We start from the raw sequence: 57,671 nt of genomic DNA on the forward strand, positions 1-57,671 counted from the left end.
CCTGGCGGGCGCCGCTGGTCGTCTCTGCCGAGGGGCTGTCGGGGCGGCTCGGCAAGGCCCTCGGGCTCGTCCGCCGGGAGGACCGGCCGCTCGGCGTCGCCGTCCGCCGGTACGTCCGCTCGCCGCGCACCGGCGACGAGTACCTCGACATCTCCTTCGACCTGTCGCCGACAGGCCCCAGCGCGGACTCGATGCCCGGCTACGGCTGGGTGTTCGGCATGGGTGACGGCACCAGCAACGTGGGCTTCGGGCTGCTCGACCGCCGCCGCGGCACGGGCGCCGAGCCGCGCACGGTGCTGCGGGAGTGGCTGGCCACGCTCCCGCCCGAGTGGGAGCTCGGGGAGGAGTCCGCGGTCACCCCGCTGCGCGGTGCGGGCCTGCCCATGGCGCTGCACCGCCGTCCGGCCTACACCCGGGGGCTGCTGCTGGCCGGCGACGCCGCCGGCGCCGTCAACCCGTTCAACGGCGAGGGCATCAGCTACGCGCTGGAGACCGGCGCCATGGCGGCGGAGGCGGCGATCGAGGGCCTGGGCCGCCCGGCGGGCCCCGCTCGCGAGGAGGCGCTGCGCCGGTACCCGGCCCGGCTCCGCGAGGAGTACGGCCGCCACCACCGGCTCGGCATGGCCTTCCTCGCGCTCCTCGACCGCCCTGACCTGGTTCGCTTCGCCACCGCGCACGGGCTCAAGCGGCCGGCGTTGGTCGGTGCGGCCCTGCGGCTGATGGGCAACCTCTCCGACGGCCGGGACGGCGACCGCTTCGACCGCGTCGTCGCCGTCCTCACCCGACTGGCTCCGGCGGTCTGACCATGCATCCCGTCACGCCCCGCTGCCGTGTCGACACGTCGTGTCCACGATCACCTGTTACCGACAGCGTGATCTCCATCACCGTAGGGTGCCGCTGATGCTCTCGACCTACGTCCCGATCGTCGGGCTGTTCGCCTTGGCCGCGGCGTTCGCGCTGTTCTCGGTCACGGTCGCGCCGTTCGTCGGGCCCCGCCGCTACAACCGCGCCAAGCTCGCCGCCTACGAGTGCGGCATCGAGCCGGTCGACCAGCCGCTCACCGGCGGCCGGTTCCCGGTCAAGTACTACCTGGTGGCGATGTTGTTCATCGTCTTCGACATCGAGATCGTCTTCCTCTACCCGTGGGCCGTGGCCAACGACGCGCTCGGCGTCTTCGGGCTGGTCGAGATGGTCGTGTTCATCGGCACCGTCTTCATCGCGTACGCCTACGTCTGGCGCCGCGGTGGGCTCGACTGGGACTGACAGGAGCGCACCCATGGGACTCGAGGAGAAGCTGCCGAGCGGCGTCCTGCTGACCACGGTCGAGAAGCTGGTCAACTGGACCCGCAAGTCCTCGCTGTGGCCGGCCACCTTCGGGCTGGCCTGCTGCGCGATCGAGATGATGGCCACCGGCGCCGGGCGCTACGACCTGGCCCGCTTCGGCATGGAGGTCTTCCGGGCCTCGCCGCGGCAGGCCGACCTCATGATCGTGGCCGGGCGGGTGAGCCAGAAGATGGGTCCGGTCCTGCGCCAGATCTACGACCAGATGCCCGAGCCGCGGTGGGTGCTGGCGATGGGCGTGTGCGCCAGCTCCGGCGGGATGTTCAACAACTACGCGATCGTCCAGGGCGTCGACCACATCGTGCCGGTGGACATGTACCTGCCGGGCTGCCCGCCGCGGCCGGAGATGCTCACCGACGCCATCCTCAAGCTCCATCACAAGATCATGAACGAGCCGCTGGGCCCGAAGCGGGCGCGCGAGCTGGAGCGCGCGCGGGAGGAGGGCCGGGCGAAGGACCTCCTGGTCGAGATGCCGTCGACGGTGCGGGTGGACAAGGCGGCGCGGGAGGCCTACGAGCGGGCCGCCGCCGAGCGGCGCACCGGCCAGTTCGCGATCGAGCAGCGGGGCGGGAACGCCGTCCTGCTGCCGGAGCCCTACGTGCGGGGTGCCCGATGACCGGGCCGGGCGACCGCAGCGGCACCGACGCCGGCCAGGGCGCGGTGGCTCCCTCGGGTGGCTTCCGCAAGGGCGCGTTCGGGGTCTCCGGCAGCGGCGACACCTCCGGCTTCGGCGGGCTGGTGCGGGTCGAACCCGGCGGCGCGGTCGCACTGCACTCGACCGACCGGCCCTACGGCGGGTACTTCGACGAGGTCACCGACGCGCTGATCGAGGCGGTCGGCCCGGCGACCTACGACGCCGCGGTGCAGCGGGTGCTGGTCGACCGCGGCGAGATCACCTACTTCGTCGCCCGGGAGCACCTGCTGACGCTGGTGCAGGCCCTGCGCGACGACGAGGCGCTGCGCTTCGAGCTGTGCAGCAGCGTCTCCGGCGTCGACTACCTCGACAGCGGCGGTCCCTCGGCGACGCCGGGCCGGCCCCGGCTGCACGTCGTCCTGCACCTGACGTCGATGACCTACCGGCGGCGCATCCGGCTGGAGGTCGCCGTCCCCGCCGAGGACCCGCACGTCCCGTCGGTCACCGGGATCTACCCGACGGCGGACTGGCACGAGCGCGAGACCTGGGACATGTTCGGCGTCGTCTTCGACGGGCACCCGGCGCTGACCCGGATCCTCATGCCCGACGACTGGGACGGCCACCCCCAGCGCAAGGACTACCCGCTCGGCGGGGTCCCGGTCGAGTACCACGACGCCACCATCCCGCCGCCGGACACCCGCCGGAGCTACCGATGACGAGCACGTACAACGCCAGCGACCCGTACGCCGGCTCCCGGGAGACCACCGAGGGCCGCGTCTACACCGTCACCGGCGGCGACTGGGACCAGACCCTCGGCACCGAGGCGTACGGCGAGGAGCGGCTCGTCGTCAACATGGGCCCGCAGCACCCGTCCACCCACGGCGTGCTCCGGCTCGTGCTCGACCTCGAGGGCGAGACGGTCACCAAGGCGCGGGTGGTCATCGGCTACCTGCACACCGGCATCGAGAAGAACACCGAGTACCGCACCTGGACGCAGGGCACGACCTTCGTGACGCGGATGGACTACCTGTCCCCGCTGTTCAACGAGGCCGGCTACTGCATGGCGGTCGAGAAGCTGCTGGGGATCGAGGTGCCGCAGCGGGCGCAGACCGTCCGCGTGCTGGTGATGGAGCTCAACCGGATCGCCTCGCACCTGGTCGCGCTGGCCACCTTCGGCATGGAGATGGGCGCGCTCACCGGCATGACCAACGGCTTCCGCGAGCGGGAGCTGGTGCTCGACCTGCTCGAGGAGATCACCGGGCTGCGGATGAACCACGCCTACATCCGTCCCGGCGGGCTGGCCCAGGACCTCCCCGAGGGCGTGGTCGAGCACATCCGCGAGTTCCTCGACGTGATGCCGGCGCGGGTGGCCGACTTCCACAAGCTGCTCACCGGCCAGCCGATCTGGCAGGCCCGGCTCAAGGACGCCGGCTACCTCGACGTCACCGGCTGCGTCGCGCTCGGCGTCACCGGGCCGGTGCTGCGCGCCGCCGGGCTGCCGTGGGACCTGCGCAAGGTCGAGCCGTACCTGGGCTACGAGACCTACGACTTCGAGGTGCCCACCGCCGACACCTGCGACGCGTGGGGCCGCTACCTGGTCCGCATGGCCGAGGTGAACGAGTCGCTGAAGATCATCGAGCAGGCGCTGGATCGGCTGGAGCCCGGGCCGGTGATGGTGCAGGACAAGAAGATCGCCTGGCCCGCGCAGCTGTCCCTCGGCCCCGACGGCATGGGGAACTCCCTCGAGCACGTGAAGCACATCATGGGCCAGTCGATGGAGGCCCTGATCCACCACTTCAAGCTGGTCACCGAGGGATTCCGCGTGCCGGCCGGACAGGTCTACGTGCCGATCGAGTCACCGCGCGGCGAGCTCGGCTACCACGTGGTCAGCGACGGCGGCACCCGGCCGTGGCGCGTCCACGTGCGCGACCCCAGTTTCGTGAACCTGCAGGCGACGGCCGCGATGAGCGAGGGCGGCATGATCGCCGACGTCATCGCCGCGATCGCCTCCCTGGACCCGGTGATGGGTGGTGTCGACCGATGAGCGCGCTCCCGGGGAGTGCCGAGGGCACGGCGGTCACGGGGCTGGACTCCAGCGCCGTCGAGCCCGCGGCCGCCGATCTGCCGCCGCTGACCGAGCAGACCCGGCTGGAGGCGCGGGAGATCATCGCCCGCTACCCGCAGCCGCGGTCGGCGCTGCTGCCGATGCTGCACCTGGTGCAGAGCTACCAGGGCTACGTCTCGCCCGAGGGCGTGGCGCTGTGCGCCGAGGAGCTCGGCCTCACCAAGGCCGAGGTCGGCGCGGTCGCGACCTTCTACACGATGTACAAGCGCCGTCCCACCGGCCGGCACCTGGTCAGCGTCTGCACCAACACGCTGTGCGCCGTCCTCGGCGGGCAGCGGATCTTCGACGCGCTCGCCGCCGACCTCGGCGTGCACCACGACGAGACCGCGCCCGACGGCTCGGTCACCCTCGAGCACGCCGAGTGCCTGGCCGCCTGTGACTACGCGCCGGTGGTCACCGTCGACTACGAGTTCTACGACCAGCAGGACGTCGACAGCGCCCGCGCGCTGGTCGCGGCCCTGCGGAGCGGGGAGAAGCCGCACCCCACCCGGGGCGCCCCGCTCACCGACTTCCGTGGCGTCTCCCGCCAGCTGGCCGGGTTCGACCAGTACGGCGACCAGGCGTCCCGGCGTGCCGCCATCGACGCCGAGGGCGCGATCGAGCCGACGCTGGCCGGGCTGCGGCTGGCCGCCGAGCGCGGCGAGTGGGCCCCGCCGATGCCCGGGCCCGAGCAGCCCGCGGCCGACACCGGTGCGCCGCGGGAGACCGTCGCGCCGTCGGGCCGCACGGAGAAAGGACCCCGTCCTCCCCACCCTTCGCAGGCTCAGGGCGGGACCCGGGACGGAGCCGGTCAGACACCGGAGGAGGAGGCGGCCGACGCCCGCGTCGCGGCCGCTGACACCCCGGCCGAGCGGGCCGGTGCCGCCCAGGCCCACCCCGACAAGGGGGCCGAGTACGGGCAGCCGCGGGGACGGCAGCGGGCCGGCACCGAGAACCCGCCCGCCGCCGAACCGGCCACCGGCACGAACCCCACCGACGGGAAGGCGTGACATGCCCCTCGCACCCGTGCTGACCACCCGCTGGGCGCAGCCGCAGTCCTGGCGGCTGGCGACCTACGAGCGGCTCGACGGCTACACCGCGCTGCGCACGGCGCTCGGCATGACCCCCGACGAGCTCGTCGCGCTGGTCAAGGACTCCGGCCTGCGCGGGCGCGGGGGCGCCGGCTTCCCGACCGGCATGAAGTGGAGCTTCATCCCGCAGCCCAAGCCGGGGGAGACGCCGACCGGCCCGGCCGCGATGCCCAAGTACCTCGTGGTCAACGCCGACGAGGGGGAGCCCGGCACCTGCAAGGACCTCCCGCTGATGATGGCCGACCCCCACTCGCTCATCGAGGGCGTGGTCATCGCGGCCTACGCCATCCGGTCGAAGCTCGCGGTCATCTACGTCCGCGGCGAGGCCGTGCACGCGCACCGCCGGCTGGTCAACGCCGTCCAGGAGGCGTACGCGGCCGGCTACCTCGGCACCGACGTCCTCGGCTCCGGCTACGACCTCGAGCTGATCGTGCACGCCGGGGCCGGCGCCTACATCTGCGGCGAGGAGACCGCGCTGCTGGACTCCCTCGAGGGCTACCGCGGCCAGCCGCGGCTCAAGCCGCCGTTCCCCGCCGTCGCCGGTCTCTACGGCGCCCCGACGGTGATCAACAACGTCGAGACGCTGGCCAGCGTGCCGTTCGTCGTCCGCGGCGGGTCGGACTGGTTCAAGGAGTTCGGCCCCGAGAAGTCGCCCGGCCCGAAGATCTACTCGCTGTCGGGGCGAGTCGTCCGTCCCGGCCAGTACGAGGCCCCCATGGGGACGACGATGCGCGAGCTGCTGGAGATGGCCGGCGGCGTCCGCCCCGGGCACCGGCTGAAGTTCTGGACGCCGGGCGGCTCGTCGACGCCGTACTTCACCCCCGAGCACCTCGACGTGCCGCTCGACTTCGACTCCGTCGCCGCGGCGGGTTCGATGCTGGGCACCACCGCGCTGATGGTCTTCGACGAGACCGACTCCATCGTCGAGGCCACCCTGCGCTTCACCGAGTTCTACGCGCACGAGAGCTGCGGCAAGTGCACCCCGTGCCGCGAGGGGACGTACTGGCTGGTCCAGATCCTGCAGCGGCTGGTCGACGGGAAGGGGACGGCGGCCGACCTCGACCTGCTGACCGACACCTGCGACAACATCCTGGGCCGCTCCTTCTGTGCCCTCGGCGACGGCGCGACCAGCTGCATCAGCAGCTCGCTGAAGTACTTCCGCGACGACTACGTCGCCCTGCTGCCGCCGGAGGAACAGGCCCGCCTCGGCCGCAGCCTCCGGCTCGAGCCCGTCGGAGTGGCCTCGTGACGACGCCCCAGCCCGCACCCGCCGCCGTCCCGGCCGTGCCGGGCCCGCACACCCCGCCGGACGCGGTGCACTGCGTCATCGACGGGTTCGACGTCGCCGTGCCCAAGGGGACGCTGATCATCCGGGCCGCCGAGATGATCGGCGTCCAGATCCCGCGGTTCTGCGACCACCCGCTGCTCGAGCCGGTCGGCGCCTGCCGGCAGTGCCTGGTCGAGGTGGAGGGCCAGCGCAAGCCGGTGGCCTCGTGCACCATGCCGGTCACCGACGGGATGGTGGTGAAGACGCAGCTCACCAGCCCGGTCGCCGACAAGGCGCAGCAGGGCACGATGGAGCTGCTGCTGATCAACCACCCGCTGGACTGCCCGGTCTGCGACAAGGGCGGCGAGTGCCCGCTGCAGAACCAGGCGATGAGCAACGGCCGCGCCGAGAGCCGCTTCGTCGACGTCAAGCGGACCTACCCCAAGCCGCTGCCGATCAGCAGCGAGGTCCTGCTCGACCGGGAGCGCTGCGTGCTGTGTGCCCGCTGCACGCGGTTCTCCCAGCAGGTCGCCGGCGATCCCTTCATCGAGCTGTTCGAGCGCGGCGCGCTGGAGCAGGTGGCGATCTACGAGGACGAGCCGTTCTCCTCCTACTTCTCCGGCAACACCACCCAGATCTGCCCGGTCGGTGCGCTGACCAGCGCCCAGTACCGGTTCCGTTCCCGCCCGTTCGACCTGCGCAGCGAGCCCAGCGTCTGCGAGCACTGCGCGTCGGGCTGCGCGCAGCGCACCGACTACCGGCGCGGCAAGGTCCTCCGCCGGCTGGCCGGCGAGGAGCCCGAGGTCAACGAGGAGTGGAACTGCGACAAGGGTCGCTGGGCCTTCCGGTACGCCACCGCCAACGACCGGCTCACCACGCCCCTGGTCAGGCGGGACGGCGTGCTGCAGCCGGCGTCCTGGCCGGAGGCGTGGGCCGCGGCGGCCGAGGGGCTGCGCGCGGCACGCGAGGCCGGCGGCGTCGGCGTCCTGCCCGGCGGCCGGCTGACGGTCGAGGACGCCTACGCCTACGCCAAGTTCGCGCGGGTCGCGCTCGGCACCAACGACGTCGACGCCCGCGCCCGGGCGCACTCGGCCGAGGAGCTGGCCTTCCTCACCGCGCACGTGGCCGGCACGGGGCCCTTCAACGGCGCCGTCACCTACGCCGACCTCGCCGACGCCTCCGCGGTGCTGCTCGCCGGGTTCGAGCCGGAGGAGGAGTCGCCGATCGTCTTCCTGCGGCTGCGGCGGGCAGTGCGCACGCGCAAGCTGCCGGTGTTCGACCTCGCGCCGTTCGTCACCCGGGCGGCCGAGAAGCTGCAGGCCACCGTGCTCACCACGCTGCCCGGCACCGAGGCCCGCTCGCTGGCCGCGCTCGCCGAGGGCACGTGGGGCGGGCCGGCGGTCGAGGCGCTGCGGCAGCCGGGCGCGGTGGTGCTCGCCGGGGAGCGCCTGGCCGAGGTGCCCGGCGCGTTCTCCGCGCTGGCCGCCCTCGCCCGCACGACCGGCGCCCGCGTGGCCTGGGTGCCGCGCCGGGCCGGGGAGCGCGGCGCGGTGGAGGCCGGCGCACTGCCGACCCTGCTGCCCGGTGGCCGCCCCGTCTCCGACGCCGGGGCCCGCGCCCAGGTCGCCGCCGCCTGGGGCGTCGCCGAGCTGCCGGCCACCCCCGGCCGCGACACCGACGGCATCCTCGCCGCGGTCACCCACGGGCAGCTCAAGGGCCTGCTGGTCGGCGCCGTCGACCCGGCCGACCTGCCCGACCCGCGGCTGGCCGAGGCGGCGCTGGCCGACGCCGACTTCGTGGTCAGTCTGGAGCTGTTCCCGAGCGCGGTCACGGCGCACGCCGACGTCGTCCTCCCGGTCGCCGCCGCCCCGGAGAAGGCCGGGAGCTACCTGGACTGGGAGGGCCGGCTGCGGCCCTTCGACGCCACGCTGCACGGCACCGGCCAGCTGCCCGACGGCCGGGTGCTGCAGGGCCTGGCCGACGAGCTGGACGTCGACCTGCGGCTGCCCGGCCCCGAGGCGGCCCGCGCGGAGCTCGCCGCCCTGGGCGTCGTCGCGGTGCGGCCCGACGTGACCGGCCTCGACGTCCCCCCGCCGGACGACCCGCCACTGGCCGAGGACGAGGCGGTGCTCGCCTCCTGGCGGCAGCTGCTGGACGTCGGCACCCTGCAGCGCGACGAGCCCGAGCTGGCCGGCACCGCCCGCCCGCCGGTCGCCCGCCTCGGCAAGGACGCCGCCCGCCGGCTGGGCCTCGCCGACGGCGACCGGGTCACCGTGTGCGGCGCGATGGGGGAGATCAGCCTGCCGGTGCAGGTCACCGAGATGCCCGACCAGGTGGTGTGGCTGCCGATGCGCTCGCCCGGCAGCGAGGTCCGCAGCCGGCTGGGCACCGCGCCCGGCGGCGTCGTCCGTCTCGTCGCTGCGTCCTCACCCACCCCGACCACCCCGGCAGGTGCCGAGTGAGCGTGCTCGCCGCGACCGACCAGCCGACGCTCGCCGACTTCGGCACCGACGTCTGGTGGATCGTCCTCATCAAGATCGTCGGCGTCTTCGCCGTCCTGGTGCTGCTGACGCTGTTCGCCATCGTCTTCGAGCGCAAGGTCGTCGCCCGCATGCAGCAGCGGATCGGCCCCAACCGGGTCGGCCCCCGCGGCTACCTGCAGAGCCTCGCCGACGGGCTGAAGCTGGCGTTCAAGGAAGACATCATGCCGGCGCTCGCGGACAAGCCGGTCTACTTCCTGGCACCGGTGATCGCCACCATCCCGGCGTTCCTGGCCTTCTCGGTCATCCCGCTCGGCCCGACGGTGAGCATCTTCGGCCAGCGCACGCCGCTGCAGCTGACCGACGCCCCCATCGGCGTCCTCGTGGTGCTGGCCTGCTCGGCGATGGGCGTCTACGGCATCGTGCTGGCCGGCTGGGCGTCGGGCTCGACCTACCCGCTGCTGGGCAGCCTGCGCAGCGCCGCGCAGATGGTCAGCTACGAGATCGCGATGGGGCTGTCGATCGTCGCGGTGTTCCTCTACGCGGGCTCGATGTCGACCTCGGAGATCGTCGCGGCGCAGGCCGACGGCAACCCGGTCTCCTTCTTCGGCCTCGAGTTCACCGGGCCCAGCTGGTACGCGATCCTGCTGCCGGTCTCGTTCGTCATCTACGTCGTCGCCGTCGTGGGTGAGACCAACCGCGCCCCGTTCGACCTGCCCGAGGCCGAGAGCGAGCTGGTCGGCGGCTTCCACACCGAGTACTCGTCGCTGAAGTTCGCGCTGTTCTTCCTCGCCGAGTACATCAACATGGTCACCGTCTCGGCCCTGGCCGCGACGCTGTTCCTCGGTGGCTGGCGGGCCCCGTGGCCGCTGTCCATCTGGGACGGCGCCAACTCCGGCTGGTGGCCGCTGCTGTGGTTCTTCCTCAAGGTCGTCGTCGCGCTGTTCGTCTTCATCTGGCTGCGCGGCACCCTCCCCCGGCTGCGCTACGACCAGTTCATGCGGTTCGGGTGGAAGGTGCTGGTACCGACGGCGCTGGTCTGGATCCTCGCCGTGGCCACCATGCGCACCGTGGCCCGGGAGGCCGACCTCTCCACCGGGCAGGTCGCGCTGTTCGTCGGCGTCCCGATGGCCCTGCTCGTGCTCGCCGTGCTGCTCGTGGCCAGCCGGGCCAGCAACCGGGCCACCCGGATCGCCGCCACGAAGGCCGCGGCCGGCTCGATCCACCCGACCGACGCCGAGCCGGAGGTGCTGCCCCCGGTCGGCCCCCGCCGCCGGCCCGCGCAGCCCACCGGCCCGAGCCGCGCCGAGGGCGGCTTCCCGATCCCGCCCATGGACCTCAAGGTGCCCCCGTCGCCGCGGCTGCGCGGCCGGGAGACCGTCCCCGCCGGCGGCGTGGTCGGCACCGGACGGCGCGCCGCGGCCCCCAGCCAGGAGGACGACGATGTCTGACCGGAACCCGCCCGCCGAGGGCGACGAGAAGGGGCTGGCGCAGGCCTCGCGCGGTGAGCTGGCCCGCCGCGACAGCAACGGCGGCCCGGTCAAGCGGGCCAGCTGGCTGCCCGGTCCCGGCCAGGGCTTCGGTGTCACCTTCGCGCAGATCTTCCGCAAGGTGACCACCGAGGAGTACCCCGAGGTCCCGAAGGTGACCAAGCCGCGCTACCACGGCCGGCACGTGCTCAACCGGCACCCCGACGGGCTGGAGAAGTGCGTCGGCTGCGAGCTGTGCGCCTGGGCCTGCCCGGCCGACGCCATCTACGTGGAGGGCGGCGACAACACCGAGGACGCGCGGTACTCGCCCGGTGAGCGCTACGGGCGGATCTACCAGATCAACTACCTGCGCTGCATCTTCTGCGGCCTGTGCATCGAGGCCTGCCCGACCCGCTCGCTGACCATGAGCAACGACTTCGAGCTGGCCGACGACAACCGCCGCGACCTCATCTACACCAAGGAGCAGCTGATGGCCCCGCTGCTGCCCGGCATGGAGGCCCCGCCGCACCCGATGCGGCTGGGCGAGGACGAGAAGGACTACTACGTGCGGACGCCGGACCGTGGCGTCCCGCCGGTCGACCCGTCCGCCGGTGCGCGCGCGGACCAGCCGGTCGCCGGGGGACGGGCATGAGCGTGCTCGCCGCGGCCGCCGACGAGACCGTGCAGCTCGGCACGGGTGAGGCGGTCGTCTTCTGGGTCCTGGGGCCGATCGCCCTGGCCGGTGCCCTGGGGATGGTGCTCTCCCGCAACGCGGTCCACTCGGCCCTGTGGCTGGTCAACACGATGCTGGCGCTGGGCGTCTTCTACGTCGTCCAGGAGGCGCCGTTCCTGGGCGCGGTGCAGATCATCGTCTACACCGGCGCGATCATGATCCTCTTCCTGTTCGTGCTGATGCTGGTCGGCCGGGACTCCTCCGACTCGGTGGTCGAGACCCTCCGCGGGCAGCGGGTGGCCGCGATCGTGCTGGGCATCGGCTTCGCCGGGCTGGTGGGTGCGGGCATCGCCCGGGCCACCCAGGAGCTCCCGGCCACCGGCCTGGACGCGGTGCAGGGCGGGGACACCAGCAACATCGAGTCGATCGCCGAGGTGCTGTTCACCCGGTACCTGCTGGCCTTCGAGGTGACCAGCGCCCTGCTCATCACCGCCGCCGTCGGCGCCATGGTGCTGGCCCACATCGAGCGCGAGCCCGGCACGCGGCGCACCCAGAAGGAGCTCTCCCGCGCCCGGTTCCTCACCGACCGGCCGCAGACCCTGCCCGGCCCCGGCGTCTACGCCCGGGCCAACTCGGTCGCCGCGCCGGCGCTGCTGCCCGACGGGCGGGTCGCCGAGGACAGCTTCGCCACCGGCATCGAGCCCCAGGAGGTCGAGCAGATGCCGCGTCCCACCGGCCGTGCCGAGCTCGGCAGCCCCGACGCGGCGCTGGGCACCCTCGACCCCGCGCCCCTCGACGGGAACGGTGAGCGATGAGTCTCACGCACTACCTGGTACTCGCCGCGATGCTGTTCACCATCGGCGCGGTCGGCGTGCTCGTGCGGCGCAACGCGATCGTCGTCTTCATGTGCATCGAGCTGATGCTCAACTCGGTGAACCTGACGCTGGTCACCTTCGCCCGGTCCAGCGGCACCGTCGACGGCCAGATCATGGCGTTCTTCGTCATGGTCGTCGCCGCGGCCGAGGTCGTCGTCGGCCTGGCGATCATCATGTCGATCTACCGGACCCGCCGGTCGGCGTCGGTCGACGACGCCAACCTGCTCAAGTACTGAGAACGGGGATCCGGGGATGGACACCGTGCCCGCCGACGGGCTGCTCGCCGCCTCCTGGCTGCTGATCGCGCTGCCGCTGGCCGGCGCCGCCGTGCTGCTGCTGGGTGGCCGGCGCACCGACCGCTGGGGTCACCTGCTGGGCGTGGCCACGGTGGTCATCGCCTTCGTCATCGGCCTGGCCTGCACGTTCCAGCTGGACGGGCGCTCGGTGAGCGTCGACCTGTTCACCTTCGTGGCCAGCGGGTCGCTGGACGTGCAGGCCGGGCTCCTCTACGACCCGCTGTCGGCGGCGTTCGTCCTGCTCATCACCGGCGTGGGCGCGCTGATCCACGTCTACTCCGTCGGCTACATGGCCCACGACCCCGGGCGCCGGCGGTTCTTCGCCTACCTCAACCTGTTCGTCGCGGCGATGCTGCTGCTGGTCCTCGGCAACAACTTCGTGATGCTCTACGTGGGCTGGGAGGGCGTCGGCCTGGCGTCCTACCTGCTCATCGCCTTCTGGTACGTCCGCCCGACGGCGGCCACCGCCGCGAAGAAGGCGTTCATCATGAACCGGGTCGGCGACGTCGGTCTGGCGCTCGCGATCTTCCTGATGTTCGCCCAGCTGGGCACCGTCACCTACGAGGGCGTCTTCGGCGCGGTCGGCACGCTGGCCGGCGGCACGGTCACCGCCCTGGGGCTGCTGCTGCTCCTCGGGGCCTGCGGCAAGTCCGGCCAGTTCCCGCTGCAGGCGTGGCTGCCCGACGCCATGGAGGGCCCGACCCCGGTCAGCGCGCTGATCCACGCCGCCACCATGGTCACGGCCGGGGTCTACCTCATCGCGCGCTGCGCGCCCGTCTACGACGAGACGCCGACCGCGCGGGCCGCGGTCATGGCCGTCGGCGCGATCACCCTGATGATCGGCGCCATCGCCGGCTGCGCGCAGGACGACATCAAGAAGGTGCTGGCCTACTCGACGGTCAGCCAGATCGGCTACATGTTCCTGGCCGTCGGCCTCGGCCCGATCGGCTACGTCGCGGGCCTGGCGCACCTGCTCACCCACGGCTTCTTCAAGGCCGGGCTGTTTCTCGGCGCCGGCTCGGTCATGCACGCGATGGACGACTCGGTCGACATGCGCCGCTTCGGTGGTCTCGCCTCGAAGATGAAGATCACCTTCGTGACCTTCGGGCTGGGTTACCTGGCGTTGATCGGCTTCCCGTTCCTGTCCGGCTTCTACACCAAGGACGCGATCATCGAGGCCGCGTTCGACCGCGGCGACGGCTGGGGCTACGTGCTGGGCACGATCGCGATCCTGGCCGCCGGGCTCACCGCCTTCTACATGACCCGGCTGATGCTGATGACCTTCTTCGGCCGGCCCAGATGGGAGGACGGCGTCGACCCGCACGAGTCGCCGTCGGTCATGACCGTGCCGATGATCGTGCTCTCCGTGGGCTCGGTGCTCGCCGGCTTCCTGCTGGTCGTGGCCTTCCCGCTGGAGGAGTGGCTGGCCCCGGTGTTCGGCGAGCCGGAGGCGGCCGAGCACGTGGTCGCACCGCTGCTGGTCAGCGTGCTGGTGACGCTCGCGATGCTGCTGGGTGTCGGCGCCGCCTGGTTGTTCGTCGGCCGCCGCGAGGTGCCGCTGACCGCGCCGGTGCGGGTCGCGCTGCCGGTCCGTGCCGCCCGCCGCGCGCTCTACGCCGACACCGTCAACGAGTCGCTGTTCATGCGGCCCGGGCAGTGGCTGACCCGCGCCCTGGTGTTCGTCGACAACCGCGGGGTGGACGGCGCGGTGAACGGGCTCGCGGCCACGCTGGGCGGCTCGTCGTCCCGGCTGGGCCGCACCCAGACCGGCTTCGTCCGCTCCTACGCGCTGTCCATGCTCGGCGGCGCCGTCGTCGTGGCCGGGGCGCTGCTGGCGGTGACGACCGGATGAGCCGGACCCGGACCTCTCGAGAGGCGACTGCACAGTGAGTGACTTCCCGTGGCTGCTGACGATGATCGTGGTCCCGGCGGTCGGTGCGGCCCTCGTCGCCGCCCTGCCCAGGGGCCGGGACGAGCTCGCCAAGCAGGTGGCGCTCGGTGTGAGCGGCCTGGTGCTCCTGCTGGCGGTCCTCGCCACGGTGGCCTTCGACGCCGGAGGCGAGCGGTTCCAGCTCACCACCTCGGTGCCCTGGATCCCCGACTTCGGCGTCGACTTCGCCCTCGGCGTCGACGGCATCGCGCTGGTGATGCTGCTGCTCATCGGGGTCCTGGTGCCGGTGGTCGTGGTCGCCTCCTGGCGGGACACCGCGACGACCAACCGGTCGATGAGCACCTTCTTCGCCTGGCTGCTGCTGCTCGAGGCGATGATGGTCGGCGTCTTCGCCGCGACCGACGTCTTCCTCTTCTACGTCTTCTTCGAGGCGATGCTGGTGCCGATGTACTTCCTGATCGGCAGCTTCGGCGGGCCGCGACGGCAGTACGCGGCGGTCAAGTTCTTCCTCTACAGCCTGGTCGGCGGCCTGGTCATGCTGGCCGCCGTCATCGGGCTGTACGTGGTGAGCAGCAGCGAACTGGGGGAGGGCACCTTCGCCTTCGACGCGCTGCGGCAGATCGACATCGACCCCGGGGTGCAGAAGCTGCTGTTCCTCGGGTTCTTCGTCGCCTTCGCGATCAAGGCCCCGCTGGTGCCGTTCCACACCTGGCTGCCCGACTCCGGTGCCGAGGCCCCCATCGGCGGGGCGGTTCTGCTGGTCGGCGTCCTGGACAAGGTCGGCACGTTCGGCTTCATCCGCTACTGCCTGCCGCTGTTCCCCGACGCCTCCCGCGACCTCGCGCCGTTCGTGCTGGTGCTCGCCGTGGCCGGCATCCTCTACGCCGCGCTGCTGGCGATGGGACAGACCGACATGAAGCGGCTGGTCTCCTACACCTCGATCGCGCACTTCGGCTTCATCGCCCTGGGCATCTTCGCGTTCACCACCGAGGCCGGCACCGGCGCGGTGCTCTACATGGTCAACCACGGCATCGCGACCGGGCTGCTGTTCCTCGTCGTCGGCATGCTCATCGCCCGCGGGGGCTCCCGGCAGATCGGCGACTACGGCGGCCTCGCCACGAAGGCCCCCCTGCTGGCCGGGGTCTTCCTCGTCGCGGGCCTGGCCTCGCTGGCCCTGCCCGGCACGAACAGCTTCGTCAGCGAGTTCCTCGTGCTGATCGGCTCGTTCCCGACCCGGCCGGTGTTCACGATCCTGGCCACCGTCGGCATCATCCTGGCCGCGCTCTACATCCTGCTGATGTACCAGCGCACCATGCACGGCCCGCCGCGCGGCGTCCTCCTCGAACCCGACGAGGGGACGACGACGCCCGCGGCATCCGGGAGCAGCACGGCCACGCTGACGGCGCCGGCGCCGGCGCCGGCGCCGGCCCGGCTGCGGGCCCGGGACCTCTCCCGCCGTGAGCTCGCCGTCGCCGCGCCGATGGTCGCGCTGATCATCGCGCTGGGCGTCTACCCGCAGCCGCTGGTCCGCCTCATCGAGCCCGCCGTCGCCGCCACCATGAGCGACGTCGGCTCCGACCCCGCCGGTGTGCAGCCGGCCGCCGACGTCGAGGGGACCGACTGATGCTCAGCGCGGCAGACGCGATCACCGCTCCGAGCCTGTCCGCGGGCGCCCTGGCGCCGCTGCTGTTCGTCTTCGGCGCCGCCTGCGTCGGCGTCCTCGTCGAGGCCTTCGCCCCGCGGGAGAGCCGGCACCCGGTGCAGGTCGGCGTGGCGCTGGTCGGCACGGTCGGCGGCCTGGTCACCAGCCTCCTGCTGGCCGGCGAGCGGGAGGTCACCGCGGGCGGGGCGCTCGCCGTCGACGGCCCCGCGGTCTTCCTGATGGCCACGATCGCCGGTTTCGGGACGCTGTCAATCCTGCTGTTCGCCGAGCGCTCGCTGGACCCGGCGCGATCGGCGTTCGTCGCCGCCGCGGCGGTGCCGGCCGGCAGCCCGCGCGACCGCGAGCTGCTGACCGCGCCGCGGGTGCAGACCGAGGTCTACCCGCTGGCGACCTTCGCCATCGGCGGCATGATGCTGTTCGTCGCGGCCAACGACCTGCTCATCATGTTCGTCGCGCTGGAGGTGCTCAGCCTCCCGCTGTACCTGATCAGCGGGCTGGCCCGCCGCCGGCGGCTGCTGTCGCAGGAGGCGGCGGTCAAGTACTTCCTGCTCGGCGCCTTCGCCTCGGCGTTCTTCCTCTACGGCCTGGCGCTGATCTACGGCGCCACCGGCAGCGTACGGCTGACCGACATCCGGGCGGCGTCCGCGGCCACCGGCACCGACGTGCTGCTGGTGCTGGGGCTGGGCCTGCTGGTCGTCGGCCTCATGTTCAAGGCCAGCGTCGCGCCCTTCCACGCCTGGACGCCGGACGTCTACCAGGGCGCCCCGACGCCGGTCACCGCCTTCATGGCCGCCTGCACGAAGGTCGCCGCGTTCGGCGCCATCCTGCGGCTGCTCTACGTCGCCTTCGGCACCAGCGAGTGGACGTGGCGGCCGCTCGTCTACGGCATCGCGATCGTGTCGATGGTGGTGGGGTCGGTCCTCGGCCTCACCCAGACCGACCTCAAGCGGATGCTCGCCTACTCCTCCATCGCGCACGCCGGCTTCCTGCTCACCGGTGTCATCGGCTACGGCGGCGGCTCCGACGGTCAGAGCACCGGTGTCCCGGCCACGATGTTCTACCTGCTCGCCTACGGCTTCACCACGCTCGGTGCCTTCGCCGTCCTCACGCTCGTCCGCGACGGCGACGGCGAGGCCACGCACCTGTCGAAGTGGGCGGGGCTGGCCCGGCGGTCCCCGCTGACCGCGGCGGTCATGGGCCTGTTCCTGCTGGCGCTGGCCGGTATCCCGCTCACCAGCGGCTTCACCGCCAAGTTCGCCGTCTTCCGGGCCGCCATCGACGACGGCGCGTGGCCGCTGGTCGTCGTCGCGCTGCTGACGAGCGCGGTGGCGGCGTTCTTCTACGTGCGGGTGCTCGTGCTCATGTACTTCAGCGAGCCCGCCGCCGACGGGCCCACCGTCGGCGTCCCGGGTCTGCCCACCACGATCGTGCTCGCGGTGACCGTCACCGCGACCGTCGTCCTGGGGATCGTCCCCGGGGCGGTGCTGGACCTGGCCGAGCAGGCGGCTATCTTCGTCGGTTGATGACCGGAGCCAGCGCCGCCGTCCACGGGGACACCCCGGCCGAGACCTGGCAGCGGACCTCGACCCCTGCCTCGACCATCGGGCCCTGGCTGCCCGAGGGCGAGCTCGGCGCCCGCCTCGCCGAGGGCCTGGCACGGGTGGAGGCGGCGCTGCTCGAGGCCGTGGACAGCGATCACGACTTCGTCTCGCAGGCGGCCGGCCACCTGGTGGCCGCCGGCGGCAAGCGGTTCCGCCCCCTGCTGGCGCTGCTCGCGGCCGAGCTGGGGGACCCGCTCGCTCCCGGGGTCACCGACGCCGCGGTGGTCTGCGAGCTCACCCACCTGGCGACGCTGTACCACGACGACGTCATGGACGAGGCCGCCGTCCGGCGCGGGGCGCCCAGCGCCAACAGCCGGTGGTCCAACAGCATCGCCATCCTCACCGGCGACTTCCTCTTCGCCCGCGCCTCGGACCTGCTCGCCGACCTCGGCCCGGAGGCGGTGCGCATCCAGGCCCGCACCTTCGAGCGGCTGGTCACCGGGCAGATCCTCGAGACCGTCGGCCCGCGGCCGGGTGCCGATCCGGTCGCCCACCACCTGCAGGTCCTGGCGGACAAGACCGGCTCGCTGGTGGCGACGTCGGCCCGCTTCGGCGCCTCCTTCGCCGGGGCCGGTGAGGAGCTCGTCGCGGCGCTGACCGCCTTCGCGGAGGAGGTCGGGGTGGCCTTCCAGCTCTCCGACGACCTCCTCGACATCGTCAGCCAGGGCGGCGCCTCCGGGAAGTCGCCGGGGACGGACCTGCGCGAGGGCGTCGTGACGCTGCCCGCGCTGTTCGCCCTGGCCGGCGACGACCCCGCCGAGCAGCGGCTGCGCGAGCTGGTCTCCCGCCCCCTCCCGGACGACGCCGAGCACGCCGAGGCGCTGGCCCTGCTGCGCTCGTCGGCGTCGCTGGACCGGGCCACCGAGGTGCTGCGGGAGTACGCCGACCGGGCCCGCGCGCGGCTCTCCGCGGTGCCGGCCGGGCCGGTCCGCGAGGCGCTGTCGGCGCTGTGCGAGTACGTCGTCACGCGCACCAGCTGAGCGGGCAGGGCATGCTGGGCAGGTGCGCGCGCGCCTGACCTGCCTGGTCGTGGTCCTGGCGGTGCTCGGCGGCTGCAGCGGCGGGCAGCCCAACCCTCCGGGAGCGGTCCGGACCCCGGCGTCGGGCACCAGCGGTCCATCCGCGACGGCGACGACCGAACCCCCGGCCGCGGCCCCCGCGCTCGACGTCACGGTGGTCGCCGACGGCCTCGACCACCCCTGGGACGTCGCCCAGGCTCCGGACGGCACCCTGCTGGTCGACGAGCGCGGCGGCGGCCTCACCGCCGTTCTCCCCGACGGCACCGTGCAGGAGGTCGAGGCCGACTTCGACGACCTGTTCGCGACGGGGGAGACCGGGCTCATGGGCCTGCTGCTCGACCCCGCCTTCGAGCAGAACCGGCGCTTCTACACCTGCCAGGGCCGGCAGGACGGCGAGGGCCGCTCGATCGCCGTGGTCGCCTGGACCGTCGACCCGGCCTGGCGCACCGCCACCCGCGTCGCCGATCCACTGCTGGGCGGCATACCGGTCAACGAGGCCTCGGGCCGGCACGGGGGTTGCCGGCTGCGCCTCGACCCGACCGGCGCGATGCTGGTCGGCACCGGTGACAACGCCGTCAGCGCGAACCCGCAGGACCCCGGCACCCTCGCGGGCAAGGTGCTCCGCATCGACCCCGCCACGGGGGCGCCGGCCGCCGGCAACCCGTTCGCGGACCGCCCGGGCGCCGCCGCCTACCTGTGGACCTACGGGCACCGCAACGTCCAGGGGCTGGCCGTGCGCCCCGGCTCCGGCCAGGTCTACGCCGCCGAGCAGGGCACCGACCGGGACGACGAGGTCACCCTCTTGGAGTCCGGCGGCAACAGTGGCTACCGGCCGGGGCCGGGCTACGACGAGAGCGTGCCGATGACCGACCCCTCCCTGCCCGACGTCCTGCCGACGACGTGGGCCTCGGGCGACCCGACCATCGCCACGTGCGGGATCACCTTCCTGGAGGGCGACCAGTGGCAGGCCTACGAGGGGCTGCTCCTGGTCGGCGTCCTCAAGGACCAGGGCGTCCTGGCGCTGCGCGTGGCCGACGACGGCGCGCTGCTCGAGCAGTTCCGGCTGCCCGAGCTCGAGGGCCGGTACGGGCGCATCCGCACCGTCCAGCAGGGCCTCGACGGCTCGCTGTACGTCACCACCGACAACGGGGACGACGCCGACTCCCTACTCCGGGTCACGCCCCGCCCCTGACCCGTCCCCCGACCTCGGGCGAGTCTCCCGTTACGGTCTTGTGGCGGAACTGTGAGTCTCGGAAGGGTGCGCGACGTCCAGGAAGACGGTCGCAGGGACGCGGCCGATGTGGAGGGGGATCTCCCATGCAACGTCGTTCACGCCTGCTGCTCGCCGTACCCGCCGCCACCGCGCTGGTCTTCACCGGCATGTCACCCGCCCTCGCAGGCGGAGACCACCACGACGACGACGACGTCCGGATCGTCGACATCCTCCGGGTCGAGATCGAGAACGACGACGAGGCGCGGGTCTACTTCACCTACGAGTGCGACGAGGACACCGACGACCTCTCGGCGAAGGCCTACGTCCGCCAGGACGACACGAAGTACTCGTCGAGGCACCGCGAGGACATCGAGGACTGCGACGAGGGTGACACGGAGGAGGACTCGGTCCTCGTGAAGCGGAAGTACGGCGACGAGCTCGACGCCGACGACGACGCCAAGGTGACGGTGACCCTGTACGAGGACGGCGACGAGGTCGACAGCGAGACCGAGCGCGACGTCGACGTCGAGGACGACGACAACGGCAACGGCGACGACAACGGCAACGGCAAGGGCCACCACTGATCCCAGCGGTGTGACCCGGCGCTGACCGCCGGGACGCAGGAGGGGCGTCCGGGAACGAAGTCGTTCCCGGACGCCCCTCCTGTTGCGTGGGCTCTCAGCTCAGGCGCTGACCGTCCAGGTGTCGCTGCCGGACAGGATCGCGTCCAGGTCGGCCGGCTGCTGGGCCGCGGCGACCTCGAGCTGGTCGGCCATCATCCGGTCGTAGGTCGGCTTCTGCACTGCCCGGAACACGCCCATCGGGGTGTACCGGAGGTCCTGGCTGGACAGCCGCGACAGGGCGAAGGCGTAGGACGGGTCCTGGCGGGTCACGTCGTGCACCACGATGTCGGCGGCGTCGACCTGGTTGGTCTCGGCGATGCGCAGCCCGCCGAAGTCGTCGCGGACCACGCACGAGGCGCCGTCCGGGCCGAACACCAGCGGCTTGCCGTGCTCGAGCGGGATCGACCACTGCGTGCCGGTGGTCGGGTCCTTGAGCAGGTCGAAGGCGCCGTCGTTGAAGATGTTGCAGTTCTGGTAGATCTCGACCAGCGCGGTGCCCTGGTGCTCCGCGGCCTGCCGCAGCACGTCGGTGAGCCCCTTGCGGTCGGAGTCCATCGCCCGGCCCACGAAGGTGGCGTCGGCGCCGATGGCCAGGGACACCGGGTTGAACGGGTGGTCCAGCGAGCCCATCGGGGTGGACTTCGTGACCTTGCCGACCTCGCTGGTGGGCGAGTACTGACCCTTGGTCAGCCCGTAGATCCGGTTGTTGAACAGCAGGATCTTCAGGTTCACGTTGCGGCGCAGCGTGTGGATCAGGTGGTTGCCGCCGATGGACAGCGCGTCGCCGTCCCCGGTCACCACCCACACGGACAGGTCGGGACGCGAGGCCGCCAGGCCGGTCGCGATCGCCGGCGCGCGGCCGTGGATCGAGTGCATCCCGTAGGTGTTCATGTAGTACGGGAAGCGCGAGGAGCAGCCGATGCCCGAGACGATGACCATGTCCTCGCGGGCGATGCCGAGGCTGGGCAGGAAGCTCTGGACCGCGTTGAGGATGACGTAGTCACCGCACCCGGGGCACCAGCGCACCTCCTGGTCGGTCTTCATGTCCTTGGCCTTGAGGACGGTCTGCTTCTCGCCGTGGGCCGCGACCGAGGCCGCGATCGCGTCGGCGATGGGGCCCTCGGCCGGCATGCCGAGGTCGATGGTGGTCATTCCGCTCCTCCGGTGGGGTCTGCGGCGAGCAGGGCGCCGCTGGTGGAGTCGATGACGTCCTGGATCACCGCGGCGAGCTCGGCGGCCCGGAAGGGCAGCCCGCGCACCTGCGTGTGGCTCTGGACGTCGACGAGGTACTTGGCGCGCAGGAGCAGGGCCAGCTGCCCGAGGTTCATCTCCGGGCAGACGACGCGGTCGTAGCGGCGCAGGACGTCGCCGAGGTCGGCCGGCATCGGGTTGACGTGGCGCAGGTGGATCTGGGCCACCGACCGCCCCGAGCGCCGGATGCGGCGGCAGGCGGCACCGATCGGGCCGTAGGTGGAGCCCCAGCCGATGACGGCCACGCGGGCGTCGCCGTCCGGGTCCTCGACCTCGGTGGGCGGCAGGGTCGCGGCGATGCCGTCGACCTTGGCCTGCCGCAGGCGGGTCATCAGGTCGTGGTTGGCCGGGTCGTAGGAGATGTTGCCGGTCTTGTCGGCCTTCTCCAGCCCGCCGATCCGGTGCTGCATCCCGGCCGTCCCCGGGATCGCCCACGGGCGGGCCAGGGTCTCCGGGTCGCGCAGGTACGGCAGGAACTCGCCGTCCTCACCGTTGGGCTCGGTCGCGAAGTCCACCCGCAGGTCCGGCAGCGACTCGACGTCCGGGATGGGCCACGGCTCGGCGCCGTTGGCGAGGTAGCCGTCGGACAGCAGCATCACGGGGGTGCGGTAGGTCAGCGCGATCCGCGCAGCCTCCAGGGCCGCGTCGAAGCAGTCACCGGGGGAGCGGGGCGCGATGACCGGCAGGGGGGCCTCGCCGTTGCGGCCGAACATGGCCTGCAGGAGGTCGGACTGCTCGGTCTTGGTCGGCAGCCCCGTGGACGGGCCACCGCGCTGCACGTCGATGACCAGCAGCGGGAGCTCGGTCATGACCGCGAGGCCGATGGCCTCGGACTTCAGCGAGATGCCCGGGCCCGACGTCGTCGTGACGCCGAGCGCGCCACCGAAGGACGCACCGATCGCCGAGGCGACGCCGGCGATCTCGTCCTCGGCCTGGAACGTGCGGACGCCGAACGCCTTGTGCCGGGACAGCTCGTGGAGGATGTCCGACGCCGGGGTGATCGGGTAGGCGCCGAGGAAGACCGGCAGCCCCGACCGCTGACCGGCGGCCACGATGCCCAGGGCGAGCGCCTGGTTGCCGGAGATGTTGCGGTAGCGGCCCGGCGCCATCGGGGCGGGCTTGATCTCGTAGGAGACCGCGAACGCCTCGGTCGTCTCGCCGTAGTTGTAGCCGGCCCGGAAGGCGGCGATGTTGGCCGCGGCGATCTCGGGCTTGCGGCGGAACTGGCGCTCCAGGAAGCGGACGGTGCCCTCGGTGGGCCGGTGGTACATCCAGCTCAGCAGGCCGAGGGTGAACATGTTCTTCGAGCGCTCGGCCTCCTTCTTGCCGAGGCCGGAGTCGGCGAGCGCGTCGAGGGTCATGCTGGTCAGCGGCACGCTGACCAGCTGCCAGCCGTCGAGCGAGCCGTCCTCGATCGGGTTGGTGGCGTAACCGACCTTGGCCAGGTTGCGCGGGGTGAACTCGTCGGAGTCGACGATCAGCAGCCCGCCGCCGGGCAGGTCGGACAGGTTCGCCTTCAGCGCGGCCGGGTTCATCGCGACCAGCACGTCCGGGGCGTCGCCCGGGGTCATGATGTCGTGGTCGGCGAAGTGCAGCTGGAAGGAGCTGACACCCGGCAGGGTCCCCGTTGGCGCGCGGATCTCGGCGGGGAAGTTGGGCAGCGTCGACAGGTCGTTGCCGAACGACGCCGTCTCGCTGGTGAAGCGGTTGCCGGTCAGCTGCATGCCGTCGCCGGAGTCGCCGGCCAGGCGGATGACGACCCGGTCGAGCTCGACGACGCTCTTGACGAGGCCGCCGGGAGCCGAGCTGCCCGCCGCGGCGGTGAGGGGCGGGTTGGTCGCAGTCATCAGTGGTGTACCTCCACCGGCCGAGATTACGTGGCTGTCGTGTCGCGGGCCCGTGACGAGAGCCACAGTGCACCTGCCGGGCACGGCCGGCACCAGAACTGGCAACCCCCGCGCGCGTGGAGGCATTCCGTGAGCGCGGTCGCAGTGGCCCACCTGGCCGGGTGGCGGCCCGCACCGAGGGGAACGACGCCCCCCGGTGCGCCGTTGGTCGGGTCGTGCAGCGCTGGAGCAACGGACTGAAGACCGCGGTGCTCCTGGGCCTCATGGGCGGGCTGATCCTGGCCGCCGGTGCGCTCATCGGCGGCCGGAGCGGGCTGTTCATCGCCCTGCTCGTGGCCCTCGGGGTGAACGGCTACGCGTACTTCAACAGCGACAAGCTGGCCCTGCGGGCCATGCGGGCCTTCCCGGTCACCGAGACCCAGGCCCCCGCGCTCTACGCGATCGTGCGGGAACTGGCCACCGAGGCCCGCCAGCCGATGCCCCGGCTGTACGTGAGCCCGACCGACCAGCCCAACGCCTTCGCCACCGGGCGCAACCCGCGCAACGCCGCGGTGTGCGTCACCCAGGGGATCCTCGAGCTGCTCGACCGCCGGCAGCTGCGCGCGGTGCTCGCCCACGAGCTGTCCCACGTCTACAACCGCGACATCCTGATCAGCTCGGTCGCCGGCGCGATGGCGACGGTGGTCACCTATCTGGCGCACATGGCGATGTTCGCGTCGCTGTTCGGGGGGCGGTCCGACGACCGCGGCGGCGGGAACGCCCTCGGCAGCCTGCTGCTCGTCGTCCTCGGCCCGGTGGCGGCCGGCCTCGTCCAGATGGCGGTCAGCCGCAGCCGGGAGTACCAGGCCGACGCCTCCGGGGCGGCGCTGTCGCACGACCCGCTGGCCCTGGCCGACGCGCTGCGCCGGATCGAGCGCGGGGCAGCGGCCCGCCCCCTGCCGCAGGAGGACCGGCTGGTCACCCAGAGCCACCTGATGATCGCCAACCCCTTCCGGGGTCAGGGGCTGGCGACGCTGTTCGCCACCCACCCGCCGATGGCGCAGCGGATCGCCCGGCTGGAGGCCATGGCGCGCGAGTCCGGGCCCTCCTGACGGCGGCGGCACCACCGGTCGGCCGATGTGTGAGGACGGCGGCGACGCGCCGACCAACACCGTGCGTCACGCCCTGCGGCTGACCGGTGCCTCGCCCGGTGTGCACGCACTCGTGTTCCGGGTGGCGGGCGCAGCGCGCGCCGCCCGGCGCCCACGTGCCGAGCAGCGCCGGCACCCGCTACGCGTCCACCGCCGCCCGATCGCGTGGCCCTGGCTCAGCGGTAGTTGTCGAACTGGAGCGCGACGTCGAGGTCCTTGCCGCGCAGCAGCTGCTGGACCGCCTGCAGGTCGTCCCGCTTCTTGCCGCTGACCCGCAGCTGGTCGCCCTGGATCTGCGCCTGCACGCCCTTCGGGCCCTCGTCGCGGATGATCTTCGCGATCTGCTTGGCCTTGTCCGACTCGATGCCCTGCTTGATCCGCGCCGAGATCTTGTACGACTTCCCGGAGGACTGCGGCTCGTCGGCGTCGAGGGACTTCAGCGAGATGCCGCGCTTGACCAGCTTCTCCTTGAAGACGTCGAGCGCCGCGGCGACCCGCTCCTCGGTGTCGGCGCTGAGGCTCACGCCCTCCTCCCCGGCCCAGGCGATCGTGGCGTTGGTGCCGCGGAAGTCGAACCGCTGGGCGAGCTCCTTGGCGGCCTGGTTGAGCGCGTTGTCGACCTCCTGGCGGTCGACCTTGCTCACCACGTCGAAGGACGAGTCGGCCATCTGGGGTGCTCCTCTCGGTGTGCCACCGCGTCGTCGGGCCCCTGGGGGACACCGGACGGACCGGGTGACGGCGTCTTGTACGCTCTCTCCCCGTACCACCACGGCGGGTTGCCCGAGTGGCCAATGGGAGCGGACTGTAAATCCGTCGGCTTAGCCTACGAAGGTTCGAATCCTTCACCCGCCACAGGTACGAGAAGGGCCCCCGACCTCCGCAGAGGTCGGGGGCCCTTCGCCGTTCCGGGGGGCGTCCGCCGTCGCCGCTCAGGGCACGGTCGGGGTGCGGGCGCTGGCGACGGCGGTGCGGTCGAGGGGCTGCCCGCCGAGGAACAGCCAGCCGAAGGCGATCTCCACGCTGCGGGTGCAGGTCACGGTGACCTCCACGCCGTCGGTCTCGGCCGCCCAGGCGTCGAGCCGGGTGCCGCCGTCCGCGAGCTGGTCGGCGATGGCCGCCGCGGCCCCCGCGCGGGTCAGCGGGAGGGTCCGGCCCACGCCGGCGGCGTAGAGCGCCGCCTCGTCGGTCGCGTTGGCCGCGGCGAGCGCCGCGCCGTCGCAGACCGCCTGCACCTCCTGCTGCTCCAGGAACGCGTCGGAGGCCGCGATCGCCCCGAACGCCATGAGCGCCGCCACCAGCCAGCACACCAGGACCAGAGGCAGCGTGGAACCGCGCTCGGCACCCCGGTCGTCCTGTCGCACGCGGGGCAGCGTAGAGGGGCCCGTGCCAGGTCCACGGCCTGTGGACGGCGCTGTGGACGGGTGTGGACCCGTGGGGCCGGTCCCCGGTCCAGGGCGAGTCGGCCTGTGGATCCAGCCCTGCCACGCGGCAGGCAGACTCGTCCGCACCACCCGCACCACCCGTCCCGGTGATCCCACCGATGGGTGACACAGAGGTACATGGAGTGACGGTGAGTGACGGCATGACGGTTTGTCACACCGTCGTGATCTTCCGTGCTTGTCCCGATCGGGTGACGGGCAGCAATGTCTCGGGCGCGGTCCGTACCGAACGACGCTCTGCCCCCGCGCCTGGGTGACTGCCGCAACAACGAGCAGTTCTTCATGCCTGAGGAGGCGTCATGAACACGCAGCGCGGTGCACGGTGGGGTCGGGGAGCTCGGTGGGGTCGCGGGGCCCGTTGGGGTCGTGGGGCCCGCTGGGGCTGCTGACCGGCCTGGTCTGAACGATCCAGAGCTCGCGAGGTGGGTGGCCGGTCGCCGGGCACCCACCTCGCTCGGGTGAGGTCGCTCCCGTCCGGGCCCCTGCGCTGTTAGCGTCTGGCCCGCTCATTCCCCCCACGAGGAACCGGGTCACCGTGGCCGAATCGCCCCTGCCTGCACCGCCGTCCTCGCGGCCGCGTGTGCGGAACCCCTGGGGTCTGGCGGCCCCGGCTCTGGGGCTGGCCGTCGTGTGCCTCGTCGCCGTCCTGGCGCCGCACGCCTCCGGTGGTCCCGGCTGGTTGTTCCTCGTCGTGACGGCGGCCTTCCTCGTCACCGAGTCCGTCCCCCTGCAGATCGAGTTCCGGCGCCAGACCTTCGGCTGGTCGGTCAACGAACTCGCGCTGGTCATCGCGCTGGTCGCCGTCGACGGCTTCTGGGCCGCGGTGGCCCGCACCCTCGCCCTGAGCCTGGTGCTCGCCAAGCAGCGCTACAGCCTGGCGAAGTCGGTCTTCAACGTCGCCAACGCCGTCACCGAGACGGCGGTCGCGCTCATCGTGCTCGACCTGATGCCGATGGGCGCCACCACCGACCCGCTGTCGTGGCTGAGCCTCCTCGTGGCCGTGCTGGCCGCCGACGTCGCCGGCGCGCTGCTGGTCGCGGCCGCCATCGCCGCCACCGCCGGCCTGGCCGGCCACTCGCTGTGGGCGGACCTGTTCGTGCCGATCGTCGTGGTGGGGCCCCTGGCCGTCGCCACCGGCCTGGTCGCCCTGCTGCTGGTCGAGGTGAGCGCCTGGACGTGGGTGCTGATCGTCCCGGTGGTCCTCGCCGTGGTCCTGCTGTTCCGGCGGTTCGCCGACGTCGCGCGAGAACGCAAGAGCCTGGAACGGGTCTACGAGTTCGCCCGCCGCGTGGAGCAGGTCAGCTCGGACGAGGACGGCACCCGCCGCATCGTCGAGGCGGTCAAGGAACTGCTCAACGCCGACCGGGTGGCGCTGTGGCTGCCGCCCTACCTCGACGAGGAACCCCGCCTGGTGGTCGCCGCCGAGGACGGCCGCAGCTGGTACGACGGCCCAGGCGACCCCGACGACCTCATCCGCAGCCGCGCCACCGACGGCTCGGTCGACGGCCCGGTCCTGGTCTCCGCGGTGCGCGCCACCGAGGCCGAGGCCGCCGCACTGGCCCGCCGGGGAGCGCAGGACCTGCTCGCCGCGCCGGTCGCCACCGCCGCGGGCGAGCCCGGGTACCTGGAGATCTGCGACCGGCAGAGCGACGTCGTCTCCTTCGCCGACGGCGACCGCGCCGCGCTCGACTCCATGCTCACCCACGTCAACGCCGCCATCCGGCAGCAGCAGCTGCTCACCCAGATCCGGTACGACGCCGACCACGACCGCCTCACCGGCCTGCCCAACCGGCAGCGGCTGGCGGTCGAGATCGACGCGACCCTCGCCGCCGACCCGGTCGCCGGCCGGGTCGGGCTGATCCTCGCCGCGCTGGACAACTACACCGAGGTCACCGACACCCTCGGGCACGCGGCCAGCGACGAGCTGCTGCTCGTGACCGCCGGCCTGCTGCGCGAGCACGCCCCGCCGCAGGCGCTGGTGGCCCGGATGGAGGGGGAGCAGTTCGCCGTCCTGCTGCCGGGGCTGTCCCTGGCGGCCACCGAGCGGGCCGCGCGGCGGCTCCGGGAGGCCACCTCCACCCGCGCCCGGGTCGCCGGCCTCGACCTCGAGGTCACCCTGTCGATCGGCGTGGCCGCCGCCCCCGTCCACGGCACGGACGCCGGCACGCTCATGCAGCGGGCCGACGTCGCGCTGCTGGCCGGCGCCGGCTCCAGCGGCGTGGCCAGCTACCACCCGGTGCTCGACCAGCAGAGCCTGCGCCGGCTGCAGCTGGGCACCGAGCTGGAGTCGGCCATGGCCGAGGGCCAGATCAGCGTGGTGTTCCAGCCGATCATCGACGCCCGGACCTCCGACATCGTCTCGGTCGAGACGTTGGTCCGCTGGGCGCACCCGCGCTACGGCGCCATCGCGCCCGACGACTTCATCCACCTCGCCGAGCAGATCGGCCGGATCGGCCTGCTCACCGACCACGTGCTCGACCTGGCGCTGGCCCGCTGCCGCAAGTGGCTGGACCAGGACATCGCGCTGTCGGTCGCGGTGAACCTCTCCGCCCGCTGCCTCACCGAGCCCGACCTCGTCGACCGCGTCCGGCGGGCGCTGCGGCGGCACGGGGTCCCGGGGGAGCTGCTCACCCTCGAGCTCACCGAGGGCAGCGTCGTGGACGACTCGGTGCGCAGCAGCACCGTCCTGGCCGACCTGCACGCCCTGGGGCTGCGGCTGTCGATGGACGACTTCGGCACCGGGTACTCGTCGCTGTCCCAGCTGCGCCAGCTGCCGATCGACGAGGTGAAGATCGACAAGTCCTTCGTGCTGACGATGTCGACCAGTCAGGGCGAGTCGTTCATCGCCCGCTCGATCATCGAGCTGGCGCACAACCTCGGCCTGCGGGTCGTCGCCGAGGGCGTCGAGGACGAGCTGACCCGCAACCTCCTGGCCGAGATGGGCTGCGACAAGCTGCAGGGCTTCCTGGTCAGCCGACCGCTGCCCGACGACCGCCTGGAGAGCTGGATCCTCGCCCGCACCGGCGTCCGGTCCGCCGTCCCGGGCACGCCGCACCGGCGGCTGTTCGTCCGCACCTGACACCCCGGGGGGGACCCCCTGCGACAGACCCCCGGAGCCGTCAGGTACAGTTCTCCACGGCTTCGGCCACCGCCCCTTTAGCTCAGTCGGCAGAGCGTCTCCATGGTAAGGAGAAGGTCTACGGTTCGATTCCGTAAAGGGGCTCCGACCAGCCGGTCCTGTCGCGAGACCGGGCCGCACGGTCTTCCCGGCGGTGTAGCTCAGCCAGGCAGAGCAAGCGGCTCATAATCGCTGTGTCACCGGTTCAAATCCGGTCACCGCTACTCTCGACGGACCCCGCATCCCGGGGTCCGTCGTCGTGTGGGCGCCGCCCACGCGCCGGGCCTGGCAGGCCCATCCCACAAGGCTAGGAGAACTCCATGGCAGCCACCGACATCCGTCCGAAGATCACCCTGGCCTGCCAGGAGTGCAAGAACCGCAACTACATCACCCGCAAGAACCGGCGCAACGACCCCGACCGGCTCGAGCTGAAGAAGTACTGCCCGAAGGACCGCAAGCACACCATCCACCGCGAGACGCGCTGACGCGGTCTCGAGGCACCGCGTAGACGCGCTGACCCAGCGGTCGCACGCAGCAGGAGGGCGGGAGCATGGCGCTTGATCCGACACTGGTCGGGCGCAGCTACCCGCCCTCCGCCGTCTACGAGGTCGGCCGCGAGAAGATCGCCGAGTTCGCCACCGCGATCGGCGAGGACAGCCCGGTGCACCGTGACGCCGACGCCGCCCGCGCCGCCGGCCACCCCGACGTCATCGCGCCGCCCACCTTCGCCATCGTGCTGACCCTCTCGGCGGCCGGCGTGGTGGTCGAGGACCCGGACGTCGACCTCGACTACAGCCGCGTCGTCCACGGCGAGCAGCGGTTCACCCACCACCGCGCCATCCGCGCCGGCGACCGCCTGGTCGCCATCCCCACGATCGAGGCCGTGCGCAGCGTCGCCGGCAACGACCTGCTCACCACCCGGGTCGACGTCGCCACCGAGGACGGCGAGCCGGTCTGCTCGGCCACGTCCATGCTCGTCGCCCGGGGGACCGCGTGACCGTGCGCGCCGCCGATGTCGCCGTCGGCTCCGAACTGCCCGAGCAGAGCTACCGGGTCACGCGGGCGGACCTGGTCCGCTACGCCGGGGCGTCGGGCGACTTCAACCCGATCCACTGGAACGAGCGCGTGGCCACCGAGGTCGGCCTGCCCGGGGTCATCGCCCACGGGATGCTCACGATGGCCCTCGCCGCGCGTGCGGTCACCGCGTGGACCGGCGACCCGGCCGCGCTCGTGGAGTACCAGGTCCGGTTCGGCCGGCCGGTCCTCGTGCCCGACGACGAGACGGGGGCCGAGGTCGTCGTCCGCGGCAAGGTGGGGGCGCTCGGTGAGGACGGCCGGGCCCGCGTCGACCTCTCCGTGACCAGCGGTGGCGAGAAGGTCCTGTCCCTGGCCCGCGCGACCGTCCGCCTGGCGTGATCCCCCGGCGTCGCGCCGCCCTGGCCGCCGCGGCGCTGCTGTTCCTGCCCGCCTGCGGGTCCTCGTTCGTCGACACCGTCGCCGCCGAGGCCCGCGCGTCGGCGGACGCCGGACGGGACGGGGAGACCCAGGGCGGCTGCGCGCAGCGCGCCGCCCCGGATCCCGACCGTCCGCGGGTCGACCTCGACCTCCGCCTGGAGGACGACCGGCGCACCGTCCGCGGCACCGAGACGGTCGTGTTCACCCCGGACCTGCCCACCCGTGAGCTGGTGTTCCGGCTCGTGCCCAACGACCCCGGCGCGGCCGACGCCGGCAACGCCCTGACCGTGGACGCCGTGCGGGGAGAGGACGTGGCCGGGAGCGGCTACGAGGACGCCGGCGCCGAGGAGCCCGGGGGCCTCTACGTCGTCGACCTGACCCGCGAGCTCGCGGCGGGAGAGCGCACCGAGGTGGCGCTGGACTTCACGCTGCGGCTCGGCGGGGGCGGCTTCGAGCGCATCGGCACCGCTCAGGGCGTGTCCTGGTGGGCCAGCGGCGCGCCGCTGCTGGCGTGGGAGCCCGGCGTCGGCTGGGCGCGGGACCCCTTCGTCGGCATCCTCGGAGAGACGGCCACCAGCCCGGTGGCCGACACCCGTGTCCGTGTCTCCGCGCCCGCCGACCTCACCGTCCTGATGACCGGAGACCAGGAGCCCCCCACGGCCGTCCAGGACGGACGCCGCACGTGGATCTCGAGCGAGCCGGTCGCCCGGGACGTGAGCGTCGCGGCGGGGGAGTTCACCACCGCCTCCACCACCACCCCCGGGGGCGTCGAGGTGACGACCGGTGTCCTGCCCGGCGCACCCCTGACCGCGGACGTCCTCGCCGACCGGACCGTGACGGCCATCGGCGACCTCGAGGAGCGCTTCGGCGCGTTCCCGTACCGCACGCTCACCGTGCCGCTGCTGCCCGACTACGGCGGTGGCATCGAGTACCCGAGCTCGATCCTGCTGGCGTCGCCGGACCAGCTGGTGCTCCTGCACGAGGTGGCGCACATGTGGTTCTACGGGATGGTCGGGGACTCCCAGTTCCGCGACCCGTGGCTCGACGAGGCCTTCGCCAGCTACGCCGAGTCGGTCGCCTTCCCGCCGGGCGACGTGGAGCAGCGGCTGTCGGTACCGGGCGACGTGGGGTCGGCGATGGACGAGTTCGCCGACCCCGTCGAGTACTTCCAGCGCGTGTACGACAAGGGCGAGGCCGCCCTGCTCGCCGCCCGGGACGCCGCCGGGCCGGCGGCCTTCGACGCGGCGCTGCGCTGCTACGTCGACGCCAACGCCTGGACGATCGCCACCCCCGCCGACCTCGCCCGGGCGCTGGCCGACCTGCCCGCCGCGCTCGACGTCCTCACCGAGGCGGGCGCCCTCGACGAGGACGACCTGCCCCGTTAGGCGCCCTGCGGGCTCCCTTCAGCCCGCCGACCCCAGCAGGCGCTGCATCCGGCCGACGCCCTCGACGAGGTCCTCGTCGCCGAGCGCGTAGGACATCCGCAGGTAGCCGGGCGTGCCGAACGCCTCGCCAGGGACGACGGCCACCTCGGCCTCCTCGAGGACGATCTCGGCCAGCTCCACGCTGTTGCTCGCCGTCCGCCCGGCGATCTCCCGCCCGAGCAGCGCCTTCACCGACGGGTAGACGTAGAAGGCCCCCCGCGGCTCCGGGCACGCGACGCCCGGGATCTCGCGGAGCATCGAGACGATGGTCCGGCGGCGGCGGTCGAAGGCCTCCTTCATCGTCGCCACCGCGGAGAGGTCGCCGGTCAGCGCCGCGATCGCCGCGGCCTGAGACACGTTGGCCACGTTCGAGGTGGCGTGCGACTGCAGGTTGGTGGCGGCCTTGACGACGTCGGCCGGGCCGACGATCCAGCCGACCCGCCAGCCGGTCATCGCGTAGGTCTTGGCGACCCCGTTGACCACGACGCACCGGTCGGCCAGCTCGGGCACCAGCACCGGCATCGAGGGTGCGGTCGCCCCGTCGTAGGTGAGGTGCTCGTAGATCTCGTCGGTGAGCACCCAGATGCCGTTGTCCAGCGCCCAGCGGCCGATCTCCTCGACGACCTCCGGCGGGTACACCGCCCCGGTCGGGTTGGACGGCGAGCAGAACAGCAGCACCTTCGTCCGCGGCGTCCGGGCGGCTTCCAGCTGGGCCACCGACACGAGGTAGCCGCTCTCCTCGTCGGCGACCACGGGCACCGGGACGCCACCGGCCAGCGCGATGGCCTCGGGGTAGGTCGTCCAGTACGGGGCCGGCAGCAGCACCTCGTCGCCGGGGTCGAGCATCGTGGCGAACGCCTCGTACACGGCCTGCTTGCCGCCGTTGGTCACCAGCACGTTGGCCGCCGAGACCTGCAGGCCGGAGTCGCGGGCGGTCTTGGCGACGATCGCCTCCTTGAGGGCCGGCAGCCCGCCCGCGGGCGTGTACCGGTGCATCGCCGGCTGTGAGCAGGCGGCGACGGCGGCCTCGACGATGTAGTCCGGCGTCGGGAAGTCCGGCTCGCCCGCGCCGAAGCCGATCACCGGCTTGCCCGCGGCCTTGAGCGCCTTGGCCTTGGCGTCGACCGCGAGCGTCGCGGACTCGGCGATCGCCGCGATGCGGCGGGAGATGCGCCGCTCGGCGGGCGGCAGCTCGGTGGACGGGGCGGCGGGCTCCGAGGAGGAGACGGCGGTCATGCGTCCATCGTGTCAAAGGGCGGCGCCGGGGGTCGCCCCCGTTCCGGACCGGTCCGGCCGCAGCCGCACGTGCGCGACCACGGGTGAGGGGGCGTACTCCACGCACGTCCAGCCGTCGAGCGCCGGGCCGAGGTCGCCGAACAGTCGCTCCCCGGCACCGAGCAGCACCGGGACCACGACGACGTGCAGCTCGTCGAGGAGGCCGGCGCGCAGGTACTGGCGGACGGTCGACGCGCCGCCGCCCAGCCGGACGTGCCCGCCGCCCGCCGCGTCCCGCGCCCGCTCGAGGACGGCCTCGATGCCCTCGGTGACGAAGTGGAACGTCGTGCCGCCGGCCATCTCCAGCGGCGGCCGCGGGTGGTGGGTCAGCACGAACACGTCGTGGTGGAACGGTGGGTCCTCGCCCCACCAGCCCGACCAGCCGGAGTCGGACCACGGCCCCCGGATCGGGCCGAACATGTTGCGGCCCATGATCGTGGCCCCCGCGTCGTGCACCCCGGCGGTCCAGAAGCGCTCGTCGACGGGGGAGCGCTCGCCCTCGAACGCCCAGTCGTGCAGGCGCTCGCCGCCCACGCCCAGCGGGGCGTCGACGCTCTGCGACGGGCCGGCGGCGAAGCCGTCCAGGGACACGGACAGGTTGTGCACGCGCAGTTCGGTCACGCCGGTTGAGACCGCTGGACGGCCGGGGGGTCATCGGTGGTCTGCGCCACGGTTCGGGAGGACGTTCGCTGCCCCGCCCGCCGGTCCCGTACACTGGCTGTCCTGGGGCAGTTGACCCCGCCACCGGCGTGCCCCGGATGCCCTCGCGGGGCTGGGTGCCGAGCGTGGTGGGTCCGGCGGTCCCAGAGCCCGGCTCAGGGCACTAGGGGTGTAGCTCAATTGGCAGAGCAGCGGTCTCCAAAACCGCAGGCTGCAGGTTCAAGTCCTGTCACCCCTGCCCGTGCCGCCGGCTCCGCGCCGGCGACGTGCACGACCCGTACGACACCCGACCGACGGCCCCCCAGCAGCGGCCACCACCACGAGGCGAGCGAGGCGCAGTGAGCGACGAGAAGTCGGGACGCGAGGACGATCCTCGCGCCGCCTCCGACGCCGAGCTGACCGACGAGCAGATCGACCGCGAGGCCCCGGGCGTCGAGGACGCCGCCGAGCTCGAGGCCGCGGAGGCCGACGTCGCCGCCGAGGCCGAGGCCGAGGAGGACAAGGTCGTGGCCACGCCCGCGCGTCGCCGTGGGGGGCGGATCACCGCCGGTGACGAGGACGAGGACGACGAGCCTGCCGCGCGCACCCGGCGTCCGGTCCGCGAGCGCACCGCCGAGGGGGCCGGCACCCGGTCCCGGGCCGCCGCCGAGCGGGCGCGCGCCGAGGAGATCCGGCAGAAGCGCAGCGTGGGCCGGTTCCTGCGCGAGGTCGTCGCCGAGCTGCGCAAGGTCATCTGGCCCGGCAGGCGCGAGCTGATCACCTACACGACCGTCGTCATCGTCTTCGTGGCCTTCATCGTTGCGCTGGTGGCCGGCCTGGACCTCCTCTTCTCCCAGGCCGTGCTCGCCGTCTTCGGCTGAGCCCATCCGCGCCTGCACGCCACCGACAAGGAAGAGATCCCCGTGACCGACCCCCGCGAGCCCTTCGACACCGACAGCGCCGTCGAGGGGATCGACCTCGACGACGCCCGCTTCGACGTCCGTGGCAGTGCGGACCTCGAGACCGGCGCGGGCGAGCCCGGCTCCGCCGAGGGTTCCACCGACACCGCCGACCTCGACGCCCTGACCGGCGTGGCCGACGCGACCCCCGAGATCGAGGACGGCGACGTCGACAGCCTGGCCGGCGACCCGCTGACCGCCCCGGCGGCCGACTCCGACCTGGTCGAGCCGGAGGAGGACGAGGACCCCGTCGAGGCGCTGCGCAAGGCCCTGCGGATCGCCCCCGGCGACTGGTACGTCGTGCACTCCTACGCCGGGTACGAGAACAAGGTGAAGACCAACCTCGAGTCCCGCATCCAGTCGCTGGACATGGAGGACTTCATCTACCAGATCGAGGTGCCCACCGAGGAGGTCACCGAGATCAAGAACGGCAAGCGGACCCAGGTCAACCGCAAGGTGTTCCCCGGGTACCTGCTGGTGCGCATGGAGCTCAACGACGAGTCCTGGGGCGCGGTGCGCAACACCCCCGGGGTGACCGGGTTCGTCGGCGCCACCTCTCGCCCCTCGCCGCTCACCCTCGACGAGGTCGTCAAGATCCTCGCCCCGACCACCACCGCGCCGGCCGCCAAGGCGACCGAGACGACGACCACGACCGCCGCCGCGCCGGCCGCCGTGGTCGACTTCGAGGTCGGCGAGTCGGTGACCGTCATGGACGGGCCGTTCGCCACGCTCCCCGCCACGATCAACGAGATCAACGCCGAGCAGCAGAAGCTGCAGGTGCTCGTCTCGATCTTCGGCCGGGAGACGCCGGTCGAGCTCTCGTTCAACCAGGTCCAGAAGATCTGAGCCGGCCCCCCGGGCCGGATCAGCGACAGAGAAGGAAGTCATGCCCCCCAGGAAGCGGTTGACCGCGGTCATCAAGCTCCAGATCAACGCCGGTGCGGCCACCCCCGCGCCGCCCGTGGGTCCGGCGCTCGGCCAGCACGGCGTCAACATCATGGAGTTCTGCAAGGCGTACAACGCCGCCACGGAGTCGCAGCGCGGCAACGTGATCCCGGTCGAGATCTCGGTCTACGAGGACCGCTCGTTCACCTTCGTCACCAAGACCCCGCCCGCGGCGCGCATGCTGCTGAAGGCGGCCGGTGTGGAGAAGGGCTCCGGCGAGCCGCACAAGACCAAGGTCGCCACCGTGACCCGTGACCAGGTCCGCGAGATCGCCCAGACCAAGATGGCCGACCTCAACGCCAACTCCCTGGACGAGGCCGAGAAGATCATCGCCGGCACCGCCCGGTCGATGGGCATCACCGTCCAGTAAGCAGCAGGACCCGGCGCCCCGGTGCCGGACCGCTCCAGCACGTCACACGTGGGAGGGCCGCGCCAGGCCCGTTCACCACACGACTCCCGGCCGCGCGCCGGGGGAGAGGACACACCATGGCGAAGCACGGCAAGAAGTTCCGCGAGGCGGCCGCCAAGGTCGACCGCGACAACCTGTACTCCCCGCTGCAGGCGGCCACCCTGGCCAAGCAGACGTCGCCGACGACCTACGACGCCACCGTCGAGGTCGCCATGCGCCTGGGCGTCGACCCGCGCAAGGCCGACCAGATGGTCCGTGGCACGGTCAACCTGCCGCACGGCACCGGCAAGACCGCCCGCGTCATCGTCTTCGCGACCGGCGACAAGGCCGCCGAGGCCGAGGCCGCCGGCGCCGACGTCGTCGGCTCGGACGACCTGATCGAGCGCATCCAGGGCGGCTTCCTGGACTTCGACGCGGCGATCGCCACCCCCGACCAGATGGCCAAGGTCGGCCGGATCGCCCGCATCCTCGGCCCCCGTGGCCTGATGCCGAACCCGAAGACCGGCACCGTGACCCCCGACGTCACCAAGGCCGTCAACGACATCAAGGGCGGGAAGATCAACTTCCGCGTCGACAAGCAGGCCAACCTGCACCTGGTCATCGGCAAGACCTCGTTCGACGAGACCAAGCTGGTGGAGAACTACGCCGCGGCGCTCGACGAGGTCCTGCGGGCCAAGCCGTCGGCCGCCAAGGGCCGGTACCTGAAGAAGGTCACCGTCTCCACGACCATGGGCCCGGGCATCCCGGTCGACCCGAACCGGACCCGCAACCTGACGGTGGACGAGCCCACCGCCTGAGATCGGCCCGTCCGCCGGGACGGGACCACACGCAGGTCGCCGAGGCCCCGCAGCGCACACGCGCTGCGGGGCCTCCGCGCGTTCCGGGCCGGCGGGTGACGACGGCGACAGCGGTGCCCTGTCGACATGGCGTATGCTCGACGCCGTTCCCCCCAAGACCGCTGGTCGTCGCACGTCCGCGTGCGATCGAAGGTCCCGGACCCCGGGCGACCCGCGCAGGAGGACGGTTCGATCGCCGGGCGCTGCGCCCGGCCCTCGCCCCGTGCGCCCTGCGCCGGGGCGTTCCTCGTCTCCGGGCCCTTGATCGCCCGCCGTCGTGCACCGGCCGGTGGTCGCCCGACAGACGAGAGGAGGCCCATGCCCACGCAGGCGAAGGCCGCGGTGATCGACGAGATCACCCAGCGGTTCCAGTCGTCCAGCGCAGCGGTGCTCACCGAGTACCGCGGGCTGACCGTGGCCCAGCTGACCCAGCTGCGCCGTTCCCTCGGTGAGGGCAGCAGCTACGCCGTCGTCAAGAACACCCTGACGAAGCGGGCCGCGGAGGAGGTCGGTTTCGCCGATCTCGCGCCGCTGCTCAACGGCCCGACCGCGATCGCCTTCATCGAGGGCGACCCGGTGAACGCCGCCAAGGCCATCCGTGACTTCGCGCGCGCCAACCCGCTGCTCGTCGTCAAGGGTGGCGTGGTCGAGGGCCGCACGGTCGGCGCCGCCGAGGTCACCGCCCTCGCCGACGTCGAGCCGCGTGAGGTGCTCCTCGCCAAGCTGGCCGGCGCGATGAAGGGCAACCTCACCAAGGCCGCGGGTCTGTTCCAGGCCCCGCTGTCGCAGGTCGCCCGCCTGGCCGCCGCGCTGCAGGAGAAGAAGCCCGCCGAGGGCGCTCCCGCCGCCGACACCGCTGCTGACACCACCGCCGACACCGACGCTGCCGCCGCGGACGCCGCGGCCAGCACCGACTGACCCCCGAAGGAGAGATCATGGCCAAGCTGTCCACCCAGGACCTGCTCGACGCGTTCAAGGAGATGACGCTGCTCGAGCTGTCCGACTTCGTGAAGCAGTTCGAGGAGACCTTCGAGGTCACCGCTGCTGCCCCTGTCGCCGTCGCGGCCGCCCCGGCTGCCGGTGGTGGCGACGGCGGTGCCCCCGCCGCCGAGGAGCAGGACGAGTTCGACGTCATCCTCGAGAGCGCCGGCGACAAGAAGATCCAGGTCATCAAGGAGGTGCGCGGCCTGACCTCGCTCGGCCTCAAGGAGGCCAAGGACCTGGTCGACGGCGCGCCGAAGCCGGTCCTGGAGAAGGTCGCCAAGGACGCTGCCGAGAAGGCCAAGGCCGCCCTCGAGGGCGCCGGCGCCACCGTCACCGTCAAGTGACCCGGTGCCCGGCGGCGGCCTGACCGCCGCCGGGCAACGCACCACCTCGCACGACCCGCAGGGGCCGTCCTCCACCCGGGGGGCGGCCCCCGCGGCGTCTCCGGGGCGTCCGGTCCGGCGCCGAGAAGTGCGGCGTGGCTGCTGACCGGAGGCTCCCGGACTGGCATCATGGCTCTGCCGTCATGGAGAGGGTCCACTGGTCCCCGCCGGTCGGCTGCCCTTCCCGGGAGTGTGTCCGGTTGCACGGACCCCCCGACGTGGACAGCTCGCCGCAGCAGGGGTAGGGTTCTCTGTTGCGCTGCCCCCTGACTGCCTGCCCGCTACTGACGGGTCACCAGTGGTGCCCGGGATCCGTCCCGGATGCCCGGTAGACCCCCATGGTGCAGGACGACGCGGACAGCCCCGCCATTACCGACGACGACCCAGGACGAACCAGCACCCACCGCCCGCACGTCGTGAGGTCCTTGGAAGGACGCATCTTGGCAGGCTCTCGCCCCACCAGCATCAACCCCGGCACCACCGAGTCAGCTACCACCCAGAACACCCCGCAGTCCGGCCCCCGCACCGGTGAGGCCGACCAGCAGAAGATCCCCGGCGCGCCGCTGCGCGTCTCCTTCGCCAAGATCTCCGAGCCCCTGGCGGTGCCGGACCTGCTGGCCCTGCAGACCGCCTCGTTCGACTGGCTGGTCGGCAGCCCCGAGTGGCGGGCCACCCTCTCGCCCGAGGAGCAGGCCGACGCCGTCGGCGGTCTGGCCGAGATCCTCGAGGAGATCTCCCCGATCGAGGACTTCAGCGGCTCGATGTCGCTGTCCTTCTCCAACCCGCGCTTCGAGGACGTCAAGGCGTCCCTCGAGGAGTGCAAGGACAAGGACATGACCTACGCGGCGCCGCTGTTCGTCACCGCCGAGTTCATGAACAACACCACCGGCGAGATCAAGAGCCAGACGGTGTTCATGGGCGACTTCCCGATCATGACGAACAAGGGCACGTTCGTCATCAACGGCACCGAGCGCGTCGTCGTGTCGCAGCTCGTCCGCAGCCCGGGCGTCTACTTCGACAAGACCCTGGACAAGACGTCGGACAAGGACGTCTTCAGCGCCAAGGTGATCCCCAGCCGCGGTGCGTGGCTGGAGTTCGACGTCGACAAGCGCGACACCGTCGGCGTCCGCATCGACCGCAAGCGCCGCCAGCCGGTCACCGTCCTGCTCAAGGCGCTGGGCTGGACCGAGGACCGCATCCGCGAGCACTTCCAGTGGTCGCCGACCGTCCTGGCCACCCTGGAGAAGGACCACATCGCCGGGCAGGACGAGGCGCTGCTCGACATCTACCGCAAGCTGCGGCCGGGCGAGCCGCCGACGCGTGAGTCGGCGCAGGCGCTGCTGGAGAACCTGTTCTTCAACCCGAAGCGCTACGACCTGGCCAAGGTCGGCCGGTACAAGGTCAACAAGAAGCTCGGCGTGGAGATCCCGCAGAGCACGCTGACGCTGACCGAGGACGACATCGTCGCCACCATCGAGTACGTCGTGCGGCTGCACGCCGGCGAGCCCGAGCACGGCGTCGACGACATCGACCACTTCGGCAACCGTCGCCTGCGCACCGTCGGCGAGCTGATCCAGAACCAGATCCGGGTCGGCCTCTCCCGGATGGAGCGCGTCGTCCGCGAGCGGATGACGACCCAGGACGTCGAGGCGATCACGCCGCAGACCCTGATCAACATCCGGCCGGTCGTCGCCTCCATCAAGGAGTTCTTCGGCACCAGCCAGCTGTCCCAGTTCATGGACCAGACCAACCCGCTCGCGGGCCTGACCCACAAGCGCCGCCTGTCGGCGCTGGGCCCGGGTGGTCTGTCGCGTGAGCGGGCCGGCATGGAGGTCCGGGACGTGCACCCGAGCCACTACGGCCGGATGTGCCCGATCGAGACGCCGGAAGGCCCGAACATCGGCCTCATCGGCTCGCTGTCCTCGTTCGGCCGGGTCAACGCCTTCGGCTTCATCGAGACGCCGTACCGCAAGGTGGTCAACGGTGTGGTCACCGATCAGATCGACTACCTGACCGCCGACGAGGAGGACCGCTTCGTCGTCGCCCAGGCCAACTCGCCGCTGGACGCCAGCGGCCGGTTCGCCGAGGAGCGGGTCCTGGTCCGCACCAAGGGCGGGGAGACCACCGACCTCGCCCCGGAGAACGTCGACTACATGGACGTCTCGCCGCGGCAGATGACCTCGGTCGCGACGGCGATGATCCCGTTCCTCGAGCACGACGACGCCAACCGCGCGCTCATGGGCGCGAACATGCAGCGTCAGGCCGTGCCGCTGCTGCGCAGCGAGGCCCCGCTGGTCGGCACCGGCATGGAGCTGCGTGCCGCCGTCGACGCCGGCGACGTCGTCGTGGCGGAGAAGGCCGGTGTGGTCGAGGACTCCACCGCCGACTACGTCACGGTCATGGCCGACGACGGCACCCGGCAGACCTACCGGCTGCTGAAGTTCCGCCGCTCGAACCAGGGCACCTCGATCAACCAGACCCCCGTCGTCGACGAGGGCCAGCGGGTCGAGGTCGGCCAGGTCATCGCCGACGGTCCGTGCACCGACCAGGGCGAGATGGCGCTGGGCAAGAACCTGCTCGTCGCCTTCATGCCGTGGGAGGGCCACAACTACGAGGACGCGATCATCCTGTCGCAGCGCCTCGTGCAGGACGACGTCCTGTCCTCGATCCACATCGAGGAGTTCGAGGTCGACGCCCGCGACACCAAGCTCGGTGCCGAGGAGATCACCCGGGACATCCCGAACGTCTCCGAGGAGGTCCTCGCCGACCTCGACGAGCGCGGCATCATCCGCATCGGTGCCGAGGTCGTCCCCGGCGACATCCTCGTCGGCAAGGTCACGCCCAAGGGCGAGACCGAGCTGACCCCCGAGGAGCGGCTGCTGCGGGCGATCTTCGGCGAGAAGGCCCGCGAGGTCCGCGACACGTCGCTGAAGGTCAAGCACGGTGAGTCCGGCAAGGTCATCGGCGTACGCGTGTTCTCGCGCGAGGACGGCGACGAGCTGCCCGCCGGCGTCAACGAGCTGATCCGGGTCTACGTCGCCCAGATGCGCAAGATCTCGGACGGTGACAAGCTCGCCGGCCGCCACGGCAACAAGGGCGTCATCGCGAAGATCCTGCCGCAGGAGGACATGCCGTTCCTCGAGGACGGCACCCCGGTGGACATCGTCCTCAACCCCCTGGGCGTCCCCGGCCGGATGAACGTCGGCCAGGTCCTGGAGACCCACCTCGGGTGGGTCGCCAAGTCCGGCTGGCAGGTCGAGGGCAGCCCGGAGTGGGCGGCCAACCTGCCGCAGGCCGCCCGCGCGGCCGAGCCCGGCACCCGGACCGCGACGCCGGTGTTCGACGGTGCGCGCGAGGAGGAGATCGTCGGCCTGCTCAGCTCGACCATCCCCAACCGCGACGGCCAGCGGATGGTGGCCCCGACCGGCAAGGCGCGGCTGTTCGACGGCCGCTCCGGCGAGCCGTTCCCGGAGCCGATCTCGGTGGGCTACGTCTACATCCTGAAGCTGCTGCACCTGGTCGACGACAAGATCCACGCCCGGTCGACCGGCCCCTACTCGATGATCACGCAGCAGCCGCTGGGTGGTAAGGCGCAGTTCGGTGGCCAGCGCTTCGGTGAGATGGAGTGCTGGGCGATGCAGGCCTACGGCGCGGCCTACGCGCTGCAGGAGCTGCTCACCATCAAGTCCGACGACATCCTGGGCCGCGTCAAGGTCTACGAGGCGATCGTCAAGGGCGAGAACATCCCCGAGCCGGGCATCCCGGAGTCGTTCAAGGTGTTGCTCAAGGAGCTGCAGTCGCTCTGCCTCAACGTCGAGGTGCTGTCCGGCGACGGGCAGGCGATCGAGCTGCGTGACACCGACGACGAGGTCTTCCGGGCCGCGGAGGAGCTGGGCATCGACCTGTCCCGCCGCGAGCCGTCGTCCGTCGAAGACGTGTGATCGGCCGCCGGCCGGCCCTCGGGCCGGCCGGCGCCACCACTGCCACTAGAAGCGAAGAACTAGCCCCGGAAAGGGGTCCACTCAGTGCTCGACGTCAACTTCTTCGACGAGTTGCGCATCGGTCTGGCCTCTGGCGACGACATCCGCCAGTGGTCGCACGGTGAGGTGAAGAAGCCCGAGACCATCAACTACCGGACGCTGCGTCCGGAGAAGGACGGTCTCTTCTGCGAGAAGATCTTCGGTCCCACCCGGGACTGGGAGTGCTACTGCGGTAAGTACAAGCGGGTTCGGTTCAAGGGCATCATCTGCGAGCGCTGCGGCGTCGAGGTGACCCGGGCCAAGGTCCGCCGCGAGCGGATGGGCCACATCGAGCTGGCCGCGCCGGTCACCCACATCTGGTTCTTCAAGGGCGTCCCCTCGCGCCTGGGCTACCTGCTCGACCTGGCGCCCAAGGACCTCGAGAAGATCATCTACTTCGCCGCCTACCTGATCACCTCGGTCGACGACGAGACGCGCCACCGCGACCTCCCGACCATCGAGGCGGAGATCAGCGCGGAGAAGCACAACCTCGAGGGCCGCCGCGACGCCGACGTCGAGGCCCGCCAGCAGAAGCTGGAGGCCGACCTCGCCGAGCTCGAGGCGGAGGGCGCCAAGTCCGACGTCCGCCGCAAGGTCCGCGAGGGTGGCGAGCGGGAGATGCGTCAGCTGCGCGACCGCGCGCAGCGGGAGATCGACCGCCTCGAGGAGGTGCTCGACACCTTCCGCAAGCTCGAGGTCAAGCAGCTCATCGCCGACGAGGGCCTCTACCGCGAGCTGCGCGACCGCTTCGGTGAGTACTTCGAGGGCGGCATGGGCGCCGCGGCGCTGCAGAAGCTGCTCGCCGACTTCGACCTCGACGCCGAGGCCGCCTCGCTGCGCGAGACCATCCGCAGCGGCAAGGGCCAGCGCAAGCTGCGTGCCCTCAAGCGGCTGAAGGTCGTCGCGGCGTTCCAGCAGACCCGCAACTCGCCCATGGGCATGGTGCTGGACTGCGTCCCGGTCATCCCGCCGGACCTGCGCCCGATGGTGCAGCTCGACGGTGGCCGGTTCGCCACCAGCGACATGAACGACCTGTACCGCCGCGTGATCAACCGGAACAACCGGCTCAAGCGACTGCTCGACCTGGGCGCGCCGGAGATCATCGTCAACAACGAGAAGCGGATGCTCCAGGAGTCCGTGGACGCGCTGTTCGACAACGGCCGTCGCGGCCGGCCGGTCACCGGCCCGGGCAACCGTCCCCTGAAGTCCCTGAGCGACCTGCTCAAGGGCAAGCAGGGCCGGTTCCGGCAGAACCTGCTCGGCAAGCGCGTCGACTACTCCGGCCGTTCGGTCATCGTCGTCGGCCCGCAGCTGAAGCTGCACCAGTGCGGCCTGCCCAAGCAGATGGCGCTGGAGCTGTTCAAGCCGTTCGTCATGAAGCGGCTGGTCGACCTCAACCACGCGCAGAACATCAAGTCCGCCAAGCGCATGGTCGAGCGTGCCCGCCCCGTGGTGTGGGACGTGCTCGAGGAGGTCATCACCGAGCACCCGGTGCTGCTCAACCGCGCGCCGACGCTGCACCGTCTGGGCATCCAGGCCTTCGAGCCGCAGCTGGTCGAGGGCAAGGCCATCCAGATCCACCCGCTGGTCTGCACCGCGTTCAACGCGGACTTCGACGGTGACCAGATGGCGGTGCACCTGCCGCTGTCGGCCGAGGCGCAGGCCGAGGCCCGCATCCTCATGCTGTCGAGCAACAACATCCTGAGCCCGGCCGACGGTCGCCCGATCACCGCGCCGACCCAGGACATGGTGCTCGGCCTCTACCACCTGACGACCCTCACCGGGTCGGCGGAGCTGGCCGAGGGTGAGCTGCCCAAGTCGTACTCGACGACCGCCGAGGCGGTCATGGCCTACGACAAGGGCGCCCTGGGCCTGCAGGAGCGGGTGTCCATCCGCCTCGACGAGGTCTACGGCGTCGACAACGGGCCGAACGACCCGTGGGTCGCCCCGGAGGACTGGGAGCCGGGTCAGCCGGCGCTGGTCTCCACCAGCCTGGGCCGCGTGCTGTTCAACGAGGCCCTGCCCGAGGACTACCGCTTCGTCAACTACCAGGTGCCGAAGAAGGAGCTCGGGGCGATCGTCAACGACCTCGCCGAGCGCTACCCCAAGGTGCAGGTCGCGGCGACGCTGGACGCCCTCAAGTCCGCCGGGTTCCACTGGGCCACCCGCGCGGGGATCACGATCGCCATCGACGACGTGGTCACCCCGCCGGCCAAGCAGGAGATCCTGGACCGGCACGAGGCCGAGGCCCGGCAGATCGAGAAGCAGTACGAGCGCGGCGTCATCACCGACGCCGAGCGTCGTGGCGAGCTGATCGAGATCTGGACCCGTGCCCGGGCCGAGGTCAGCCAGGCGATGGTCGACAACTTCCCGACCACCAACCCGGTCTGGGTCATGGTCAACTCGGGCGCCCGAGGCAACATGATGCAGATCAGCCAGATCGCCGGTATGCGCGGTCTGGTCGCCAACCCGAAGGGCGAGATCATCCCGCGGCCGATCAAGGCCAACTTCCGGGAGGGTCTGTCGGTGCTGGAGTACTTCATCTCCACGCACGGTGCCCGCAAGGGTCTGGCCGACACCGCGCTGCGGACCGCCGACTCCGGTTACCTCACCCGCCGGCTGGTCGACGTCTCCCAGGACGTCATCATCCGCGAGGAGGACTGCGGTACCGACCGCGGCGTGATCATGCCGATCGGCACCGTGGTCGACGGCACGCTGACCCGCGACGCGCACGTCGAGACCAGCGTGTACGCCCGTGCGCTGGCCGCCGACGTGGTGGCCGAGGACGGCACCGTCATCGCCACGGCGAACTCCGACCTCGGTGACGTGCTCCTGCAGACGCTCATCGACGCCGGTGTCGCGGAGGTCAAGGTCCGCTGCGTCTTGACCTGCGAGTCGCTGCTCGGCACCTGCGCCACCTGCTACGGCCGGTCGCTGGCGACCGGCAAGCTCGTGGACGTCGGCGAGGCGGTCGGCATCATCGCTGCCCAGTCGATCGGTGAGCCCGGCACCCAGCTGACGATGCGCACCTTCCACACCGGTGGTGTCGCGGGTGAGGACATCACCCACGGTCTGCCGCGTGTGGTGGAGCTCTTCGAGGCCCGCGTCCCCAAGGGCAAGGCCCCGATCGCCGAGCTGGCCGGCACCGTCCGCATCGAGGACGGCGAGCAGTTCCGCAAGCTCACGATCACCCCGGACGACGGCTCCGACGAGGTCGTCTACGACAAGCTGTCGCGCCGGTCGCGGCTGCGGGTCGAGGACGGCGGCCACGTCGAGGTCGGCGAACAGCTCACCGAGGGTGCGGTCGACCCGCACGAGGTGCTGCGGATCATGGGCCCGCGCGAGGTGCAGCTGCACCTGGTCCGCGAGGTCCAGGAGGTCTACCGCAGCCAGGGCGTGTCGATCCACGACAAGCACATCGAGGTGATCATCCGCCAGATGCTGAAGCGGGTGACCATCATCGACTCGGGCGCGACGGAGTTCCTGCCCGGTGCGCTGGTCGAGCGGACGCTGTTCGAGACCGAGAACCGCCGGGTCGTCGCCGAGGGTGGCGAGCCGGCATCGGCCCGCCCGGTGCTCATGGGCATCACCAAGGCCTCGCTCGCGACCGAGTCGTGGCTGTCGGCCGCCTCCTTCCAGGAGACGACCAAGGTGCTCACCGACGCCGCGATCCAGGGCAAGAGCGACAGCCTGCTCGGCCTCAAGGAGAACGTGATCATCGGGAAGCTGATCCCGGCCGGTACCGGCATCAGCCGCTACCGGAACATCACGGTCGAGCCGACCGAGGAGGCCCGCGCCGCCGTCTACACGATGGCCGGGTACGACGACGGGCAGTACTACAGCCCCGACGTCTTCGGTCAGGGCTCCGGCGAGGCCGTCCGCCTGGAGGAGTACGACTGGCGGGGCTGAGGTAACACCTCCCTCCCCCCGCCGCTCGCACGCTCGCGGCGGGCCCCCTGAGGGAGACCGCAGTGACGAAAGGGCCCCGCAGGCGCGACACGCCTGCGGGGCCCTTCCGCGGTTCCGGGCCGGTCAGCCGAAGTCGGGCTGGGTGCAGGTGAACCGGGCCTCGACCGTCGCGGAGACCGTCTGCGGCACCGGCTCGACCTCGAAGCTGAGCTCGTCGGCGACGCTCGAGTCGGCGGCCGTGCGGAACATCGCCGCGGGGGCGACCGCGAACCCCTCGGGGGCGGCCATCCCGACGTCGGCTATCTGCACCAGTCCGGTCAGCCGCGCACCGGCCGCGGCCGCGTACTCCTCGGCCCGCCGCCGGGCGTCGCGGACCGCCTCCGTCCGCGCACGCCGGTACGCCTCGCTGTCGGGCCGCAGCGCCCAGAACGGCCCGTCCAGCGAGACCATGTCGCGGTCGGCCAGGCGCACCAGCAGGTCACCGAGGACGGCGGGGTCGACCACCACCGCGGTGAGCGACAGGCCGGCCACATGGCCGGTGACCCGTTCCCGCGGGCGTCCGTCCTTGAGCTGCGGCCGCACCCAGAGCGCTCCGGCCTCGACCGACTCGACGGCCGCGCCGTAGCCGCCCAGGGCCCCGCGGACGTCGTCCGCCCGGCGGGTGACGTCGCGCAGCGCCTGCGCGCGGTCACCGGAGCGTGCGCCCACGGACACCCGCACCCGGGCCAGCTCCGGCGGGACCTCCGCCGTCCAGGCTCCCCGGACGGCGATCGTGGCCGCTGCCGGCAGCGTGTCGGCCACGTCAGCCGGCCAGGCGGCGCATCGTCTCCACCGTCGCGAGCCGGCCCTCGGGGCTGCCGTCGAGGGGCTGCAGCATCAGGGTGGTCACCCCGGCCTCGCGGAAGGCGGCGATCCGCTCGGCCACGTAGGACTCCGGGCCGATCAGCGAGGTGGCCCGGACCAGCTCCTCGGGCACCGCGGCCGCGGCCTGGTCCTTCTTGCCGTCCAGGTAGAGGTCCTGGACGGTGCGTGCCTGCTCCTCGTAGCCGTAGCGCCGGGCCAGGTCGTTGTAGAAGTTCTTGCCGCGGGCGCCCATCCCACCGATGTAGAGCGCCAGTTGCGGCCGCACGTGGTCGAGCAGGCCCTCGACGTCGTCCCCGATGGCGACGGGCACGCCGGTGACCACCTGGAGCTCGCCCAGTGCCGGGTCGCGCCTGGCCTTGCCGGCGGCCAGGGACTGGCCCCACACCGAGGCCGCCTTCTCGGGGACGAAGAAGATCGGCTCCCACGCCTCGGCGATCTCGGCGGCGAGCTCCACGTTCTTGGGGCCGAGAGCGGCCAGCAGCACGGGGATCCGCTCGCGGACCGGGGTGTTGATCAGCTTCAGCGGCTTGCCCAGGCCGGTGCCCTGCTCCGGAGGGAGCGGGATGGTGTACTTCGGCCCCTCGTGCGCCAGCCGCTCCCGGCGCCACACCTGCCGGCAGATCTCGACGATCTCCCGGGTGCGCTGCAGCGGGGCGTCGTAGGGGACGCCGTGCCAGCCCTCGATGACCTGCGGGCCGGAGGCGCCCAGGCCCAGGGTGAACCGGCCGCCCGAGACGAAGTCCAGCCCGGCGGCGGTCATGGCGGTCAGCGCCGGCGTGCGGCTGTAGATCGGGAAGATGCCGCTCATCAGCTCGACCCGCTCGGTCACCGCCGCCAGGTAACCGAGCTGGCTCACCGCGTCGAAGGTGTAGACCTCCGCCACCATCGCGAGGTCGAGGCCGGCGGACTCGAGGTCGCGGATCTCGGCGGCGGTCTCGCGGAACCCCCCGCTGTAGCTGGCCTGGATGCCGATGCGCACGTCCACTCCTCTGGTCGGCGGCACCCCGGTCGGCGCCGGTCCCGACCGTATCGGCAGCGGAGAGCGGTGGAGGTGCTGTCCAGGAGCGGGAGGAGGGGCCTTGCTCAGAGGGCGCGGACGACCCCGACGACCTCGGTGACGACACGGACGCCGTCGACGTCCCCCGGGACGCGGCTGGCCGCCCCGGGGTCGGCCAGGTCGACCTTCACCACGTACCCGCTGTCGCGCCGGGCCAGGCCGATGCCGACCACCCCCGGGTCGGTGGCCAGCCTCGCGCTGAGGGCGCTCTTGGCGGCTCGGGCGGAGGCGCGGTCGGTCATGCACCCATGGTGCCCCGGATCGGTCCGGTGCGACAGGCTCAGACCGCCGGGGGCACCCTCAGGCGGGGACCCACTGCAGATCGAGCAGCTCCAGGACCGTGCTCAGGGGGTTGGCGAACGTGACGCCGCCACCGTTGCGGCCGCCGGTCTCGCTGCCCGCGAACAGCAGCCCCAGGGGCGCGCGGTCCGAGCTGCGCCAGATGACCGACCCACTGTCGCCGCCGGCGCTGAACCCGCCGTCCAGACCCTCGATCTCCACCTGGTCGTCGAAGACGTGCACCTGCTGGTCGTACTGGACGCTCAGTCCGTCCACCTCGACGGCGCTGATCCGGCCGATCGTGTGCGCCGTCGTCCGGCCGACCTTCTCCACCCGGTCGTCGGGGTCGACGTCCTCCACCGAGGGGACGTCGGCGCCGAGCGGACCGCCCGGCAGCCGCCCCGGCTCGGCGGGCACCTCCGGGTCGAGGGTGGCCACCGCGGCGTCGACGAGGTTGGCCCGGCCGTCGCCCCGGAACCGGACGAACGCGGCGAGCGTGGCGACGCGGTCGGCGTCGGTGCCGCCGTCGGCAGGCCCCGGCTGCAGCACCGCGTCGCCGACGGCGGCCGCGTCACTGGCCGCCAGCACGTGGTTGTTCGACAGCATCCCCAGCCGGCCGTCGACCCGGACGAAGCCCCCCAGGGTGCCCGCGGTGACCGACGGGTGCGCCACCGACAACCCCGGGCGCAGCGGGCGGGTGCGCCGCTGGAGCTCGCCCGGGGTGGGGGAGGACAGCGCCCGCACCGCGCCGACCACCCGGACGTCGACCTGCTCCAGGACGGCGTCGTCCAGCCCGGCCAGCAGCAGCTCCGCGTCGTCCTTGGCGCTGACCCGGATGGCCAGGTGGGCCCGACCGGGCCCGGTGGGGGCCAGCCCGAGCGCCGGCCGTGCCCAGCCGCCGAGGTCGAGTGCGCTGACCGGACCCGCCTCGGCCAGGCGAGCCGACAGGTGGGCCTTGAGCTCGCGGGCGAGGTCGACGTGCACGGCAATCCTCCGGTGGCGTTCGGTGGGCGTCCTGCGACCGACGGTAGGGCCGGGGTACGACAGCCGCGCGCCGGTCCGCGTCGTCCGAGGTGGACGGGGTGTCGCCGCGTGCACGGGCCCCCGCCGCGTGCGCCGAGCCGGTACAGTCGCGCCACCGTCGGGCCGCCCGGTCGGGTCCGTCCGCCTCCGGGAATACCCGGTCCGGCGCGACGTTGACCCCGACGTACGACCTCGACGAGTGGGCTGAACCACCGCCTGTCGACATGTGGCGGACCCGGCTTTGACCGGGTTCGAGCACGCGGGTATCGTGGTCAGCCGTGCCCAGGGTGCCCTGGGCCTGCTCCCGTTCGCGGTGCGCCTGCCGGTAGGTGGTGGCGCCGAGTCGCGGGGGGCGACCGATCCGGTTCGACTCGCCGGCCGGTCCTGGGGAAGGCGACACGCCCGACCGCGGGGACCGGTGGAGGGCCACGGCCGGAACCGGGTACGGCCCCGGCAGGACCGGCACCCGGTACAGCAGAGCAACGTCCACAGCACGACCCAGCGCAGGTAGGAGATCCAGGCCACCCATGCCCACGATCAACCAGCTGGTCCGCAAGGGCCGCGAGGACAAGGTCGAGAAGACCAAGACCCCGGCGCTGAAGGGCTCCCCTCAGCGTCGTGGCGTGTGCACCCGCGTGTACACGACGACGCCGAAGAAGCCGAACTCGGCGCTGCGCAAGGTCGCTCGCGTGCGTCTCACGAGTGGCATCGAGGTGACCGCCTACATCCCCGGTGTCGGCCACAACCTGCAGGAGCACTCGATGGTGCTCGTGCGCGGCGGCCGGGTGAAGGACCTCCCCGGCGTGCGGTACAAGATCATCCGCGGCTCGCTCGACACCCAGGGTGTCCGCAACCGCAAGCAGGCTCGCAGCCGGTACGGCGCGAAGAAGGAGAAGAGCTGACATGCCGCGCAAGGGCCCTGCACCGCGCCGCCCCCTGGTCGCCGACCCGGTGTACCAGTCGCCGCTGGTCACCCAGCTGGTGAACAAGGTTCTCGTCGACGGCAAGCGCTCGGTCGCCGAGTCGATCGTCTACGGCGCCCTCGAGGGCTGCCGTGCCAAGACCGACACCGACCCGGTGGTCACGCTCAAGCGGGCGCTGGACAACGTCAAGCCGGCCCTCGAGGTCCGCAGCCGCCGCGTCGGTGGTGCGACCTACCAGGTCCCGGTCGAGGTCCGCGCCTCCCGGAGCACGACCCTCGGTCTGCGCTGGCTGATCCAGTACAGCCGCGCCCGTCGCGAGAAGACGATGACCGAGCGTCTGATGAACGAGCTGCTCGACGCCAGCAACGGCCTCGGTGCCGCGGTCAAGCGCCGCGAGGACACGCACAAGATGGCCGAGTCGAACAAGGCCTTCGCGCACTACCGCTGGTAAGTGCCACCCCGGCTGGCTCCGCCAGCCCCCGCGGCCGGCGGGTAGTCCGGGCCACCCCCTGGACACCGCACGCGGACCCGAACCAAAGAGGAGACGAGACAGATGGCCGACACCCAGGCCCAGCTCGCCAAGACCCGCAACATCGGGATCATGGCGCACATCGACGCCGGCAAGACCACGACGACCGAGCGCATCCTCTTCTACACCGGTATCAACTACAAGATCGGTGAGGTCCACGACGGCGCGGCCACGATGGACTGGATGGAGCAGGAGCAGGAGCGCGGCATCACCATCACGTCCGCCGCGACGAAGTGCTCCTGGAACGGCTACGACATCAACATCATCGACACCCCCGGGCACGTCGACTTCACCGTCGAGGTGGAGCGGTCGCTGCGGGTGCTCGACGGTGCCGTCGCCGTCTACGACGGTGTCGCCGGCGTGGAGCCGCAGACCGAGCAGGTGTGGCGGCAGGCCGAGAAGTACGGCGTCCCGCGCATGTGCTTCGTCAACAAGCTCGACCGCACCGGTGCGGACTTCTTCCGCTGCGTCGACATGATGGTCGAGCGGCTCGGCGCCAACCCGGCGGTGCTGCAGCTGCCGATCGGTGCCGAGGCCGACTTCATCGGCGTCGTCGACCTGGTCCAGATGCGTGCGCTCACCTGGCGTGGCGAGACGCAGATGGGTGAGGACTACGCGGTCGAGGAGATCCCGGCCGAGCTCGCCGACCAGGCGGCCGAGTACCGCGAGAAGCTCCTCGAGACCATCGCCGAGACCGACGACGAGCTCATGGAGGCCTACCTCGGCGGCGAGGAGATCTCCGTCGAGCGGCTGAAGGCGGCCATCCGCAAGGCGACCATCGCCGCGCAGGTGAACCCCGTCCTCACCGGCACCGCCTTCAAGAACAAGGGCGTCCAGCCCCTGCTCGACGCGGTCACCGACTACCTGCCCAGCCCGCTGGACATCGAGGCGATCGTCGGCACCGCGCTCGACGGCGAGACCGAGGTCATCCGGCACGCCGACGAGGACGAGCCGTTCTCGGCGCTGGCGTTCAAGATCCAGACCGACCAGCACCTCGGCAAGCTGACCTACATCCGGGTCTACTCCGGCAAGGTCTCCTCCGGGTCCCCGGTGCTCAACAGCACCAAGGACCGCAAGGAGCGGATCGGCAAGATCTACCAGATGCACGCCAACAAGCGCGAGGAGCGCGAGGGCGTGGGCGCCGGCCAGATCGTCGCCGTCGTCGGCCTGAAGCAGACCACCACGGGTGACACGCTCAGCGACCCGCAGAAGCCGGTGATCCTGGAGTCGATGACCTTCCCGGCGCCGGTCATCTCGGTCGCGATCGAGCCGAAGACCAAGAGCGACCAGGAGAAGCTCGGCACCGCCATCCAGAAGCTGGCCGAGGAGGACCCGACCTTCCAGGTCCGGCTCGACGAGGAGACCGGCCAGACGGTCATCTCCGGCATGGGCGAGCTCCACCTGGAGATCCTCGTCGACCGCATGCGGCGCGAGTTCAAGGTCGAGGCCAACGTCGGCAAGCCGCAGGTGGCCTACCGCGAGACCATCCGCAAGACGGTCGAGAAGTACGACTACACGCACAAGAAGCAGACCGGTGGCTCCGGCCAGTTCGCGAAGGTCCAGGTCACCCTGGCGCCGCTCGAGGTCAGCGGCGACGGTCCGACCTACGAGTTCGAGAACGCCGTCACCGGTGGGCGCATCCCGCGGGAGTACATCCCGTCGGTGGACCAGGGCATCCAGGACGCCATGCAGTACGGCGTGCTCGCCGGCTACCCGCTGGTCGGCGTCAAGGCCACCCTGGTCGACGGCCAGTACCACGAGGTCGACTCCTCGGAGATGGCCTTCAAGATCGCCGGCTCGATGGTCTTCAAGGAGGCCGCACGCAAGGCCAGCCCGGCCCTGCTCGAGCCGCTCATGGCCGTCGAGGTCGTCACCCCCGAGGACTACATGGGCGACGTCATCGGCGACCTGAACTCCCGGCGCGGGACCATCCAGGCGATGGAGGAGCGCTCCGGCGCCCGCGTCGTCCGGGCCCTGGTCCCGCTCTCGGAGATGTTCGGCTACGTGGGCGACCTGCGCAGCCGCACCCAGGGGCGGGCGAGCTACACCATGGTGTTCGACTCGTACGCCGAGGTCCCGCAGAACGTCGCCAAGGAGATCATCGCCAAGGCGACCGGCGAGTGACCTGCCGGGCGGGGTAGTCCCGTCCGGCCCCCCAGCAAGCCCACCCCAGAGTTCGCGCACGACTGCGACACCACGAGGAGAGGAACCCAGTGGCCAAGGCCAAGTTCGAGCGGACCAAGCCGCACGTCAACATCGGCACCATCGGGCACATCGACCACGGCAAGACGACGCTGACCGCGGCGATCACCAAGGTGCTGCACGACAAGTACCCGGACCTCAACGAGGCGTCCGCCTTCGACCAGATCGACAAGGCGCCCGAGGAGAAGGCCCGCGGCATCACGATCTCGATCGCGCACGTCGAGTACCAGACCGAGAACCGGCACTACGCGCACGTCGACTGCCCCGGTCACGCCGACTACATCAAGAACATGATCACCGGTGCGGCGCAGATGGACGGCGCCATCCTGGTGGTCGCGGCGACCGACGGCCCGATGCCGCAGACCAAGGAGCACGTCCTCCTGGCCCGCCAGGTCGGCGTCCCCTACATCGTCGTGGCCCTCAACAAGGCCGACATGGTCGACGACGAGGAGATCCTGGAGCTCGTCGAGCTCGAGGTCCGCGAGCTGCTCAGCGAGTACGAGTTCCCGGGCGACGACGTCCCCGTGGTCCGCGTCTCCGCGCTCAAGGCCCTCGAGGGCGACGCCGAGTGGGGCAACAAGCTCATGGAGCTCATGGACGCGGTCGACGCCGCGATCCCCGAGCCGCAGCGTGAGATCGACAAGCCCTTCCTCATGCCCGTCGAGGACGTCTTCACCATCACCGGTCGCGGCACCGTCGTCACCGGTCGCGTGGAGCGCGGCATCGTCAAGGTGAACGAGGAGGTCGAGATCGTCGGCATCCGTTCCTCGTCGACCAAGACCACCGTCACCGGCGTCGAGATGTTCCGCAAGCTGCTCGACCAGGGCCAGGCCGGCGACAACGTCGGTCTGCTCCTGCGCGGCATCAAGCGCGAGGACGTCGAGCGCGGCCAGGTCGTGGTGAAGCCGGGTTCGATCACCCCGCACACCAACTTCGAGGCCTCGGTCTTCATCCTGTCGAAGGACGAGGGTGGTCGTCACACCCCGTTCTTCAACAACTACCGTCCCCAGTTCTACTTCCGGACGACGGACGTGACGGGTGTGGTGACCCTGCCCGCCGGCACCGAGATGGTCATGCCGGGCGACAACACCGACATGACGGTCGAGCTGATCCAGCCGATCGCCATGGAGGAGGGCCTGAAGTTCGCCATCCGTGAGGGTGGCCGGACGGTCGGCGCTGGTCGCGTCACCAAGATCCTCAAGTAAGACCCTCGACGGGCGGCGGCCGATCGCGGCCGCCGCCCGTCCTCGGGTGGCCGACGCCACCCATCCCGCTGGGGCCAGACCGGATGAGGTCAGGACCACCCGGCGTTCCCCAGCTACGAACAGACACCGATCGGCAGGAGCAGAAGACAGCGATGGCGGGACAGAAGATCCGCATCCGGCTGAAGGCCTACGACCACGAGGCGATCGACGCCTCGGCGCGGCGCATCGTCGAGACGGTGACCAAGACCGGTGCGCGCGTCGTCGGCCCGGTGCCGCTGCCGACGGAGAAGAACGTGTACTGCGTCATCCGGTCCCCGCACAAGTACAAGGACTCGCGGGAGCACTTCGAGATGCGTACGCACAAGCGGCTCATCGACATCCTCGACCCGACGCCGAAGACGGTCGACGCGCTCATGCGCATCGACCTGCCGGCCTCGGTCGACGTCAACATCCAGTAAGGGCAGTCAGCAGACATGGCGAGCACATTCCGTGGTCTCCTCGGCGAGAAGCTGGGCATGACCCAGGTCTTCGACGAGAACAACCGCATCGTGCCGGTGACCGTCGTCAAGGCGGGCCCGTGTGTGGTGACCCAGGTGCGCACCCCCGAGGTCGACGGCTACTCCGCCGTCCAGCTCGGGTTCGGTGAGATCGACCCGCGCAAGGTGAACAGGCCCGAGGGCGGGCACTTCGCCAAGGCGGGCGTCACGCCGCGCCGGCACCTGGTGGAACTGCGCACCGCGGACGCCTCGAACTACACGGTCGGCCAGGAGCTGACCGCCGAGGTCCTCGACGGCGTCGCGAAGGTCGACGTCATCGGCACCAGCAAGGGCAAGGGCACCGCCGGCGTCATGAAGCGTCACGGCTTCAAGGGCCTCGGCGCGGCGCACGGCACCCAGCGCAAGCACCGGTCGCCCGGTTCCATCGGCGGGGCCTCGACCCCCGGTCGCGTCTTCAAGGGCCTGCGCATGGCCGGCCGCATGGGCGCGGTCAAGACGACGACCCTCTCGCTCAACGTGCACAAGGTGGACGCCGAGCGTGGGCTGCTGCTGATCAAGGGCGCGATCCCTGGCCCGAAGGGCGGCCTCGTGCTCGTCCGCTCGGCCGTCAAGGGCGGCCCCGTGGGGAGTGACAACCAGTGACCCAGTCCACCCAGACCCGGACCGACCGCGAGGTCGACGTCCGGACCCCGGCGGGGGAGACCGCCGGCAGCGTGACGCTGCCCGGTGAGCTCTTCGACGCGTCGGCCAACGTCTCGCTCATGCACCAGGTCGTGGTGGCCCAGCTGGCCGCCGCGCGTCAGGGCACGCACGCGACCAAGACCCGCGGCCAGGTCAGCGGTGGTGGCGCCAAGCCCTACCGCCAGAAGGGCACCGGCCGAGCCCGCCAGGGCTCCACCCGTGCTCCGCAGTTCGAGGGCGGTGGCACCGTCCACGGGCCGCAGCCGCGCGACTACTCCCAGCGGACGCCCAAGAAGATGAAGGCCGCCGCCCTGCGCGGTGCCCTCTCCGACCGGGCCCGTGAGAACCGCGTCCACGTGGTGAGCACCTTCGTCGACGGGGACGCCCCCAAGACCAAGGCCGCCCTGGCCACGCTCGAGGCGATCACCACCGCCAAGCGCGTGCTCGTGGTCCTCGACCGCGACGACGTCCTCAACTGGGTCAGCCTGCGCAACGTGCCTCAGGTGCACCTGCTCGAGGCCGGCCAGCTCAACACCTACGACGTGCTGGTCTCCGACGAGGTCGTCTTCACCGAGACCGCGCTGGCCGAGTTCGTCGCCGGCCCGGTGTCCGGCAAGCGCCGCGACGTCGAGCTGCCCGACCTCTCGACCCACGAGACGCCCGGCGGCGTCCCGTCGATCGCCCCCGCCGAGGGTGAGGGCACCGTCGAGACCGCCAGCACCACCGACACCACCGAGGAGAAGGCGTGAGCGTCCGCGACCCCCGGGACGTCCTGCTGTCCCCGGTCATCTCGGAGAAGAGCTACGGGCTGCTGGACGAGAACCAGTACACCTTCGTCGTCCTGCCCGAGGCGAACAAGACGCAGATCAAGATCGCGGTCGAGCAGATCTTCAACGTGAAGGTCCTCGGCGTGAACACGATCAACCGCCAGGGCAAGCGCAAGCGGAGCAAGGGCAACCAGATGGGCAAGCGCAAGGACACCAAGCGCGCCATCGTGTCCCTCGCCCCCGGCGACCGCATCGAGATCTTCGGTGGTCCCGGCGCCTGAGCGCCGCGACCGTTCGGACCAGAGATAGAGGACTGAGTCAGCAATGGCTATCCGCAAGTACAAGCCGACGACGCCGGGCCGCCGCGGCTCCAGCGTCGCCGACTTCGCCGAGGTCACCCGCGACCATCCCGAGAAGTCGCTGGTCCGACCGCTGCACGGTCGTGGCGGGCGCAACGTCCACGGGAAGGTCACCGCGCGGCACCAGGGCGGCGGGCACAAGCGCGCCTACCGGGTGATCGACTTCCGCCGGGCCGACAAGGACGGCGTGCCGGCCAAGGTCGCCCACATCGAGTACGACCCCAACCGCACCTCGCGCATCGCGCTGCTGCACTTCGCCGACGGCGAGAAGCGCTACATCATCGCGCCGGCCCGCCTGAAGCAGGGCGACACGGTCGAGTGCGGCCCCTCGGCGGACATCAAGCCGGGCAACAACCTGCCGCTGCGGAACATCCCGGTCGGCACCGTGGTTCACGCCATCGAGCTCCGTCCCGGCGGCGGTGCCAAGATCGCCCGCTCGGCCGGCACCAGCGTCCAGCTGGTGGCCCGTGAGGGTCGTCTGGCGCAGCTGCGCATGCCGTCGGGCGAGATCCGCAACGTCGACGTGCGCTGCCGCGCGACCGTCGGCGAGGTGGGCAACGCCGAGCAGTCGAACATCAACTGGGGCAAGGCCGGCCGCATGCGGTGGAAGGGCAAGCGCCCGACCGTCCGCGGTGTCGCCATGAACCCGGTGGACCACCCGCACGGCGGTGGTGAGGGCAAGACCTCCGGTGGTCGCCACCCGGTGAACCCGAAGGGCAAGCCGGAGGGCCGGACGCGCAAGCGCAAGGCCAGTGACGCCCTGATCGTGCGCCGCCGGCGCACCAACAAGAAGCGCTGAGCGGGTAGAGGAGTCCGACAGACATGCCACGCAGCCTGAAGAAGGGCCCGTTCGTCGACGACCACCTGCTCAAGAAGGTGGACTCGCAGAACGACAAGGGCACCAAGAACGTCATCCGCACCTGGTCGCGGCGCTCGACGATCATCCCCGACATGCTCGGGCACACGATCGCGGTGCACGACGGCCGCAAGCACGTCCCGGTCTTCGTGACCGAGGCGATGGTC

The 57,671-nt window shown here is 71.8% G+C and carries 52 protein-coding genes and 4 tRNA genes (2 of these 56 only partly in view); 46 read left to right on the top strand and 10 right to left on the bottom strand.

Annotated features, from left to right (window positions below):
* The 18 genes from ACI784_RS00585 to ACI784_RS00670 all read left to right on the top strand — a co-directional run.
* Positions 1–803 carry the 3' portion of a geranylgeranyl reductase family protein gene (locus ACI784_RS00585; RefSeq protein WP_457012234.1) on the top strand. The gene continues 457 nt to the left of window position 1, outside the view, so only the last 803 of its 1,260 coding nucleotides appear in the window; its start codon lies off the left edge, out of view; it ends in the stop codon at positions 801–803.
* A 97-nt stretch (positions 804–900) separates the two neighbouring features.
* Complete coding sequence (locus ACI784_RS00590) at positions 901–1,263, top strand: NADH-quinone oxidoreductase subunit A (RefSeq protein WP_456922892.1); 363 nt, start codon at positions 901–903, stop codon at positions 1,261–1,263.
* A gap of 13 nt (positions 1,264–1,276) precedes the next feature.
* The gene (locus tag ACI784_RS00595) at positions 1,277–1,957 is read left to right on the top strand and encodes a NuoB/complex I 20 kDa subunit family protein (RefSeq protein ID WP_456922893.1); all 681 of its coding nucleotides are present in this window, start codon (positions 1,277–1,279) and stop codon (positions 1,955–1,957) included.
* Positions 1,954–2,691 carry an NADH-quinone oxidoreductase subunit C gene (locus ACI784_RS00600; protein WP_457012235.1) on the top strand — a complete coding sequence of 246 codons (738 nt, stop codon included), beginning with the start codon at positions 1,954–1,956 and terminating at the stop codon, positions 2,689–2,691. The genes ACI784_RS00595 and ACI784_RS00600 overlap by 4 nt, the downstream gene beginning before the upstream one ends.
* On the top strand, positions 2,688–4,019 hold the full coding sequence (locus ACI784_RS00605; protein WP_456922895.1) for an NADH-quinone oxidoreductase subunit D: 1,332 nt from the start codon (positions 2,688–2,690) through the stop codon (positions 4,017–4,019). Before ACI784_RS00600 ends, ACI784_RS00605 begins: the two co-directional genes overlap by 4 nt.
* Entirely contained in the window at positions 4,016–5,089 is a 1,074-nt protein-coding gene (nuoE, locus tag ACI784_RS00610; protein ID WP_457012236.1) for an NADH-quinone oxidoreductase subunit NuoE, read from the top strand. The genes ACI784_RS00605 and nuoE overlap by 4 nt, the downstream gene beginning before the upstream one ends.
* A 1-nt stretch (position 5,090) precedes the next feature.
* Positions 5,091–6,419: an NADH-quinone oxidoreductase subunit NuoF gene (gene nuoF, locus ACI784_RS00615; RefSeq protein ID WP_456922897.1), complete on the top strand. Its 1,329-nt coding sequence runs from the start codon at positions 5,091–5,093 to the stop codon at positions 6,417–6,419.
* On the top strand, positions 6,416–8,899 hold the full coding sequence (locus ACI784_RS00620; protein WP_457012237.1) for an NADH-quinone oxidoreductase subunit G: 2,484 nt from the start codon (positions 6,416–6,418) through the stop codon (positions 8,897–8,899). The genes nuoF and ACI784_RS00620 overlap by 4 nt, the downstream gene beginning before the upstream one ends.
* Positions 8,896–10,368 (top strand): NADH-quinone oxidoreductase subunit NuoH, encoded by a 1,473-nt coding sequence (nuoH, locus tag ACI784_RS00625; RefSeq protein ID WP_457012238.1) that lies wholly within the window; start codon positions 8,896–8,898, stop codon positions 10,366–10,368. The genes ACI784_RS00620 and nuoH overlap by 4 nt, the downstream gene beginning before the upstream one ends.
* Complete coding sequence (nuoI, locus tag ACI784_RS00630; protein ID WP_456922900.1) at positions 10,361–11,038, top strand: NADH-quinone oxidoreductase subunit NuoI; 678 nt, start codon at positions 10,361–10,363, stop codon at positions 11,036–11,038. Before nuoH ends, nuoI begins: the two co-directional genes overlap by 8 nt.
* A complete protein-coding gene (locus ACI784_RS00635) occupies positions 11,035–11,874 on the top strand; it encodes an NADH-quinone oxidoreductase subunit J (RefSeq protein ID WP_457012240.1) in 840 nt (279 codons plus the stop codon). The genes nuoI and ACI784_RS00635 overlap by 4 nt, the downstream gene beginning before the upstream one ends.
* The gene (gene nuoK / locus ACI784_RS00640; protein WP_436692552.1) at positions 11,871–12,170 is read left to right on the top strand and encodes an NADH-quinone oxidoreductase subunit NuoK; all 300 of its coding nucleotides are present in this window, start codon (positions 11,871–11,873) and stop codon (positions 12,168–12,170) included. Before ACI784_RS00635 ends, nuoK begins: the two co-directional genes overlap by 4 nt.
* Positions 12,171–12,186: 16 nt before the next feature.
* Complete coding sequence (gene nuoL, locus ACI784_RS00645; RefSeq protein WP_457012241.1) at positions 12,187–14,082, top strand: NADH-quinone oxidoreductase subunit L; 1,896 nt, start codon at positions 12,187–12,189, stop codon at positions 14,080–14,082.
* A gap of 34 nt (positions 14,083–14,116) precedes the next feature.
* On the top strand, positions 14,117–15,745 hold the full coding sequence (locus ACI784_RS00650) for an NADH-quinone oxidoreductase subunit M (RefSeq protein WP_457012242.1): 1,629 nt from the start codon (positions 14,117–14,119) through the stop codon (positions 15,743–15,745).
* Positions 15,745–17,307: an NADH-quinone oxidoreductase subunit NuoN gene (gene nuoN, locus ACI784_RS00655; protein WP_457012243.1), complete on the top strand. Its 1,563-nt coding sequence runs from the start codon at positions 15,745–15,747 to the stop codon at positions 17,305–17,307. Before ACI784_RS00650 ends, nuoN begins: the two co-directional genes overlap by 1 nt.
* Positions 17,307–18,365: a polyprenyl synthetase family protein gene (locus tag ACI784_RS00660; protein ID WP_457012244.1), complete on the top strand. Its 1,059-nt coding sequence runs from the start codon at positions 17,307–17,309 to the stop codon at positions 18,363–18,365. The genes nuoN and ACI784_RS00660 overlap by 1 nt, the downstream gene beginning before the upstream one ends.
* Before the next feature lie 22 nt (positions 18,366–18,387).
* The gene (locus ACI784_RS00665; protein ID WP_457012245.1) at positions 18,388–19,596 is read left to right on the top strand and encodes a PQQ-dependent sugar dehydrogenase; all 1,209 of its coding nucleotides are present in this window, start codon (positions 18,388–18,390) and stop codon (positions 19,594–19,596) included.
* Positions 19,597–19,721: 125 nt separating this feature from the next.
* Positions 19,722–20,201 (top strand): hypothetical protein, encoded by a 480-nt coding sequence (locus tag ACI784_RS00670; protein WP_457012246.1) that lies wholly within the window; start codon positions 19,722–19,724, stop codon positions 20,199–20,201.
* A gap of 99 nt (positions 20,202–20,300) precedes the next feature.
* On the opposite strand, the gene ACI784_RS00675 is transcribed toward ACI784_RS00670, so the two are convergent.
* Both ACI784_RS00675 and ACI784_RS00680 read right to left on the bottom strand, forming a co-directional pair.
* Positions 20,301–21,392, bottom strand: coding sequence for a 2-oxoacid:ferredoxin oxidoreductase subunit beta (locus tag ACI784_RS00675; RefSeq protein WP_456922908.1), 1,092 nt, complete (start codon positions 21,390–21,392; stop codon positions 20,301–20,303).
* A complete protein-coding gene (locus ACI784_RS00680; RefSeq protein ID WP_456922909.1) occupies positions 21,389–23,338 on the bottom strand; it encodes a 2-oxoacid:acceptor oxidoreductase subunit alpha in 1,950 nt (649 codons plus the stop codon). The genes ACI784_RS00675 and ACI784_RS00680 overlap by 4 nt, the downstream gene beginning before the upstream one ends.
* 215 nt (positions 23,339–23,553) lie before the next feature.
* Between ACI784_RS00680 and htpX the strand changes: the two genes are divergently transcribed.
* Positions 23,554–24,429, top strand: coding sequence for a zinc metalloprotease HtpX (gene htpX, locus ACI784_RS00685; RefSeq protein ID WP_456922910.1), 876 nt, complete (start codon positions 23,554–23,556; stop codon positions 24,427–24,429).
* Positions 24,430–24,644: 215 nt separating this feature from the next.
* Here htpX and ACI784_RS00690 read toward each other — a convergent pair whose 3' ends face one another.
* A complete protein-coding gene (locus ACI784_RS00690) occupies positions 24,645–25,136 on the bottom strand; it encodes a YajQ family cyclic di-GMP-binding protein (protein WP_456922911.1) in 492 nt (163 codons plus the stop codon).
* A 102-nt stretch (positions 25,137–25,238) separates the two neighbouring features.
* Here ACI784_RS00690 and ACI784_RS00695 point away from each other — a divergent pair.
* Positions 25,239–25,320: transfer RNA gene (locus ACI784_RS00695), tRNA-Tyr, on the top strand.
* A gap of 77 nt (positions 25,321–25,397) precedes the next feature.
* Here the strand turns inward: ACI784_RS00695 and ACI784_RS00700 are convergent.
* A complete protein-coding gene (locus ACI784_RS00700) occupies positions 25,398–25,829 on the bottom strand; it encodes a pilus assembly protein TadG-related protein (RefSeq protein WP_457012247.1) in 432 nt (143 codons plus the stop codon).
* A 613-nt stretch (positions 25,830–26,442) separates the two neighbouring features.
* Here ACI784_RS00700 and ACI784_RS00705 point away from each other — a divergent pair.
* From ACI784_RS00705 to ACI784_RS00735, 7 genes are all read left to right on the top strand, one after another.
* The gene (locus ACI784_RS00705) at positions 26,443–28,986 is read left to right on the top strand and encodes a putative bifunctional diguanylate cyclase/phosphodiesterase (protein ID WP_456922913.1); all 2,544 of its coding nucleotides are present in this window, start codon (positions 26,443–26,445) and stop codon (positions 28,984–28,986) included.
* 71 nt (positions 28,987–29,057) lie between these two features.
* Positions 29,058–29,130 (top strand) — tRNA-Thr (locus tag ACI784_RS00710).
* 45 nt (positions 29,131–29,175) lie between these two features.
* Positions 29,176–29,249 (top strand) — tRNA-Met (locus tag ACI784_RS00715).
* Positions 29,250–29,345: 96 nt separating this feature from the next.
* Positions 29,346–29,510, top strand: coding sequence for a 50S ribosomal protein L33 (gene rpmG / locus ACI784_RS00720; RefSeq protein WP_097205646.1), 165 nt, complete (start codon positions 29,346–29,348; stop codon positions 29,508–29,510).
* A 65-nt stretch (positions 29,511–29,575) separates the two neighbouring features.
* On the top strand, positions 29,576–30,022 hold the full coding sequence (locus ACI784_RS00725; RefSeq protein WP_457012248.1) for an FAS1-like dehydratase domain-containing protein: 447 nt from the start codon (positions 29,576–29,578) through the stop codon (positions 30,020–30,022).
* Positions 30,019–30,441, top strand: a complete 423-nt coding sequence (locus ACI784_RS00730; RefSeq protein WP_457012249.1) for a MaoC family dehydratase — start codon at positions 30,019–30,021, stop codon at positions 30,439–30,441. The genes ACI784_RS00725 and ACI784_RS00730 overlap by 4 nt, the downstream gene beginning before the upstream one ends.
* Entirely contained in the window at positions 30,438–31,865 is a 1,428-nt protein-coding gene (locus tag ACI784_RS00735; RefSeq protein WP_457012250.1) for a M1 family aminopeptidase, read from the top strand. Before ACI784_RS00730 ends, ACI784_RS00735 begins: the two co-directional genes overlap by 4 nt.
* A gap of 18 nt (positions 31,866–31,883) precedes the next feature.
* On the opposite strand, the gene ACI784_RS00740 is transcribed toward ACI784_RS00735, so the two are convergent.
* The gene (locus tag ACI784_RS00740) at positions 31,884–33,140 is read right to left on the bottom strand and encodes a pyridoxal phosphate-dependent aminotransferase (RefSeq protein ID WP_457012251.1); all 1,257 of its coding nucleotides are present in this window, start codon (positions 33,138–33,140) and stop codon (positions 31,884–31,886) included.
* A 12-nt stretch (positions 33,141–33,152) separates the two neighbouring features.
* Positions 33,153–33,800 carry a dihydrofolate reductase family protein gene (locus ACI784_RS00745; protein ID WP_457012252.1) on the bottom strand — a complete coding sequence of 216 codons (648 nt, stop codon included), beginning with the start codon at positions 33,798–33,800 and terminating at the stop codon, positions 33,153–33,155.
* Positions 33,801–34,004: 204 nt separating this feature from the next.
* On the opposite strand from ACI784_RS00745, the gene ACI784_RS00750 reads away from it, so the two are divergent.
* The 9 genes from ACI784_RS00750 (at position 34,005) to ACI784_RS00790 (ending at position 46,262) form a co-directional block, all read left to right on the top strand.
* Positions 34,005–34,077, top strand: a tRNA-Trp gene (locus tag ACI784_RS00750).
* A 100-nt stretch (positions 34,078–34,177) separates the two neighbouring features.
* A complete protein-coding gene (gene secE, locus ACI784_RS00755) occupies positions 34,178–34,699 on the top strand; it encodes a preprotein translocase subunit SecE (protein ID WP_456922919.1) in 522 nt (173 codons plus the stop codon).
* Between the two features lie 42 nt (positions 34,700–34,741).
* The gene (gene nusG / locus ACI784_RS00760) at positions 34,742–35,623 is read left to right on the top strand and encodes a transcription termination/antitermination protein NusG (protein WP_457012253.1); all 882 of its coding nucleotides are present in this window, start codon (positions 34,742–34,744) and stop codon (positions 35,621–35,623) included.
* A gap of 40 nt (positions 35,624–35,663) precedes the next feature.
* Positions 35,664–36,092: a 50S ribosomal protein L11 gene (rplK, locus tag ACI784_RS00765; RefSeq protein ID WP_012950499.1), complete on the top strand. Its 429-nt coding sequence runs from the start codon at positions 35,664–35,666 to the stop codon at positions 36,090–36,092.
* A 116-nt stretch (positions 36,093–36,208) separates the two neighbouring features.
* A complete protein-coding gene (rplA, locus tag ACI784_RS00770) occupies positions 36,209–36,928 on the top strand; it encodes a 50S ribosomal protein L1 (protein ID WP_456922921.1) in 720 nt (239 codons plus the stop codon).
* Between the two features lie 357 nt (positions 36,929–37,285).
* Complete coding sequence (gene rplJ / locus ACI784_RS00775) at positions 37,286–37,885, top strand: 50S ribosomal protein L10 (protein WP_456922922.1); 600 nt, start codon at positions 37,286–37,288, stop codon at positions 37,883–37,885.
* A gap of 17 nt (positions 37,886–37,902) precedes the next feature.
* Entirely contained in the window at positions 37,903–38,295 is a 393-nt protein-coding gene (rplL, locus tag ACI784_RS00780) for a 50S ribosomal protein L7/L12 (protein WP_456917536.1), read from the top strand.
* A gap of 479 nt (positions 38,296–38,774) precedes the next feature.
* Positions 38,775–42,275, top strand: coding sequence for a DNA-directed RNA polymerase subunit beta (gene rpoB / locus ACI784_RS00785; RefSeq protein ID WP_456922923.1), 3,501 nt, complete (start codon positions 38,775–38,777; stop codon positions 42,273–42,275).
* Positions 42,276–42,359: 84 nt separating this feature from the next.
* Complete coding sequence (locus ACI784_RS00790; RefSeq protein ID WP_456922924.1) at positions 42,360–46,262, top strand: DNA-directed RNA polymerase subunit beta'; 3,903 nt, start codon at positions 42,360–42,362, stop codon at positions 46,260–46,262.
* Between the two features lie 123 nt (positions 46,263–46,385).
* Here ACI784_RS00790 and ACI784_RS00795 read toward each other — a convergent pair whose 3' ends face one another.
* From ACI784_RS00795 to ACI784_RS00810, 4 genes are all read right to left on the bottom strand, one after another.
* Entirely contained in the window at positions 46,386–47,063 is a 678-nt protein-coding gene (locus tag ACI784_RS00795) for an SIMPL domain-containing protein (RefSeq protein ID WP_457012254.1), read from the bottom strand.
* A gap of 1 nt (position 47,064) precedes the next feature.
* A complete protein-coding gene (locus ACI784_RS00800) occupies positions 47,065–48,105 on the bottom strand; it encodes an LLM class F420-dependent oxidoreductase (RefSeq protein WP_457012255.1) in 1,041 nt (346 codons plus the stop codon).
* 104 nt (positions 48,106–48,209) lie between these two features.
* Entirely contained in the window at positions 48,210–48,425 is a 216-nt protein-coding gene (locus tag ACI784_RS00805; protein ID WP_456922927.1) for a hypothetical protein, read from the bottom strand.
* A gap of 58 nt (positions 48,426–48,483) precedes the next feature.
* A complete protein-coding gene (locus ACI784_RS00810) occupies positions 48,484–49,446 on the bottom strand; it encodes a hypothetical protein (RefSeq protein WP_457012256.1) in 963 nt (320 codons plus the stop codon).
* A 566-nt stretch (positions 49,447–50,012) separates the two neighbouring features.
* Between ACI784_RS00810 and rpsL the strand changes: the two genes are divergently transcribed.
* The 10 genes from rpsL to rpsS all read left to right on the top strand — a co-directional run.
* The gene (rpsL, locus tag ACI784_RS00815) at positions 50,013–50,387 is read left to right on the top strand and encodes a 30S ribosomal protein S12 (protein ID WP_012950487.1); all 375 of its coding nucleotides are present in this window, start codon (positions 50,013–50,015) and stop codon (positions 50,385–50,387) included.
* 1 nt (position 50,388) lies between these two features.
* The gene (rpsG, locus tag ACI784_RS00820; protein WP_117375616.1) at positions 50,389–50,859 is read left to right on the top strand and encodes a 30S ribosomal protein S7; all 471 of its coding nucleotides are present in this window, start codon (positions 50,389–50,391) and stop codon (positions 50,857–50,859) included.
* Between the two features lie 102 nt (positions 50,860–50,961).
* Positions 50,962–53,061 (top strand): elongation factor G, encoded by a 2,100-nt coding sequence (gene fusA, locus ACI784_RS00825; protein WP_456922929.1) that lies wholly within the window; start codon positions 50,962–50,964, stop codon positions 53,059–53,061.
* 89 nt (positions 53,062–53,150) lie between these two features.
* Complete coding sequence (tuf, locus tag ACI784_RS00830) at positions 53,151–54,344, top strand: elongation factor Tu (RefSeq protein ID WP_456922930.1); 1,194 nt, start codon at positions 53,151–53,153, stop codon at positions 54,342–54,344.
* Positions 54,345–54,496: 152 nt separating this feature from the next.
* Positions 54,497–54,802 (top strand): 30S ribosomal protein S10, encoded by a 306-nt coding sequence (gene rpsJ, locus ACI784_RS00835; protein ID WP_012950483.1) that lies wholly within the window; start codon positions 54,497–54,499, stop codon positions 54,800–54,802.
* 15 nt (positions 54,803–54,817) lie between these two features.
* Positions 54,818–55,483 carry a 50S ribosomal protein L3 gene (gene rplC / locus ACI784_RS00840; RefSeq protein ID WP_457012257.1) on the top strand — a complete coding sequence of 222 codons (666 nt, stop codon included), beginning with the start codon at positions 54,818–54,820 and terminating at the stop codon, positions 55,481–55,483.
* A complete protein-coding gene (gene rplD, locus ACI784_RS00845) occupies positions 55,480–56,271 on the top strand; it encodes a 50S ribosomal protein L4 (protein WP_456922932.1) in 792 nt (263 codons plus the stop codon). The genes rplC and rplD overlap by 4 nt, the downstream gene beginning before the upstream one ends.
* A complete protein-coding gene (rplW, locus tag ACI784_RS00850) occupies positions 56,268–56,570 on the top strand; it encodes a 50S ribosomal protein L23 (RefSeq protein ID WP_457012258.1) in 303 nt (100 codons plus the stop codon). Before rplD ends, rplW begins: the two co-directional genes overlap by 4 nt.
* Before the next feature lie 43 nt (positions 56,571–56,613).
* Complete coding sequence (gene rplB, locus ACI784_RS00855) at positions 56,614–57,447, top strand: 50S ribosomal protein L2 (RefSeq protein ID WP_091213410.1); 834 nt, start codon at positions 56,614–56,616, stop codon at positions 57,445–57,447.
* A 23-nt stretch (positions 57,448–57,470) separates the two neighbouring features.
* Positions 57,471–57,671 carry the 5' portion of a 30S ribosomal protein S19 gene (rpsS, locus tag ACI784_RS00860; protein WP_456922934.1) on the top strand. It continues 81 nt past the right edge of the window, so the window shows 201 of its 282 coding nt (coding positions 1–201); its start codon is at positions 57,471–57,473; its stop codon lies beyond the right edge, outside the window.

The sequence above is a fragment of the Geodermatophilus sp. SYSU D01186 genome (assembly GCF_054050215.1).

Coding starts and splice junctions, on each gene's coding strand:
- ACI784_RS00590 (WP_456922892.1), top strand. CDS start 901: ATGCTCTCGACCTACGTCCCGATCGTCGGGCTGTTCGCCTTGGCCGCG.
- ACI784_RS00595 (WP_456922893.1), top strand. CDS start 1,277: ATGGGACTCGAGGAGAAGCTGCCGAGCGGCGTCCTGCTGACCACGGTC.
- ACI784_RS00600 (WP_457012235.1), top strand. CDS start 1,954: ATGACCGGGCCGGGCGACCGCAGCGGCACCGACGCCGGCCAGGGCGCG.
- ACI784_RS00605 (WP_456922895.1), top strand. CDS start 2,688: ATGACGAGCACGTACAACGCCAGCGACCCGTACGCCGGCTCCCGGGAG.
- nuoE (WP_457012236.1), top strand. CDS start 4,016: ATGAGCGCGCTCCCGGGGAGTGCCGAGGGCACGGCGGTCACGGGGCTG.
- nuoF (WP_456922897.1), top strand. CDS start 5,091: ATGCCCCTCGCACCCGTGCTGACCACCCGCTGGGCGCAGCCGCAGTCC.
- nuoI (WP_456922900.1), top strand. CDS start 10,361: ATGTCTGACCGGAACCCGCCCGCCGAGGGCGACGAGAAGGGGCTGGCG.
- ACI784_RS00635 (WP_457012240.1), top strand. CDS start 11,035: ATGAGCGTGCTCGCCGCGGCCGCCGACGAGACCGTGCAGCTCGGCACG.
- nuoK (WP_436692552.1), top strand. CDS start 11,871: ATGAGTCTCACGCACTACCTGGTACTCGCCGCGATGCTGTTCACCATC.
- nuoL (WP_457012241.1), top strand. CDS start 12,187: ATGGACACCGTGCCCGCCGACGGGCTGCTCGCCGCCTCCTGGCTGCTG.
- nuoN (WP_457012243.1), top strand. CDS start 15,745: ATGCTCAGCGCGGCAGACGCGATCACCGCTCCGAGCCTGTCCGCGGGC.
- ACI784_RS00660 (WP_457012244.1), top strand. CDS start 17,307: ATGACCGGAGCCAGCGCCGCCGTCCACGGGGACACCCCGGCCGAGACC.
- ACI784_RS00670 (WP_457012246.1), top strand. CDS start 19,722: ATGCAACGTCGTTCACGCCTGCTGCTCGCCGTACCCGCCGCCACCGCG.
- ACI784_RS00675 (WP_456922908.1), bottom strand. CDS start 21,392: ATGACCACCATCGACCTCGGCATGCCGGCCGAGGGCCCCATCGCCGAC.
- ACI784_RS00680 (WP_456922909.1), bottom strand. CDS start 23,338: ATGACTGCGACCAACCCGCCCCTCACCGCCGCGGCGGGCAGCTCGGCT.
- ACI784_RS00690 (WP_456922911.1), bottom strand. CDS start 25,136: ATGGCCGACTCGTCCTTCGACGTGGTGAGCAAGGTCGACCGCCAGGAG.
- rpmG (WP_097205646.1), top strand. CDS start 29,346: ATGGCAGCCACCGACATCCGTCCGAAGATCACCCTGGCCTGCCAGGAG.
- ACI784_RS00725 (WP_457012248.1), top strand. CDS start 29,576: ATGGCGCTTGATCCGACACTGGTCGGGCGCAGCTACCCGCCCTCCGCC.
- ACI784_RS00740 (WP_457012251.1), bottom strand. CDS start 33,140: ATGACCGCCGTCTCCTCCTCGGAGCCCGCCGCCCCGTCCACCGAGCTG.
- rplK (WP_012950499.1), top strand. CDS start 35,664: ATGCCCCCCAGGAAGCGGTTGACCGCGGTCATCAAGCTCCAGATCAAC.
- rplA (WP_456922921.1), top strand. CDS start 36,209: ATGGCGAAGCACGGCAAGAAGTTCCGCGAGGCGGCCGCCAAGGTCGAC.
- rplJ (WP_456922922.1), top strand. CDS start 37,286: ATGCCCACGCAGGCGAAGGCCGCGGTGATCGACGAGATCACCCAGCGG.
- rplL (WP_456917536.1), top strand. CDS start 37,903: ATGGCCAAGCTGTCCACCCAGGACCTGCTCGACGCGTTCAAGGAGATG.
- ACI784_RS00805 (WP_456922927.1), bottom strand. CDS start 48,425: ATGACCGACCGCGCCTCCGCCCGAGCCGCCAAGAGCGCCCTCAGCGCG.
- rpsL (WP_012950487.1), top strand. CDS start 50,013: ATGCCCACGATCAACCAGCTGGTCCGCAAGGGCCGCGAGGACAAGGTC.
- rpsG (WP_117375616.1), top strand. CDS start 50,389: ATGCCGCGCAAGGGCCCTGCACCGCGCCGCCCCCTGGTCGCCGACCCG.
- fusA (WP_456922929.1), top strand. CDS start 50,962: ATGGCCGACACCCAGGCCCAGCTCGCCAAGACCCGCAACATCGGGATC.
- rpsJ (WP_012950483.1), top strand. CDS start 54,497: ATGGCGGGACAGAAGATCCGCATCCGGCTGAAGGCCTACGACCACGAG.
- rplC (WP_457012257.1), top strand. CDS start 54,818: ATGGCGAGCACATTCCGTGGTCTCCTCGGCGAGAAGCTGGGCATGACC.
- rplB (WP_091213410.1), top strand. CDS start 56,614: ATGGCTATCCGCAAGTACAAGCCGACGACGCCGGGCCGCCGCGGCTCC.